Annotated in this window: 51 protein-coding genes and 2 pseudogenes (2 of these 53 cut by a window edge); 22 read left to right on the forward strand and 31 right to left on the reverse strand. The window is 73.6% G+C overall.

The features are described 5' to 3' along the window. The 4 genes in view from ABZ478_RS15980 to ABZ478_RS15995 are tightly spaced (at most 41 nt apart) and all read left to right on the forward strand, a layout consistent with a single transcriptional unit that may run on beyond the window. On the forward strand, positions 1-1,917 hold the 3' portion of the coding sequence (locus tag ABZ478_RS15980) for a nitrate- and nitrite sensing domain-containing protein (RefSeq protein ID WP_359549446.1). Its footprint begins 663 nt before the window's first position; 1,917 of the gene's 2,580 nt are visible here — the last part of the coding sequence; the start codon falls outside the window, past its left edge; it ends in the stop codon at positions 1,915-1,917. Then, positions 1,914-2,351, forward strand: a complete 438-nt coding sequence (locus ABZ478_RS15985; protein WP_358929062.1) for a roadblock/LC7 domain-containing protein — start codon at positions 1,914-1,916, stop codon at positions 2,349-2,351. The genes ABZ478_RS15980 and ABZ478_RS15985 overlap by 4 nt, the downstream gene beginning before the upstream one ends. An 18-nt stretch (positions 2,352-2,369) precedes the next feature. Continuing rightward, positions 2,370-2,783 (forward strand): DUF742 domain-containing protein, encoded by a 414-nt coding sequence (locus ABZ478_RS15990; protein ID WP_359549449.1) that lies wholly within the window; start codon positions 2,370-2,372, stop codon positions 2,781-2,783. Positions 2,784-2,824: 41 nt separating this feature from the next. Beyond that, positions 2,825-3,427 (forward strand): ATP/GTP-binding protein, encoded by a 603-nt coding sequence (locus ABZ478_RS15995; protein ID WP_358929066.1) that lies wholly within the window; start codon positions 2,825-2,827, stop codon positions 3,425-3,427. A gap of 10 nt (positions 3,428-3,437) precedes the next feature. On the opposite strand, the gene ABZ478_RS16000 is transcribed toward ABZ478_RS15995, so the two are convergent. Then, complete coding sequence (locus ABZ478_RS16000; protein ID WP_359549451.1) at positions 3,438-3,866, reverse strand: PPOX class F420-dependent oxidoreductase; 429 nt, start codon at positions 3,864-3,866, stop codon at positions 3,438-3,440. Positions 3,867-3,958: 92 nt separating this feature from the next. On the opposite strand from ABZ478_RS16000, the gene ABZ478_RS16005 reads away from it, so the two are divergent. Together ABZ478_RS16005 and ABZ478_RS16010 are read left to right on the forward strand one after the other, a co-directional pair. Continuing rightward, positions 3,959-4,369: a roadblock/LC7 domain-containing protein gene (locus tag ABZ478_RS16005; RefSeq protein ID WP_358929070.1), complete on the forward strand. Its 411-nt coding sequence runs from the start codon at positions 3,959-3,961 to the stop codon at positions 4,367-4,369. 125 nt (positions 4,370-4,494) lie between these two features. Further along, positions 4,495-5,274 (forward strand): annotated as a pseudogene (locus ABZ478_RS16010) (DUF6397 family protein); the annotation flags it as partial. 263 nt (positions 5,275-5,537) lie between these two features. On the opposite strand, the gene ABZ478_RS16015 reads toward ABZ478_RS16010, so the two are convergent. Then, positions 5,538-6,407: an acyl-CoA thioesterase II gene (locus ABZ478_RS16015; protein WP_359549453.1), complete on the reverse strand. Its 870-nt coding sequence runs from the start codon at positions 6,405-6,407 to the stop codon at positions 5,538-5,540. 19 nt (positions 6,408-6,426) lie between these two features. Continuing rightward, positions 6,427-8,940: a DUF3516 domain-containing protein gene (locus tag ABZ478_RS16020; protein WP_359549456.1), complete on the reverse strand. Its 2,514-nt coding sequence runs from the start codon at positions 8,938-8,940 to the stop codon at positions 6,427-6,429. Positions 8,941-9,085: 145 nt separating this feature from the next. Here ABZ478_RS16020 and ABZ478_RS16025 point away from each other — a divergent pair, with 145 nt between their 5' ends. Beyond that, positions 9,086-9,880 (forward strand): metal-dependent hydrolase, encoded by a 795-nt coding sequence (locus ABZ478_RS16025; protein ID WP_359549458.1) that lies wholly within the window; start codon positions 9,086-9,088, stop codon positions 9,878-9,880. 14 nt (positions 9,881-9,894) lie between these two features. Here the strand turns inward: ABZ478_RS16025 and ABZ478_RS16030 are convergent, their stop codons facing one another. The 4 genes from ABZ478_RS16030 to ABZ478_RS16045 form a co-directional block, all read right to left on the reverse strand. Beyond that, positions 9,895-10,158, reverse strand: a complete 264-nt coding sequence (locus ABZ478_RS16030) for a type B 50S ribosomal protein L31 (RefSeq protein WP_359549460.1) — start codon at positions 10,156-10,158, stop codon at positions 9,895-9,897. A gap of 42 nt (positions 10,159-10,200) precedes the next feature. Next, entirely contained in the window at positions 10,201-10,671 is a 471-nt protein-coding gene (locus tag ABZ478_RS16035; protein WP_359549584.1) for a DUF5709 domain-containing protein, read from the reverse strand. 477 nt (positions 10,672-11,148) lie between these two features. Continuing rightward, positions 11,149-12,930: an ABC transporter ATP-binding protein gene (locus ABZ478_RS16040; RefSeq protein WP_359549462.1), complete on the reverse strand. Its 1,782-nt coding sequence runs from the start codon at positions 12,928-12,930 to the stop codon at positions 11,149-11,151. Further along, on the reverse strand, positions 12,927-14,732 hold the full coding sequence (locus ABZ478_RS16045) for an ABC transporter ATP-binding protein (RefSeq protein ID WP_359549465.1): 1,806 nt from the start codon (positions 14,730-14,732) through the stop codon (positions 12,927-12,929). Before ABZ478_RS16045 ends, ABZ478_RS16040 begins: the two co-directional genes overlap by 4 nt. Before the next feature lie 235 nt (positions 14,733-14,967). Between ABZ478_RS16045 and ABZ478_RS16050 the strand changes: the two genes are divergently transcribed. Beyond that, positions 14,968-15,693: a L,D-transpeptidase family protein gene (locus ABZ478_RS16050; RefSeq protein WP_359549468.1), complete on the forward strand. Its 726-nt coding sequence runs from the start codon at positions 14,968-14,970 to the stop codon at positions 15,691-15,693. A gap of 55 nt (positions 15,694-15,748) precedes the next feature. Next, positions 15,749-17,371: a peptide-N4-asparagine amidase gene (locus ABZ478_RS16055; RefSeq protein WP_359549470.1), complete on the forward strand. Its 1,623-nt coding sequence runs from the start codon at positions 15,749-15,751 to the stop codon at positions 17,369-17,371. A gap of 58 nt (positions 17,372-17,429) precedes the next feature. Here the strand turns inward: ABZ478_RS16055 and ABZ478_RS16060 are convergent, their stop codons facing one another. After that, positions 17,430-17,879: a MarR family transcriptional regulator gene (locus ABZ478_RS16060; protein WP_359549472.1), complete on the reverse strand. Its 450-nt coding sequence runs from the start codon at positions 17,877-17,879 to the stop codon at positions 17,430-17,432. A 112-nt stretch (positions 17,880-17,991) separates the two neighbouring features. Here ABZ478_RS16060 and ABZ478_RS16065 point away from each other — a divergent pair, with 112 nt between their 5' ends. Then, a complete protein-coding gene (locus tag ABZ478_RS16065) occupies positions 17,992-19,794 on the forward strand; it encodes an ABC transporter ATP-binding protein (protein ID WP_359549474.1) in 1,803 nt (600 codons plus the stop codon). Between the two features lie 71 nt (positions 19,795-19,865). Next, positions 19,866-20,756, forward strand: coding sequence for an endolytic transglycosylase MltG (mltG, locus tag ABZ478_RS16070; protein ID WP_359549476.1), 891 nt, complete (start codon positions 19,866-19,868; stop codon positions 20,754-20,756). A 12-nt stretch (positions 20,757-20,768) separates the two neighbouring features. On the opposite strand, the gene ABZ478_RS16075 is transcribed toward mltG, so the two are convergent. Continuing rightward, positions 20,769-21,863, reverse strand: a complete 1,095-nt coding sequence (locus ABZ478_RS16075) for an NAD(P)-binding domain-containing protein (RefSeq protein ID WP_359549478.1) — start codon at positions 21,861-21,863, stop codon at positions 20,769-20,771. A 119-nt stretch (positions 21,864-21,982) separates the two neighbouring features. Between ABZ478_RS16075 and ABZ478_RS16080 the strand changes: the two genes are divergently transcribed. The 3 genes from ABZ478_RS16080 (at position 21,983) to ABZ478_RS16090 (ending at position 24,721) form a co-directional block, all read left to right on the forward strand. Beyond that, a complete protein-coding gene (locus tag ABZ478_RS16080) occupies positions 21,983-22,405 on the forward strand; it encodes a YjbQ family protein (RefSeq protein WP_199209570.1) in 423 nt (140 codons plus the stop codon). Positions 22,406-22,545: 140 nt separating this feature from the next. Further along, positions 22,546-23,943: an FAD-binding oxidoreductase gene (locus tag ABZ478_RS16085; RefSeq protein WP_359549481.1), complete on the forward strand. Its 1,398-nt coding sequence runs from the start codon at positions 22,546-22,548 to the stop codon at positions 23,941-23,943. Between the two features lie 40 nt (positions 23,944-23,983). After that, entirely contained in the window at positions 23,984-24,721 is a 738-nt protein-coding gene (locus ABZ478_RS16090) for a flavodoxin family protein (RefSeq protein ID WP_359549484.1), read from the forward strand. Here the strand turns inward: ABZ478_RS16090 and ABZ478_RS16095 are convergent. The 3 genes from ABZ478_RS16095 to ABZ478_RS16105 all read right to left on the reverse strand — a co-directional run bounded on the left by ABZ478_RS16095 (position 24,718) and on the right by ABZ478_RS16105 (position 26,435). Beyond that, a complete protein-coding gene (locus ABZ478_RS16095; RefSeq protein WP_359549486.1) occupies positions 24,718-25,515 on the reverse strand; it encodes a LuxR C-terminal-related transcriptional regulator in 798 nt (265 codons plus the stop codon). The two genes, ABZ478_RS16090 and ABZ478_RS16095, sit on opposite strands and share 4 nt — an antisense overlap. Positions 25,516-25,706: 191 nt before the next feature. Further along, a complete protein-coding gene (locus ABZ478_RS16100) occupies positions 25,707-25,946 on the reverse strand; it encodes a hypothetical protein (RefSeq protein ID WP_359549488.1) in 240 nt (79 codons plus the stop codon). A gap of 96 nt (positions 25,947-26,042) precedes the next feature. Next, positions 26,043-26,435 (reverse strand): DUF5997 family protein, encoded by a 393-nt coding sequence (locus ABZ478_RS16105; protein WP_359549490.1) that lies wholly within the window; start codon positions 26,433-26,435, stop codon positions 26,043-26,045. A 58-nt stretch (positions 26,436-26,493) separates the two neighbouring features. Here ABZ478_RS16105 and ABZ478_RS16110 point away from each other — a divergent pair, with 58 nt between their 5' ends. Next, entirely contained in the window at positions 26,494-27,291 is a 798-nt protein-coding gene (locus ABZ478_RS16110; protein ID WP_359549492.1) for a LysR family substrate-binding domain-containing protein, read from the forward strand. Between the two features lie 120 nt (positions 27,292-27,411). Here the strand turns inward: ABZ478_RS16110 and ABZ478_RS16115 are convergent, their stop codons facing one another. The 3 genes from ABZ478_RS16115 to ABZ478_RS16125 form a co-directional block, all read right to left on the reverse strand. Continuing rightward, positions 27,412-28,914: an MFS transporter gene (locus tag ABZ478_RS16115; RefSeq protein WP_359549495.1), complete on the reverse strand. Its 1,503-nt coding sequence runs from the start codon at positions 28,912-28,914 to the stop codon at positions 27,412-27,414. A gap of 77 nt (positions 28,915-28,991) precedes the next feature. After that, complete coding sequence (locus tag ABZ478_RS16120) at positions 28,992-29,687, reverse strand: HAD family phosphatase (protein ID WP_359549498.1); 696 nt, start codon at positions 29,685-29,687, stop codon at positions 28,992-28,994. Between the two features lie 20 nt (positions 29,688-29,707). Then, a complete protein-coding gene (locus tag ABZ478_RS16125; RefSeq protein ID WP_358929113.1) occupies positions 29,708-30,184 on the reverse strand; it encodes an Lrp/AsnC family transcriptional regulator in 477 nt (158 codons plus the stop codon). 268 nt (positions 30,185-30,452) lie between these two features. Here ABZ478_RS16125 and ABZ478_RS16130 point away from each other — a divergent pair, with 268 nt between their 5' ends. Both ABZ478_RS16130 and ABZ478_RS16135 read left to right on the forward strand, forming a co-directional pair. Continuing rightward, positions 30,453-31,943, forward strand: a complete 1,491-nt coding sequence (locus ABZ478_RS16130) for an FUSC family protein (RefSeq protein ID WP_359549499.1) — start codon at positions 30,453-30,455, stop codon at positions 31,941-31,943. A gap of 85 nt (positions 31,944-32,028) precedes the next feature. Continuing rightward, on the forward strand, positions 32,029-33,060 hold the full coding sequence (locus tag ABZ478_RS16135; RefSeq protein WP_359549501.1) for a lactonase family protein: 1,032 nt from the start codon (positions 32,029-32,031) through the stop codon (positions 33,058-33,060). Positions 33,061-33,148: 88 nt separating this feature from the next. Here ABZ478_RS16135 and ABZ478_RS16140 read toward each other — a convergent pair whose 3' ends face one another. The 4 genes and pseudogenes from ABZ478_RS16140 to ABZ478_RS16155 form a co-directional block, all read right to left on the reverse strand. Then, positions 33,149-34,072, reverse strand: a complete 924-nt coding sequence (locus tag ABZ478_RS16140; RefSeq protein ID WP_358929119.1) for a hypothetical protein — start codon at positions 34,070-34,072, stop codon at positions 33,149-33,151. Between the two features lie 150 nt (positions 34,073-34,222). Then, positions 34,223-35,188 (reverse strand): BadF/BadG/BcrA/BcrD ATPase family protein, encoded by a 966-nt coding sequence (locus tag ABZ478_RS16145; RefSeq protein WP_359549504.1) that lies wholly within the window; start codon positions 35,186-35,188, stop codon positions 34,223-34,225. Beyond that, positions 35,185-35,862, reverse strand: coding sequence for a uracil-DNA glycosylase (locus ABZ478_RS16150; protein WP_359549507.1), 678 nt, complete (start codon positions 35,860-35,862; stop codon positions 35,185-35,187). Before ABZ478_RS16150 ends, ABZ478_RS16145 begins: the two co-directional genes overlap by 4 nt. Before the next feature lie 119 nt (positions 35,863-35,981). After that, positions 35,982-37,134: pseudogene (locus tag ABZ478_RS16155) on the reverse strand (exo-alpha-sialidase). A gap of 206 nt (positions 37,135-37,340) precedes the next feature. Here ABZ478_RS16155 and ABZ478_RS16160 point away from each other — a divergent pair. Further along, the gene (locus tag ABZ478_RS16160; RefSeq protein ID WP_359549508.1) at positions 37,341-37,928 is read left to right on the forward strand and encodes a hypothetical protein; all 588 of its coding nucleotides are present in this window, start codon (positions 37,341-37,343) and stop codon (positions 37,926-37,928) included. Between the two features lie 281 nt (positions 37,929-38,209). Here ABZ478_RS16160 and ABZ478_RS16165 read toward each other — a convergent pair whose 3' ends face one another. Together ABZ478_RS16165 and ABZ478_RS16170 are read right to left on the reverse strand one after the other, a co-directional pair. Continuing rightward, the gene (locus ABZ478_RS16165; protein WP_359549509.1) at positions 38,210-40,195 is read right to left on the reverse strand and encodes a HEAT repeat domain-containing protein; all 1,986 of its coding nucleotides are present in this window, start codon (positions 40,193-40,195) and stop codon (positions 38,210-38,212) included. Positions 40,196-40,340: 145 nt separating this feature from the next. Continuing rightward, positions 40,341-42,002, reverse strand: coding sequence for a DNA alkylation response protein (locus ABZ478_RS16170; RefSeq protein ID WP_359549511.1), 1,662 nt, complete (start codon positions 42,000-42,002; stop codon positions 40,341-40,343). Positions 42,003-42,072: 70 nt separating this feature from the next. Between ABZ478_RS16170 and ABZ478_RS16175 the strand changes: the two genes are divergently transcribed. Then, positions 42,073-42,831, forward strand: a complete 759-nt coding sequence (locus ABZ478_RS16175; RefSeq protein ID WP_359549512.1) for a PaaX family transcriptional regulator C-terminal domain-containing protein — start codon at positions 42,073-42,075, stop codon at positions 42,829-42,831. Positions 42,832-42,893: 62 nt separating this feature from the next. Here ABZ478_RS16175 and ABZ478_RS16180 read toward each other — a convergent pair whose 3' ends face one another. Next, complete coding sequence (locus tag ABZ478_RS16180) at positions 42,894-43,697, reverse strand: pectate lyase (RefSeq protein ID WP_359549515.1); 804 nt, start codon at positions 43,695-43,697, stop codon at positions 42,894-42,896. Positions 43,698-43,728: 31 nt separating this feature from the next. After that, positions 43,729-44,685: a polysaccharide lyase family 1 protein gene (locus ABZ478_RS16185; protein WP_359549516.1), complete on the reverse strand. Its 957-nt coding sequence runs from the start codon at positions 44,683-44,685 to the stop codon at positions 43,729-43,731. A 241-nt stretch (positions 44,686-44,926) separates the two neighbouring features. Here ABZ478_RS16185 and ABZ478_RS16190 point away from each other — a divergent pair, with 241 nt between their 5' ends. After that, a complete protein-coding gene (locus tag ABZ478_RS16190; RefSeq protein WP_359549517.1) occupies positions 44,927-46,261 on the forward strand; it encodes an SGNH/GDSL hydrolase family protein in 1,335 nt (444 codons plus the stop codon). 36 nt (positions 46,262-46,297) lie between these two features. Here ABZ478_RS16190 and ABZ478_RS16195 read toward each other — a convergent pair whose 3' ends face one another. The 7 genes from ABZ478_RS16195 to ABZ478_RS16225 all read right to left on the reverse strand — a co-directional run bounded on the left by ABZ478_RS16195 (position 46,298) and on the right by ABZ478_RS16225 (position 53,410). Further along, entirely contained in the window at positions 46,298-47,701 is a 1,404-nt protein-coding gene (locus ABZ478_RS16195) for a nucleobase:cation symporter-2 family protein (RefSeq protein WP_359549519.1), read from the reverse strand. A 129-nt stretch (positions 47,702-47,830) separates the two neighbouring features. Then, the gene (locus ABZ478_RS16200; RefSeq protein ID WP_359549522.1) at positions 47,831-49,171 is read right to left on the reverse strand and encodes an FAD-dependent oxidoreductase; all 1,341 of its coding nucleotides are present in this window, start codon (positions 49,169-49,171) and stop codon (positions 47,831-47,833) included. Between the two features lie 220 nt (positions 49,172-49,391). Then, entirely contained in the window at positions 49,392-50,084 is a 693-nt protein-coding gene (locus tag ABZ478_RS16205) for a helix-turn-helix domain-containing protein (protein WP_359549524.1), read from the reverse strand. 169 nt (positions 50,085-50,253) lie between these two features. Next, the gene (locus ABZ478_RS16210; protein WP_359549527.1) at positions 50,254-50,943 is read right to left on the reverse strand and encodes an HAD-IA family hydrolase; all 690 of its coding nucleotides are present in this window, start codon (positions 50,941-50,943) and stop codon (positions 50,254-50,256) included. Positions 50,944-50,953: 10 nt separating this feature from the next. Continuing rightward, positions 50,954-51,649, reverse strand: a complete 696-nt coding sequence (locus ABZ478_RS16215) for a phosphatase PAP2 family protein (RefSeq protein ID WP_359549528.1) — start codon at positions 51,647-51,649, stop codon at positions 50,954-50,956. 106 nt (positions 51,650-51,755) lie between these two features. Further along, a complete protein-coding gene (locus tag ABZ478_RS16220) occupies positions 51,756-52,691 on the reverse strand; it encodes a M56 family metallopeptidase (RefSeq protein WP_359549531.1) in 936 nt (311 codons plus the stop codon). Positions 52,692-52,861: 170 nt separating this feature from the next. Beyond that, the gene (locus ABZ478_RS16225) at positions 52,862-53,410 is read right to left on the reverse strand and encodes a DUF5134 domain-containing protein (RefSeq protein WP_359549533.1); all 549 of its coding nucleotides are present in this window, start codon (positions 53,408-53,410) and stop codon (positions 52,862-52,864) included. Positions 53,411-53,574: 164 nt separating this feature from the next. Between ABZ478_RS16225 and ABZ478_RS16230 the strand changes: the two genes are divergently transcribed. Further along, positions 53,575-55,239, forward strand: coding sequence for an FUSC family protein (locus tag ABZ478_RS16230; protein WP_359549536.1), 1,665 nt, complete (start codon positions 53,575-53,577; stop codon positions 55,237-55,239). Positions 55,240-55,634: 395 nt separating this feature from the next. Continuing rightward, positions 55,635-56,240, forward strand: a complete 606-nt coding sequence (locus tag ABZ478_RS16235; RefSeq protein ID WP_359549538.1) for a MarR family transcriptional regulator — start codon at positions 55,635-55,637, stop codon at positions 56,238-56,240. A gap of 19 nt (positions 56,241-56,259) precedes the next feature. Here the strand turns inward: ABZ478_RS16235 and ABZ478_RS16240 are convergent, their stop codons facing one another. Further along, positions 56,260-56,453: the end of a VOC family protein gene (locus ABZ478_RS16240; protein WP_359549540.1), read on the reverse strand. Its footprint extends 571 nt past the window's final position; the window shows 194 of its 765 coding nt (coding positions 572-765); its start codon lies off the right edge, out of view; the stop codon is at positions 56,260-56,262.

Here is a 56,453-nt window from a genome sequence, read left to right on the forward strand (position 1 = left end):
GCCGACGTCGGCTCGGACGCGCGCGTGCTGCTCGAGTTCTCCCGGGCCGCCGAGGCACTGGCCCAGGAGGACACCGTCCTCGGCGGCACACGACCGGACGCCCGACCGCAGGGCGAACGGCTGCGGCTGTTCGCCGCCGCCGTCGCCACGCGCCGCGCGCTCACCGAGGCCGCCGTCGCCGACCTGCCCGGCAGCCAGCGCGCCGCCTGGCACGACCTCGCGGGCAGCGGCGCCCACACCGCCCTCACCGCCATCGAGGACAGGATCCTCGCCGTGGGACCCGGAGCCAGGGCGGCCGGCGCGGCACCGGGGACCGCCTGGAACAGTGCCCACGCGCGCGTCCGGGACGACATGCGGACCCTGGCGGCGGACACCGGCCGTGCCGTGGCGGGCCGGTCCGATCCCTACAAGCGCGGACTGCTGAGTCCGGCGGGCGCCGCCGTGCTCTTCGGCCTCGCCGCCGTCTGCACCTCGCTCGTCATCTCCGTCCGCATCGGCCGGGCCCTCGTCATCGAACTGGTCAGCCTGCGCAACGACGCCCTGGAGATCGCCCGCCGCAAACTCCCCGCGGCGATGCGGAAACTGCGCATGGGCGAGGAGATCGACGTCGAGGCTGAGGCGCCCGCCGGGCCGCCGGCGGAGGACGAGACCGGCCAGGTCACCGAAGCCCTGACCGTCGTGCACCGCGCCGCCCTGCGCGCGGCCGCGGAGCGGGCCGAACTCGCCGGCGGCATCTCCGGGGTCTTCGTCAACCTGGCCCGGCGCAGCCAGGTGCTGGTCCACCGCCAGCTCAGCCTCCTGGACAGCATGGAGCGGCGCTCCGACGACCCCGACGAACTGAGCGACCTGTTCCGGCTCGACCACCTCACCACCCGGATGCGGCGGCACGCCGAGAGCCTGATCATCCTCTCCGGAGCGGCGCCCGGCCGGGCCTGGCGGACGCCGGTGCCCCTCACGAACGTCGTACGCGCGGCGGTGTCCGAGGTCGAGGACTACGCGCGCGTGGAGGTGCGCGGGCTCCCGGGGGTGTCCGTGGTCGGAGCCGCGGTCGCCGACCTCACCCATCTGCTGGCCGAACTCGTCGAGAACGCGGCCCAGTTCTCGCCGCCCCACACGCGCGTGCGGGTCACCGGGGAGCCCGTCGGCAACGGTTACGTCCTGGAGGTCGAGGACCGGGGCCTCGGCATGGGTTCCGAGGTCCTCGCGGAGGCGAACCGGCGGATCGAGCAGTCCGAGGCCCTCGACCTGTTCGACAGCGACCGTCTCGGACTCTTCGTGGTCAGCCGGCTCGCCTCCCGGCACGGCGTCAAGGTGCACCTGCGTGCCTCCCCCTACGGAGGCACCACCGCGGTCGTCCTGCTGCCCACGGTCCTTCTGCACACCGGGCCCCCGGAACACCCCGTGCGGGAGGAGGCGCCGGCGGCCCCGCCGCGCCGGCCCGAGCACGCGCGCGTGCCGGAGGAATCCCCGCCCGAGGTCACCGCCCCGACCGGCCGGCCCGCCCTCGCGGCCACCGCCCCCGCCCACCAGTCCCCGGCCCCTGAACGCCGGCCGTCGCCCCCCGCGCACCGGACCCCGACTCCCCAACACCCGTCCTCGGCCCCCGCGCACGAACCGCCGCCCCCCGGAGTCACCGCCTTGAGGCCGCACCGCCCGCCGCACGACTCCGACCCCTCCGACGTCCTCCCGCGCCGTGTGCGCCAGGCGAACCTCGCCCCGCAACTCCGCCGGCAGCGCCTCGAGGAGCCGGCACCGGAGCCAGCCCCGCGCGGTGACGACGGACGCACCCCCGAGCTCGTACGGGATCGCATGGCGGCCTACCGCGACGGCTGGGTCCGGGGCGGCGGACGAGCCGGCCGCGGTGCCGTCCCAGGAACCGGAACAGGCAGTGAGAGCAGCGAAGGAGACCCGGCATGATCCAGGACCCCAACCTGAGGGCCGCCCAGCGATCCGGTGAACTCGACTGGCTGCTGGACGACCTGGTGATGCGGGTGAACGAGGTACGGCACGCCGTGGTGCTGTCCAACGACGGCCTCGCCGTAGGCGCCTCCACCGGCCTCGGGCGGGACGACGCGGAGCATCTGGCCGCCGTGGCCTCCGGCTTCAACAGCCTCGCCAAGGGCGCGGGGCGCCATTTCGGCGCGGGCGGCGTACGCCAGACGATGGTGGAAATGGACGACGCCTTCCTCTTCGTCGCGGCCGCCGGAGAGGGCTCCTGCCTCACCGTGCTCACCGCCGTCACCGCGGACATCGGCCTCGTCGCCTACGAGATGGCACGACTGGTCAGACGCGTCGGCGAGCACCTGTACACCGCGCCGCGCGTAACCGCCCGGCCGCCCGCCGCCGGATGAGCCGGAAGGGCGGCAGCGATGACCGGCATTCCGACCGGCGGCCCGGGCGAACCGGGCATCCAGTGGTACGACGGCGAGGCCGGCCCCCTGGTCCGCCCCTACGCCATGACCGGCGGACGCACCCAGCCGGGCCCCTCCGGAGTGAGCTTCGACCTGATCGCCCTCGTCACCCTCGACCCAGCCGCACCGGCGATGGACGACGACACCGCGCTCGGACCCGAACACCGGGCGCTGATCGGCCTGTGCCGTCTCGAGACACAGTCCGTCGCCGAACTGGCGGCCGGTGCTGACCTGCCGGTGGGCGTGGTCAGAGTGCTCCTCGGCGACCTGCTCGAACTGGGCCGCGTCACCGTCAGCCGTCCGGTGCCCCCGGCCCATCTGCCGGACGAGCGCGTTCTGCGCGAAGTCATAGAAGGGCTGCGGGCGCTGTAGATGAACCCTGTGGAACCCGACTCACGCCGAGAGAAGTGATCATGGTCTCCGAGCACTCCGACGCAGCAGCCGACACGTCCGCCCTGGCGCTGAAGATCCTGGTCGCCGGCGGCTTCGGGGTCGGCAAGACGACCCTCGTCGGCGCCGTCAGCGAGATCCGCCCGCTGCGCACCGAGGAACTGCTCAGTGAAGCCGGTCAGTCGGTGGACGACACCGACGGCGTCGACCACAAGGTCACCACGACCGTCGCCATGGACTTCGGGCGGATCACCATACGCTCCGGTCTCTCCCTGTACCTCTTCGGGACGCCGGGGCAGGACCGCTTCTGGTTCCTGTGGGACGAGCTCTCCCAGGGGGCGCTCGGCGCCGTGGTCCTCGCCGACACCCGGCGTCTGGAGGACTGCTTCCCGGCGGTCGACTACTTCGAGCACCGGCGCATCCCGTTCGTGGTGGCCGTCAACTGCTTCCCCGGCGCACGCGGCTACGGCGCCTCCGACGTCTCCCGGGCCCTCGACCTGGACCATGGAACACCGGTCGTCCTGTGCGACGCGCGAGAGCGGGACTCCGGCAAGGAGGTGCTGATCCGGCTCGTCGAGTACGCCGGGCGGATGCACACCGCCCGGCTCCTCGACTCCGTGGGCTGAGCGGGTCTTCTCAGGCGGCCAGGTCCTTGACCGCCACCACCTTGTCGATGGTGGCCCTGACCAGCAACTCGCCCGGGACGCCGTTGCGGGCCCCGTACTCCTCGGCGCGTTCCTCGCCCATGTACCGGGCGGCGATGCGGGTGGCCCACAGCCGCACGTCGTCCAGTTCCTCCGACAGCCGGGCCCGGCCGCTCAGCACCACGAAGTGAAAGGGCGGCCGGTCGTCGTCCACACACAGGGCGATCCGTCCGTCACGGGTGAGATTGCGCCCTTTCACGGTTTCCCTGCCGGTGTTGAACACCAGCTCGTCCCCGTCCAGCAGGAACCAGATGGGGGCCACATGCGGGCTCCCATCGGCGCTGACGGTGGACAACTTGCCGGTTCGGGTGCCGTTCGAGACGAACGCCCGCCATTCCTCATCGGTCATCTTCTGTGCCATACGCCCATCCTGCTTGCCCGGACGCCGGTCGTGGGGAAGGCTGGCGGGCAGGTCCTCCGGCCAGGAGGAGACGTCACACGGGGAGACGGAACATGGCGCAGAACCAGGGACTCGGCTGGCTCCTGGACGATCTGACCGAGCGAGTGGACCATGTGCGGCACGCGCTGGTCCTGTCCAACGACGGGCTGGTCACGGGAGCGAGCACCGGGCTGCGCCGGGAGGACGCCGAGCATCTGGCCGCGGTCGCCTCCGGGTTGCACAGCCTGGCGAAGGGTTCCGGACGCCACTTCGGCGCGGGCACGGTCCGCCAGACGATGATCGAGTACGACGACGCCGTGCTGTTCGTGACCGCGGCCGGCACCGGCAGCTGTCTGTGCGTGCTCAGCGGCGCCGAAGTCGACATCGGCCAGATCGCCTACGAGATGACGCTGCTCGTCAACCGCGTCGGCGAACACCTCGGTGTCGACGCCCGGCAGCCCGACCGCCCCGTGACGGACATCTGACCTGCGTGCTCTCCTGACCCGCGCAGTTATCCACAGGCTCGCCGCGCCACACACGGGCCCGGCTACGGTGTGTGCACGGGCAACGCACAGGGCGTGAGCCACCCACTCCACGGGGGAGTACCACCATGCCGGACAGCACTCTTGTCCCCGCCGTCCCCGCCACCTGCTCGCCGAGCCGAGCCGCTCGCGAACTGGGCCTCAAGCGGGTCGAGTTCGATCTCGCGGTCCATCTCGGCCGGATCCGGACGGTGCCCGACGAAGGCGGCGGAGGCCGCAGGGTGGAGCAGGCCGAGATCGACCGGCTGCGCGCCCGGTACGGCTTCCCCAGCACCCTCCGTGAGCACGTGCGGGTGGTGGGCACGGCGGAAGGCGCCGCGCTCATGAGGATTCCCGCGGGCAGGTTCACCAGGCTCGCCCGTCTGGGCCTGCTGGTGCCGGTGCGCTTTTATCTGAACCGCTATCGCGCGGTGGTCTGGCTGTATCTGGCCGACGAACTAGAGCAGTTCGCGACCGGCGGGGAGAACGTCCGTCTGCTCAAGGGGCGTACGCCCGAGACTCTCAGAGGGCAGCTGGCGACCGGGGTCGATCTGCGGGCCCGCAACTGGCGGGGCCGGCATTTCGGGTTTCTGCTGCGGCAGGCCGGGGATCCCTGGGCACGGGCGGCGGCGGTGGCCGCGTTCCTGGCGCCCACCGAGGTCGCGGACGTCGTCCGGGACCCCCATGAACGCGCCCTGCTGGAGCGACTCAGGCCCGCCCCGCCCGCCCACGGCGCACCGGGTTCCTCCTTCGCCCACCTCGCCGAGCACCTCATGACCGCGCAGGATCCCGACGAGGTCGGGTGGCTGCGCAGCGATCTGGCGCAGGCGGTGCGGGAGGCGCGTACCCAGGCACCCGCCCGGCGTCCGCCGGTACGGCTCACGAAGGCCGCCGCGGAGCACACTCCCGCGGGTGACGCCGAGGCCGAGCGACTCGTGCCGGCAGGGCCCGGCGGGGCCTCGGAAAGCAGGCCCGCCCGGCGCCACCGGGCGGTGGCCCACACCGTGGCCACGGCGCCGCCCCACCCGGCGCCGCGCCAGGCCCATGAGGCCCGCCCAGAGGTACCCCGGCCCACCCGCGGCCTTCGGACGTGGTTGTCCCGCGCGAACTCCCGGCCCACGCAGGCGCCGCGTCACAGGGCCCGGAACAGACCCTCCTGCACGACAGAGACGAGCAGCCGGCCGCGCACGTCGTAGATGCGGCCGCGGGCCAGCCCGCGCCCGCCGGTGGCGACCGGGGACTCCTGGTCGTACAGGAACCACTCGTCCGCGCGGAACGGCCGGTGGAACCACATGGCGTGATCCAGCGAGGCCATGTCGAAGTTCCGCGGGCCCCACAGCGGTTCGACCGGAATGCGGACCGCGTCCAGCAGAGTCATGTCACTGGCGTAGGTCAGTGCGCAGGTGTGCACCAGCGGTTCGTCCCCGAGCGGACCGACCGCGCGCATCCACACGGCGCTGCGCGGCTCGGCCCCCTGGATCTCCTCGGTGTTCCAGCGCAGCCGGTCCACGTAACGGATGTCGAACGGCTGGCGGCGCGCCATCCGCTCCAACTGCTCCGGCAGCGCGCCCAGATGCTTGCGGATCTCATCGGTCACCGTCGGCAGCGACTCCGGGTCCGGTACCTCACGGGCGGGCGGCAGCTGGTGCTCGAAGGGTCCTTCCTCAGGTTTGTGAAAGGAGGCGGTGAGATTGAAGATCGTGCGGCCCTGCTGCACGGCCGTGACCCGTCGGGTGGTGAACGACCGGCCGTCGCGCACCCGTTCCACCTGGTACACGATGGGCACACCCGGCCGGCCCGGGCGCAGGAAATACGCGTGCAGCGAGTGCACCGGGCGCTCGCCGTCCGTGGTGCGCCCGGCGGCGACCAGCGCCTGGCCCGCCACCTGGCCGCCGAAGACCCGCTGCAGGGACTCCTGCGGGCTCCGGCCGCGGAAGATGTTGACCTCGATCTGCTCCAGGTCGAGCAGGTCGACCAGCCTCTCGGCGGGATTCGTCGTCATCGGTGGAAGTCTCCTGTGCTCACAGCTGACCGACATCGGTGACGCGGACGACCGCACGGCCCTCGGCGTCGGAGGCGGCGAGGTCGATCTCCGCGCTGATGCCCCAGTCGTGGTCGCCGTTCGGGTCGTCGAAGATCTGCCGGACCCGCCACAGGCCGTTCTCCGGCTCCTCCTTGATGACCAGCAGCTTGGGGCCGCGGGCGTCCGGACCGGTGCCGAGGTCCTCGTACTCGTCCCAGTACTTGTCCATCGCCTCGCCCCACGCCTCGGCGTCCCAGCCGGACTCGGCGTCCAGCTCGCCCAGGTCCCCGACCTGGTCGAGAGCGGCGAGTTCCACCCGGCGGAACATGGCGTTGCGGACCAGCACCCGGAAGGCGCGCGCGTTGGCGGTGACCGGCTTGACCTCGTCGGCCTTCTCCTGGGCCTCCTCGGCGGTCATCTCCTCGGGGTTGGCCAGCTGCTCCCACTCGTCCAGCAGGCTGGAGTCCACCTGGCGCACCATCTCGCCGAGCCACTCGATCAGGTCCTGCAGGTCCTCGGACTTCAGGTCGTCCGGGATCGTGTGGTCCAGGGTCTTGTAGGCACTGGCGAGGTAGCGCAGCACGATGCCCTCGGTGCGGGCCAGCTCGTAGAAGGACACCAGTTCGGTGAACGACAGTGCGCGTTCGTACATGTCGCGGATCACGGACTTCGGCGACAGCGGATGGTCGCCGACCCACGGGTGGCTCTTGCGGTAGGTGTTGTACGCGTGGAAGAGCAGCTCCTCCAGCGGCTTCGGGTACGTGACGTCCTGGAGGCGCTCCATGCGCTCCTCGTACTCGACGCCGTCGGCCTTCATCGCGGCGACGGCCTCGCCGCGGGCCTTGTTCTGCTGGGCGGCGAGGATCTGCCGGGGGTCGTCCAGCGTGGACTCGACGACGGACACCATGTCGAGGGCGTAGGAGGGCGACTCGGGGTCGAGAAGCTCGAACGCGGCGAGCGCGAACGTCGACAGCGGCTGGTTCAGGGCGAAGTCCTGCTGCAGGTCGACCGTGAGCCGGACGATGCGGCCCTCGGCGTCCGGCTTGTCGAGCTTCTCCACGATCCCGCCGTCCAGCAGCGAACGGTAGATCGCGATGGCCCGCCGGATGTGCCTGAGCTGCTGCCGGCGCGGCTCGTGGTTGTCCTCGAGGAGATGGCGCATCGCCTCGAAGGCGTTGCCGGGCCGGGCGATCACCGAGAGCAGCATGGTGTGCGTCACCCGGAACCGCGAGGTCAGCGGCTCGGGTTCGGAGGTGATCAGCTTTTCGAAGGTGTTGTCCGTCCAGGCGACGAAGCCCTCCGGCGCCTTCTTGCGCACCACCTTGCGGCGCTTCTTGGGATCGTCGCCCGCCTTGGCGAGGGCCTTCTCGTTCTCGATGACATGCTCGGGCGCCTGCGCCACGACCAGTCCGGCGGTGTCGAAACCGGCCCGGCCGGCGCGGCCCGCGATCTGGTGGAACTCGCGGGCGCGCAGCGTACGCACCCGAGTGCCGTCGTACTTGGTGAGGGCCGTGAACAGGACGGTGCGGATGGGCACGTTGACGCCCACGCCGAGCGTGTCCGTACCGCAGATGACCTTCAGCAGTCCGGCCTGCGCGAGCTTCTCCACCAGGCGCCGGTACTTGGGCAGCATGCCGGCGTGGTGGACGCCGATGCCGTGCCGGACATAACGGGAGAGGTTGCGGCCGAACTTGGTGGTGAAGCGGAAGTTGCCGATCAGCTCGGCGATCCGGTCCTTCTCCTCGCGCGTGCACATGTTGATGCTCATCAGCGCCTGCGCCCGCTCCACGGCCTGCGCCTGGGTGAAGTGCACGATGTAAACCGGCGCCTGCTTGCTCGCCAGCAGATCGGTGAGCGTCTCGGTGAGCGGGGTGAACTCGTACTCGTAGGAGAGGGGCACCGGGCGGGTGGCCGAGCGGACCACCGAGGTCGGGCGGCCGGTGCGGCGGGCGAGGTCCTTCTCGAAGAAGGACACATCGCCGAGAGTGGCGGACATCAGAATGAACTGCGCCTGCGGGAGCTCCAGCAGCGGGATCTGCCAGGCCCAGCCGCGGTCGCCCTCCGCGTAGAAGTGGAACTCGTCCATGACGACCTGGCCGACGTCGGCGTTTCTGCCGTCGCGCAGCGCGATGGAGGCCAGCACCTCGGCGGTGCAGCAGATCACCGGAGCGTCGGCGTTCACCGAGGCGTCGCCGGTCAGCATGCCGACGTTCTCGGTGCCGAACAGCTTGCACAGCTCGAAGAACTTCTCGGACACCAGCGCCTTGATCGGGGCTGTGTAGAAGGTGACCTCGTCCCTGGCCAGCGCGGCGAAGTGGGCGCCCGCGGCGATCATGCTCTTGCCGGAGCCGGTGGGCGTCGAGACGATCACGTTGGCCTTGGACACCACCTCGATCAGCGCCTCCTCCTGGTGGGGGTACAGGGTGAGGCCGCGCTCCTGCGCCCACGACTCGAAGGCTTCGTACAGGGCGTCGGGGTCGGCGGTCGGCGGGAGCTGATCGATGAGGGTCACGCCCCCATCTTGCCTGGCCTTGTGCCCGAGGGGGGAATCGGCTGCGGGTACGAAGATCACTGCGGCTACGCTGTGTCGCCGACGACACGTCAGCGTCTCAGGTCAATTGGACAGCGGCGCACGAGGAACGGGGCGGGAAGCGGCCATGATGGGACCAGCACACTCACTGTCGGGGGCCGCGGCCTGGCTCGGCGTCGGAGCGGCCGCCGCCGCGGCCGGGCACCCGATGCCCTGGCCCGTCCTTCTCGTCGGAGCGCTGATCTGCGCCGGTGCCGCGCTCGCCCCGGACCTCGACCACAAGGCGGCCACCATCTCCCGGGCCTTCGGGCCGATCTCCCGATGGATCTGCGAGATCGTGGACAAGCTCTCCTACGCCGTCTACAAGGCGACCAGGAAGAAGGGCGACGCCCGCCGCTCGGGCGGCCACCGCACGCTCACGCACACCTGGCTGTGGGCGGTCCTCATCGGTGCGGGCAGCTCCGGCGCGGCGATCGCCGGGGGCCGCTGGGCGGTGCTCGCCATCCTCTTCGTACACATGGTGCTGGCGATCGAGGGCCTGCTGTGGCGGGCGGCCCGCGGGTCCAGCAGCGACGTCCTGGTCTGGCTGCTCGCGGCGACCAGCGCGTGGATCCTCGCGGGGATCTTGGACAAGCCGGGCAACGGCTCGGACTGGCTGTTCACCGCGCCCGGGCAGGAGTACCTGTGGCTGGGTCTGCCGATCGTGCTGGGCGCCCTGATCCACGACATCGGGGACGCGCTGACCGTGTCCGGCTGCCCGATCCTGTGGCCGATCCCGGTGGGCCGCAAGCGCTGGTATCCGCTGGGGCCGCCGAAGGCGCTGCGCTTCCGGGCCGGCAGCTGGGTCGAGCTGAGGGTGCTGATGCCCGTGTTCATGCTGCTCGGCGGAGCGGGCTGCGCGGCCGCGCTCAACGTGATCTGACTCGGAGCGGCTCCTCAGGCCTCCTTGCCGGCCTCGCCCCCGCCGTAGCGGCGCTCGAAACGGGCGACGCGGCCCTCGGTGTCGACCGTGCGGGCCTTGCCCGTGTAGAAGGGGTGGCTCTCGGAGGAGATCTCCACGTCGATCACCGGGTAGGTCTCGCCGTCGTCCCATTCGATGGTCTGCTCGCTGTTCGCGGTGGACCGGGTGAGGAAGGCGTACCCGGCGGCGCGGTCCCGGAAGACCACGGAGTGGTAGTCGGGGTGCTTGTCCTGCTGCATGGCGGCTCCTCGTACGGGGCGGTCGGGCAGGGGGCGTCCCGGTCAGCCGGAGAGGGTGTCCTCGTCGACGATGTGCATCGCGGCCTCCTCGGCGGAGGCGGCGGCGCCGTCGATGCCGACGTCCGTGGCGACGAGGGCGCTCTCGTCGTCCTCGTGCGCGCCCTCGTCCGGGGCGACCAGGCGGCCGGAGCGCGAGGCGCCGACCTCGTTGTCGAGGAGTTCCCCGTCGGTCCCGTCGCAGTCACCGATGCCGTCCCCGTCGGGGGCGGCGGACTCGGGCAGCTCCTCGGCGAGCCGCTGGTCCAGGGTCTCCCCGGTCAGGCGCTCGCCGGCGGTCACTCCGGTGTGCTCCACCGCCCACGGCCGCTCGGGAGGGGACCAGCCCCGGTCGAGGGGATCGTCGACACCGTCGTTGTCCAGAGTGTCCTCGGCGTCGAGGATGCCCGAATCCTCCCGGATCTCCGAGGGATCGGGCTGGTAGACGTCATCCCCCCATCCGTCGGCGCTGTCCACGGGTACCTCCATGTGGTGAGGACGGCCTTGTGCCCCCAGGAGGGGCAGTGCGCCGTCGGCACGCCCGGCACCGGTTGCGTACGCCGGGACCCGACGGGTTCCCGGCCGTCCCCCGAGCCGGTGCCGCTATCCAGCCTTCCACCCCTGTTCGCCCCCGCGCAACGGCACGGGTGGTGGCCTGGGCTCGCGTACCCCGGCCGGACCGTACGGAACCGCCGTCCGGCCCCGCGTTCGTACACCCACCGCGACGCGTCCGTGTGCCCGGCCGCCGACCGGTCCGTTGGTCCGGCCGTTCGCGCTCGTCGGGCCGCGTCCGCGAGTCCGGACACGTCCGGGAGCCAGGGCGGTGCCAGGCCCGGTCGCCCGGCCACCGCCCGGCCCGACCGCGGGGCGCCCCGCGCCCGGGTACGCGATCTCGTCGCCGCGGGTTCGCCCGAGCCGTCCAGATGCCGGGCGCCCGGCCTCACCGCCGCACGCTCACCCGTGCCACGACCGCCACAGCGCCGCGTACGCCCCGTCCGCGGCGACCAGTTCCGCATGGCTGCCCAGCTCGCTGATCCGCCCGTTCTCCACGACGGCGATCACATCGGCGTCGTGGGCCGTGTGCAGCCGGTGGGCGATCGCGACCACCGTGCGGCCGTCCAGCACACGTGCCAGCGAGCGCTCCAGATGCCGGGCCGCACGCGGGTCGAGCAGCGAGGTCGCCTCGTCCAGGACCAGCGTGTGCGGGTCGGCCAGCACCAGCCGGGCCAGCGCGATCTGCTGGGCCTGCGCCGGGGTCAGGGCCAGCCCGCCGGAACCGACCTCGGTGTCCAGTCCGTCGTCCAGCGCCCGGGCCCAGCCGTCCGCGTCGACCGCGCCCAGGGCCGCCCAGAGCTCGGCGTCGGCGGCCCCGGTACGGGCCAGCAGCAGGTTGTCCCGCAGAGAACCCACGAAGACGTGATGCTCCTGGTTGACCAGGGCGACGTGCGAGCGGACGCGTTCCGCCGGCATCCGGGACAGTTCGGCACCGCCCAGGGTGACGCGGCCGTCCCGCGGCGCGTAGATCCCGGCGAGCAGCCTGCCCAGCGTGGACTTGCCCGCGCCGGACGGACCGACCAGGGCCAGCCGGGTGCCCGGGGCGACCTCCAGGGACACCTGGCGCAGCACGTCGACGCCCTCGCGGTAGCCGAAGCGCACCCGGTCGGCGTGCACGTCCCGGCCGCCGGGAGCAAGCGAGGGGTCCCCGGCGTCCGGCTCGATGTCCCGGACGCCGACCAGCCGGGCCAGCGACACCTGGGCCACCTGCACCTCGTCGTACCAGCGCAGAATCAGGTTCACCGGGTCGACGAGCATCTGCGCGACGAGCGCGCCCGTCGTCAGCTGGCCGACTCCGATCCAACCCCGCAGCACGAAGAAGCCGCCCACCATCAGCACCGAGCCGAGCACGGTGACATGGACGGCGTTGATGACGGGGAAGAGCACGGACCGCAGCCAGAGGGTGTAGCGCTCCCAGGCGGTCCACTCCTTGATCCGCCGCTCCGACAGGGCGATGCGGCGATCGCCCAGACGGTGCGCCTCGACCGTGCGGCCCGCGTCCACGGTCTCGGCGAGCGCGGCGGCGACGGCGGCGTACCCGGCCGCCTCCGAGCGGTAGCCGGAGGGCGCCCGTCGGAAGTACCAGCGGCACCCCGCCACCAGCACGGGTACCGCGAGCAGCACGGCGGCCGCGAGCGGTGGGGCCGTCACCACCAGGCCGCCGAGCAGCAGCAGGGCCCACACCACGCCGATGGCGAGCTGCGGCACCGCCTCCCGCATGGCGTTGGCGAGTCGGTCGATGTCGGTGGTGATACGGGACAGCAGGTCACCCGTGCCCGCCCGTTCCAGCACGCCCGGCGGCAACCCCACCGAGCGGACGAGGAAGTCCTCGCGCAGGTCGGCCAGCATCCGCTCACCGAGCATCGCGCCCCGCAGCCGCACCTGCCGCACGAACACGGCCTGCACGAGCAGCGCGAGCACGAACAGGCCGGCGGTCAGGCCCAGATGCAGCTCCCGCGCTCCGTCCGGCACCCGCTCGACGAGGCCGCCGAGCAGATAAGGGCCCACCATGGAGGCGACCACGGCGACGGTGTTGACGGCGACGAGGAGGAGGAAGGCCCGGCGGTGCCGGCGGAACAGTTCGGCCACGTAGGCGCGCACGGTCGCGGCCGCGCCGACGGGCAGCGTGGTGGCGGTCGTCGGGGCCGCCGGGTCGTACGCCGGTGGCGCAACGCCGATCACGCGCTCTCCTCGATCTCTTCCAGGGTGTCGAAGGCGCCCAGGAGGGCGCCCTGTCCGGGCACGTCCGCGTCCGCCGCGGCCCGTTCGTCGTCGGTCTCCCGCGTCACCACGGCCCGGTACCGCGGCTCCGTGTCGACCAGTTCACGGTGCACGCCGACCGCCACGACCTCGTCGTCGTGGACGAGGACGACCCGGTCCGCGTGGTCGAGCAGCAGGGGGGAGGACGTGAACACCACCGTGGTCCGTCCCGAGCGCAGCCGCCGCAGACCCTGCGCGATCCACGCCTCGGTGTGCGAGTCGACGGCGGAGGTCGGCTCGTCCAGGACCAGCACCTCGGGGTCGGTGATGAGCGACCGGGCCAGCGCGAGCCGCTGGCGCTGGCCACCCGAGAGGGAGCGGCCCCGCTCGGTGATCCGGGAGTCCAGCGGATCGGCGGCGTCCAGCGACCCCTGCACCAGCGCATCCAGCACGTCCTCGCACCGGGCGGCCGACAGCGCGTCCTCGGCCCGTACGGCACCGGACGCGGGTACGTCGAGCAGCTCGCGCAGCGTTCCCGACAGCAGCACCGGGTCCTTGTCCTGGACGAGGACGGCGGTGCGGGCGCTGTCGAGCGGCACGCCGCCGAGCAGCACCGGCGTACCCGCCTCGGCGGGGTGGCCGCCCAGGCGTTCCGCCAGCCGCCCGGCCGCGTCGGGATCGCCGCACACCACCGCGGTGAGCAGAGCGGCGGGCGCGAGCAGGCCGGTGGCCGGGTCGTACAGATCGCCTTCCGGCACCTCCGCTGCACGCGCTCCGCCGGCGTCCGTGGACCGCCGCAGCGACAGCACGCGCGCGGCCCGCTTGGCCGAGGGGCGCGAGAAGGAGTAGGCCATCGCGATCTCCTCGAAGTGCCTCAAGGGGTAGGTGAGCACCATCACCGCGCTGTAGACGGTGACGAGTTCGCCGACCGTGATGCGGCCCTGGCCGGCCAGGTGGGTGCCGTGCCAGACCACCGCGATCAGCAGCAGCCCCGGAAGCAGCACCTGGACCGCGGAGATCAGCGACCACATCCGGGCGCTGCGCACGGCCGCGTGCCGTACCTCCTGGGAGGCGCGGCGGTAGCGGTCCAGGAAGAGCTCCTCGCCGCCGATTCCGCGCAGCACCCGCAGGCCGGCCACCGTGTCCGAGGCCAGCTCGGTGGCCCGGCCGGCTTTCTCGCGCTGCACATCGGCGCGCCGGGTGGCCCGGGGCAGCAGGGGCAGCACGGCGAGCCCGACGACCGGCAGCCCCACGGCGACGACCACGCCGAGCGCGGGCTGGTAGACGACCAGGCCGACGCAGACCACGACAACGGTGAGCGCGGCGGCGGTGAACCGGGAGACGCCCTCGACGAACCAGCCGATCTTCTCCACGTCGCCGGTCGACACGGCCACCACCTCGCCGGCCGCGACCCGCCGGGTCAGCGCGGAGCCCAGCCCGGCCGCCTTGCGGGCCAGCAACTGCTGGACCCGGGCGGCGGCGGTGATCCAGTTGGTGACGGCCGACCGGTGCAGGAAGGTGTCGCCGACCGCGGTGGCCGTGCCGCACAACGCCATCAGGCCCCCCGCCAGGGCCAGTCGGCTGCCGGAGCGGTCCACGACGGCCTGGACGGCGAGACCGACGCAGAAGGGCAGCGAGGAGACGGCCACGAAGTGAAGCAGGCCCCAGGCCAGCGCCTTGAGCTGGCCGCCCAGCTGGTTGCGCCAGAGCCACCACAGGAGATGAGGACCCGAACGCGCGTCAGGTACGCCCGGATCGGGATACGGAAGGTCTTGGATTCGCATGACGTCCCAGTGGCTCGTGTCAGGGCGGGTGGGGGAGCGGCAACAAACCGTGAAAGGGTCGCGTCGCCAACCGGGGAATTTCAACCGGTTTTCCCCGGGCGGCCCGCGCGATTCGCCGGGTTCCGGCCAGGCGCGGAAGGCGACGGGCGAAAGCCGTGACCCGGCAGGGTGAATGTCCGGAAGATCGCGCGATGAGGCGACGGCCGATGTCAGCATGGGCCGCGTGCGGAGGGACATGGCGAGGCATGCGGCGTTGGTGGTGACGGCCGCCGGGACCCTGCTCATGGCCCTGGCGGCGTGCGGCTCCCCGGGCGGCGGAACCGGCGTCCAGGGGCCGGGCAGCCGGGCCGGCCGGTCCGGCACGGACGGGCGCGACCCGCATCGCGTTCCGGGCGTCGGTCCCGGACTGCTGCGTCGCATCCCGGAGGGTTCCGGACAGGTGGTGGCCGTCTACGGCGACGGCAGGAACTCGGCCCGCTCCACGGTCGTGCTCTACACCAGGCACGGGGAGGCGTGGCGGCGCGTCCGCGCCTGGCCGGCGCACAACGGCAGGAAGGGCTGGACCACGGACCACCGCTCCGGTGACCGGCGCAGCCCCGTCGGTGTGTACACCCTCACCGACGCGGGCGGCGTGCTCGACGATCCGGGCACCGAACTGCCCTACACGCAGGACCGGTCCTTCGCCGCCCCGCGCTGGTGGGCCAAGCCGTACCGGCACGACTTCGACTACGTCATCGCCATCGACTACAACCGGGTCCGGGGCACCCCGCCGAACGACCCGAGGCGGCCCGACGGCGAGGAGAAGGGCGGCGGCATCTGGCTGCACATGGACCACGGCAGCGGCACCTCGGGCTGCGTCAGCTTGTCCAGGCAGGCCATGGAGTTCCTGCTGCGCGAGCTGGATCCGGACCGGCGTCCCGTGGTGGTGATGGGGGACAGGGCGGACCTGACGGGCCGGTGAGGATGGCGCCACGCCTCATTGCGGGCCGGCCCCTGATCCCCGTAGAACCGGGGCCATGAGAAGACGGATAGTCATGTCCATGCTCACAGGGGCGACCCTCCTGGCGAGCACGCTCTTCGGTACCGGCGCGGTGGCCGCGGAGACGGCCGCACAAGCCGCCGACGCTCCCGCCGAGTTCGGCACCGACTGGCACGATCCGGTGACCGCCGCCCCGCCCGTCACCCGGCCGCACACCAAGTCCTGCCAGGTCACCCTGGCCGAGACCCAGTTCCGTGACTTCACGCCCTACCGGGGCGCGTACACACCGCCGCGGGGCTGCGGCGACCGCTGGAGCAAGGTCGTCCTGCGTCTCGACGGCAAGGTGAAGGGCCGTCAGTTCGACCGCCTCGGCTACCTGCACGTCGGCGGTGCCGAGATCCTGCGCACCTCGACACCGGAGCCGTCGCCCGACGGCATCGAATGGCACGTGGAGAAGGACGTCACCCGGTACAGCGACATCTTCCGCGGCCCCCAGGGCGTCGAGATGCTCATCGGGAACGTCGTCGACGACACCTACACCGGCGTCATCGACGTCAAGGTGACGCTCACCTTCTACCGGGGCCGCCCCGCCGCGCCGGCGCCCGATCGCGTCCTCACCCTCGCCGGCGCACCCGACGCCACCACCCTCACCACGCCACGCAACAGCGAGCGCATCGTCGCGGAGGTGTACGCCACCGGGTCCGGCGGCGGGTGCGAGGAGTTCTGGTACCTGACCGTGGCCGACCCGGCCGCGTACTCCTGCAAGGCCGACCACGGCCCGTACCGCGAGGTGCAGATCAAGGTCGACGGACAACTCGCCGGGATCGCCGCACCGTTCCCCCACGTGTGGACCGGCGGCTGGTCCAACCCCTTCCTCTGGTACGTCCTCCCGGCGCCGCGCGCCTTCGACGTCCGGCCCGTCGAGTACGACCTGACGCCGTTCGCCGCGCTCCTCAACGACGGCCGCCCGCACCGCGTCGAGGTCTCCGTGGTGGGGGTGCCCGCCGGGCAGCCGGGGTGGAGCGCCCCCGTGAACGTGCTCGTGTGGCAGGACGCGCACCGCGACCACGTCACCGGGGCGCTCACCCGTTCCGAGGCGACCGACGTCGCCGACTCCTCGGGCCACACGCCAGGTGCGGAGAACCGTGTCGACACCGAGGCCGGGCACCGGCTCACCGTCTCCGGATACCTGAACACCTCGCACGGGCGCGTGACCACCACCGTCACCCGCACCCTCGGCAACACCTCCGCACACCGCTGGACCGAAGGCGAGAACACGGACGGACTCGACGCCGCCTGGACGGACGACGAGACCGTCGCCGTCGAGGGGACCGGCCCGGCGCGGACGACGCACACCCACCGGACGTACACCATGAACGGTGCCACCACCCTCGGCACGGACGACCGGCTGCGCACCGTGCTCACCCTGGGTGACCGGGCCACGGAGGTGCGGCGCGAGGGCGGCCGGCGCACCGCGTGGTCGCGGCTCGACGACACCTACCGCGGCGACGCCGCGTACACGGTCGACGTCCCGCGTGACCAGCGGCACGCAGTCGGCACCTCCAGTGAGCGCTACCGCGTGGACGGCTCGGCGGGGTGCTACGACCGTTCGCTGAGCACGGCGCAGGGTGCGCTGACGGAGGACCGCCGCCGCTGCTGAGGCCGCCGGCCGTCCCCGCTCCCGCGCCACGAGGCGGAGCGGGGGCGGCCGCGTGCGTTCAGCAGGGTTTGGCGGTCTCCGAGTCGATCAGTGTGTCCAGGAGCACGCCGAGCACCGCGCGCTCCTTCTCCGTCAGCGGGGCGAGTATCTCCTCGGCGGCCGACCGGCGCGCCCCGCGCACTTCACGCAGGGTCTCCCGGCCCTCGTCCGTCAGCTCGATCCGGGTCACCCGCCGATTCGACGGGTCCGGCACCCGGCGCACCTTGCCGCCCGCCTCCAGGCCGTCGACCAGCGTGGTCACCGCGCGTGGCACCACTTCGAGGCGCTCGGCGAGGTCGGCCATGCGCGGGGGCGAGCCGTAGTGCGCGAGGGTGCGCAGCAGCCGGGACTGGGCCGGGGTGACGCCCAGCTCCCGTCGCTCCAGATGGCGCTTCTGGATGCGGTGCACCCGGCGGGTGAGCCGCAGCAACTGCTCGGCGAGCAGGCCGTCGGGATCGGGGGAGGTCATGCGGGAACAATATCAGGATGCCGTTCATTGTGAGTATAGGTAACAATGAGCTACGATCCGTCAGTCGTCGGCGGCCGGTCCCGGCCGCCGCCCGCCACCTCCGTAGGAGCCCATGCATCCCGAACGAGAACCCTCCTGGACCCCGCCCGCCGACGCCGGTGAGCAGCCCCGGCAGGTGCGCCGCATCCTGAAGCTCTTCCGCCCCTACCGCGGGCGCCTCGCGATCGTCGGCCTGCTGGTCGGCGCCTCGTCGCTGGTCTCGGTGGCCACGCCGTTCCTACTCAAGGAGATCCTCGACGTGGCGCTCCCCGAGCGCCGCACCGGCCTGCTGAGCCTGCTCGCGCTCGGCATGGTCCTGAGCGCGGTCCTCTCCAGCGTCTTCGGCGTCCTGCAGACCCTGATCTCGACCACCGTCGGCCAGCGCGTCATGCACGACCTGCGCACCGCCGTCTACGGCCGCCTGCAGCGCATGTCGCTCGCCTTCTTCACCCGCACCCGCACCGGCGAGGTGCAGTCCCGCATCGCCAACGACATCGGCGGCATGCAGGCCACCGTCACCTCCACCGCGACCTCGCTGGTCTCCAACGTCACCAGCGTCGTCGCAACGATCGTCGCGATGGTGGCCCTCGACTGGCGGCTCACCGTCGTCTCGCTGCTCCTGCTGCCGGTGTTCGTGTGGATCAGCCGCCGCGTCGGCAACGAGCGCAAGAAGATCACCACCCAGCGCCAGAAGCAGATGGCCGCGATGGCCGCCACGGTCACCGAGTCGCTCTCCGTCAGCGGCATCCTGCTCGGCCGCACCATGGGGCGCTCGGACTCGCTCACCGCGTCCTTCGCCGCGGAGTCCGAGCAACTGGTCGACCTCGAGGTCAGGTCCAACATGGCCGGCCGCTGGCGGATGGCCGTCATCACGATCGTCATGGCCGCGATGCCCGCCGTCATCTACTGGACCGCGGGACTCGCCCTCCAGCTCGGCGGCCCGCAGGTTTCGCTCGGCACCATCGTCGCCTTCGTCTCGCTCCAGCAGGGCCTGTTCCGCCCGGCGGTGAGCCTGCTGGCGACCGGCGTCCAGGTGCAGACCTCCCTCGCGCTCTTCCAGCGCATCTTCGAGTACCTGGACCTGCCCGTCGACATCACCGAGCGCGAACGGCCGGTCCATCTCGACGAGGTCAAGGGCGAAGTGCGCTTCGAAGACGTCGAGTTCCGCTACGACGGCAAGGGCGTCCCGGTCCTCGACGGCCTCGACATCACCGTGCCCGCCGGCGGCAGCCTCGCGGTCGTCGGTCCCACCGGCGCCGGCAAGTCCACCCTCGGCTGCCTGGTGCCCAGGCTCTACGACGTCACCGGCGGCCGCGTCACCCTCGACGGGGTGGACGTGCGCGACCTCGACTTCGACACGCTCGCGCGCGCCGTCGGCGTCGTCTCGCAGGAGACCTACCTCTTCCACGCCTCGGTCGCCGACAACCTCCGCTTCGCCAAGCCGGACGCCACCGACGAGGAACTGTACGCGGCGGCGCGGGCCGCCCAGATCCACGACCACATCTCCGCACTGCCCGACGGCTACGAGACCGTGGTCGGCGAACGCGGCCACCGCTTCTCCGGCGGCGAGAAGCAGCGTCTGGCGATAGCCCGCACCATCCTGCGTGATCCGCCGGTGCTCATCCTGGACGAGGCGACCAGCGCCCTGGACACCCGTACGGAAGCCGCCGTTCAGCAGGCCATCGACGCCCTGTCGGCCGACCGGACGACCCTCACCATCGCCCATCGGCTGTCCACCGTCCGGGGTGCCGACCAGATCGTCGTCCTGGACTCCGGCCGGGTCGCCGAACGGGGCACGCACGAGGAACTGCTCGGGCTGGACGGACGGTACGCGGCCCTGGTGCGCCGGGACGCCCGGCTGGAACCGGCGGGCTGACGTACGGCGGCCCTCGCCGACAAGCTGACGATATGTCGGGTTTATGACCATACGCGTATTACCGTGCCCGCATGCAGATGAACACTCCACCACGGAGCACGATGCGACTGACGCGCCGGGGCAAGCTCGTCCTCGTCGTGACCGGCGCCGTCCTGGCCGGCACCGCCGTGGCGGTGCCGCTGCTGAGCCTGGCGAACGGTCGTACGGAGCAGGCCAGGCCCCGCACCCTGGTCATCCCGGAGGGCCGGCGCGCGAACCAGGTGTACGAGGCCGTCGACAAGGCCCTCGAACTGCCCCCGGGCAGCACCCGTAAGTCACTCGCCAAGGCCGGCCTCAAGCTGCCCAAGGAGGCGGCGGGCAACCCCGAGGGCTACCTCTTCCCGGCGGTCTATTCCTTCGCGAAGGGCGCCACCCCCGAGTCGCTGCTGCGGCTCATGGTCGACAAGGCCAACAAGAAGTTCGACACGACACCGGTCGCCGCCGGAGCGCAGCGCAACACGCTGAACGTCTACCAGACGGTCGTCGTCGCCAGCATCGTCCAGGCCGAGTCGACCGCCAAGGCCGACATGGGGAAGGTGGCACGGGTCATCCTCAACCGGCTGCAGCGGGGCATGCCGCTGCAGGTGGGCTCCACGCTCAACTACGCGCTGAACCGCACCGGCGGCAACGCCGGCGACCACGCCGACTCGGCCAGCCCGTACAACTCCTACCAGCGCGTGGGGCTGCCGCCCACCCCGATCGGCAACCCCGGCCCGGAGGCGATGCACGCCGTGACCAACCCGCCGTCCGGCGACTGGCTGTACTACGTCACGGTCAAGCCCGGGGACACCCGCTTCACCGCCGACTACGCCGAACACGTGCGCAACGTCACCGAGTTCAACGCCCGTCACCAGAGCCCCGCACCGTCGCGGCAGCCCAGCGGCAGCCCCCGGCCGCCCGCGGCCACACAGTCGCCGCGCTGAACCGGCGGAACGTCAGGCGGCGAGCGGCCGGACCGGCTCCCCGGCCAGCAGCCGCACGATGTCCCGGACGGCAGCGCGCCCGGCCCGGTTCGCGCCGACGGTACTGGCCGAGGGGCCGTAGCCGACGAGATGGACGCGCGGATCGGCGGCCGCCCGCGTCCCCTCGACCCGGATCCCGCCGCCCGGCTCCCGCAGCCGCAGCGGTGAGAGGTGATCCATGGCCGCCCGGAAACCCGTGGCCCAGAGGATGACGTCGGCCTCCACCCGCCGGCCGTCGTCCCACTCCACCCCGTCCGGGGTGATCCGGTCGAACATCGTCCTGCGGTCCAGGACCCCGTCGGCGATACCCCGCCGGACGGCGTCGTTCAGGGGCAGCCCGGTGACGGAGACGACGCTCCTCGGCACCAGGCCCTGCCGAACCCGCTCGTCCACCAGCGCCACGGCCGCCCGGCCCGCCTCCTGGTCGAACGGGCCCTCACGGAAGACCGGGGGCCGCCGGGTGACCCAGGTGGTGGCGGCCGCGTACGGGGCGAGTTCCAGCAGATGCTGGGTACCGGAGGCACCGCCGCCCACCACCACGACCCGACGGCCCGTGAACTCCTCCGGCCCGGCGTATTGCGCGGTGTGCAACTGCCGTCCTCGGAACGTCTCCTGACCCGGACAGCGCGGCCAGAACGGCCGGTCCCAGGTACCGGTCGCGTTGATCAGCGCCCGCGTGGCCCAGCCGCCGTCCGAGGTCTCCACGACCAGCCGCCCTTCCCGTCCGTCGCTTCCCGGCCGTACGGCCGTCACGTCCACCGGACGGCGCACGCGCAGGTCGAAGGCCCGCTCGTAGCGGTCGAAGTAGGCGCCGACGACCTCCGCCGACGGCCGCGCCGGATCGGCGTCCGTCAGCTCCATGCCCGGCAGGGAGTGCATCCCGTGCACCTTGCCGTACGTCAGCGACGGCCAGCGGAACTGCCAGGCGCCGCCCGGCCCGGGGGAGTGGTCCAGGACCACGAAGTCGCGGTCCGGCCCGAATCCACCCCGCCGCAGGTGATAGGCGCTGGACAGGCCCGCCTGACCAGCGCCTATGACGACCACGTCGACCTCGCGCGTCTCGCTCACGCCCCTGCCAACAGCGGGGCGGCCACGGATCTTCCCGCCCGCCCGTCACCCGCCCGAGCACGGCCGGCGCCGTCTCCTCCCGGCGTGTGAAACCCGGCACATGGGTCAGGATGGAGGGCATGTCAGATGCCTTCACCACGCGAATGCTGAACGTCGCCACCGGTTCCCGGGAGCGGGTCGTCGATCTCACCGGCGAGTGCGCGGACTTCCTGCGGGAGGCCGCGGCCGGCCGCGACGGCCTGCTCAACATCTTCGTCCCGCACGCCACGGCCGGCGTCGCGATCATCGAGACCGGCGCCGGCAGCGACGACGACCTCCTCGCCGCCCTGCACTCCCTGCTGCCCGCCGACGACCGCTGGCAGCACCGGCACGGCAGCCCGGGCCACGGCCGCGACCACGTCCTCCCCGCGCTGGTGCCGCCGTACGCGACCCTGCCGGTCATCGGCGGGCACCTGGAGCTGGGGACCTGGCAGTCGGTCTGCCTCGTCGACACGAACAAGGACAACCGCGACCGCCAGGTGCGGCTGAGCTTCCTGGGCTGAGGACGGCCGCGCGACGCCGTACGCCTCCCGCGACGCCGACGTGCGGGGCGTGACCCGCGGGTGAAAACTGAAGACCGGGCGCGCGGACGGGATGGCGCGTCCGCGCATCGGATCCACGCTCCACACAGAGGTCCTCAGCCATGGGCGCTATCGACGAAACGGCTGTCAGGAGTCTGCGCGAGGCGCTGCGGGGGCCGGTGATCGCTCCGCCCGACCCCGGCTACGACGAGGCCCGCAGCATCTACAACGCCATGATCGACCGGCGGCCCGCGGCCTTCGCGCAGTGCGTGGACGTGGCGGACGTGCAAGCGGCCATCTCCTTCGCCCGGGACACCGGCGCCGAGCTGGCGGTGCGCGGCGGCGGCCACAGCGGGCCGGGTCTGTGCCTGGTCGACGATGGGCTCGTGCTCGACCTGTCGCCCATGCGCTGGGCCAGGGTGGACCCCGAGACGACGACGGTCCAGGTGGGCGGCGGCAGCCGGCTCGGGGATCTGGACCACGCGACCCACGCCTTCGGGCTCGCCGTGCCCTCGGGCATCATGTCGACCACCGGCGTCGGCGGCCTCACGCTGGGCGGCGGCCACGGCTACCTCACCCGCAGGTACGGCCTGACGATCGACAGCCTGCTGTCGGCCGACGTCGTCCTCGCCGACGGCAGCTGTGTCACCGCGTCGGCGGAGCGTCATCCCGACCTGTTCTGGGCGCTGCGGGGCGGCGGCGGCAATTTCGGCGTGGTCACGTCGTTCACGTTCCGGCTGCACCCGGCCGCCACGGTCGGGGTCGCCGTGACGGTCTGGCCGGTCGACCGCGTCCAGGAGGTGCTGCGCTGGTACCGGGAGTTCCTGCCCGCCGCGCCGGAGGAACTCAGCGGGTTCTTCGCCGTGCTGGTCGTGCCGCCCGGCCCGCCGTTCCCCGAGCCGATCCACGGGCAGAAGGTGTGCGGCGTCGTCTGGTGCTACACCGGTGGCCTCGCCGACGACCACCTGGCCGAGGTGCTCTCGGTGGTCGACGACCCGGCGCCGCCGGCCTTCCACTTCACCACCCCCATGCCCTACCCCGCGCTGCAGACCATGTTCGACACGCTGATCCCCAAGGGACTGCAGTGGTACTGGCGCGGTGACTTCTTCGACGCCATCTCCGACGCCGCCGTGGACGTGCACCAGAAGTACGCCGAGAACATCCCCACCGGCCTGTCGACCCTGCACATGTACCCGGTGGACGGGGCCGCCCAGCGCGTCGGCCCCGACGACACGGCCTGGGCCTACCGGGACGCCGTCTGGTCAGGTGTGATCGGCGGCATCGACCCCGACCCCGCCAACGCCGGCCTGGTACGGCAGTGGTGCGTCGACTACTGGACCGACCTGCACCCGCACTCCATGGGCGGCACCTACGTCAACTTCATCGGCGAGCAGGAGAATCCGGACCGGGTCCGGAGCACGTACCGGGGGCACTACGACCGCCTCGCCTCGGTCAAGCGCTCCTACGACCCGGACAACCTGTTCCACGCCAACCAGAACATCCCGCCGGCCGCGGACTGACTCCGGCCCGCCCTTGGACCAACGGCTCCGGGAGGACCTCGTGACCGCTTCGCCACCCGCCACCGACGCACCGCCGAACCGGTACGACGACCTGCGGGCCCTGGTGTTCAACTGCACCCTCAAACGCTCGCCGGAGACGAGCAACACCCAGGGGCTGATCGACCGGAGCACCGCCGTCATGGAGGCGCAGGGCGTGCGCGTCGACGTCTTACGGGCGGTGGACCACGACATCGCCACCGGCGTCTGGCCCGACATGACCGAGCACGGCTGGACGACGGACGCCTGGCCGGACCTCTACCGGCAGGTCCTGGCGGCCGACATCCTCGTACTGGCGGGCCCCATCTGGCTGGGTGACAACAGTTCTGTCATGAAGCAGGTGATCGAGCGCCTCTACTCCTGCTCGAGCCTGCTCAACGACGCCGGTCAGTACGCCTATTACGGCCGCGTCGGCGGCTGCCTGATCACCGGGAACGAGGACGGCGTCAAGCACTGCGCGATGAACGTCCTCTACAGCCTGCAGCACCTGGGTTACACCATCCCGCCCCAGGCGGACGCGGGATGGATCGGCGAGGCGGGCCCGGGCCCCTCGTACCTCGACCCCGGATCGGGCGGCCCGGAGAACGACTTCACCAACCGCAACACCACCTTCATGACCTGGAACCTGCTGCACCTGGCACGGGCGCTGAAGGACCTCGGCGGCATTCCCGCCTACGGCAACCAGCGCACCGCCTGGGACGCCGGATGCCGCCGCGACTTCGAGAACCCCGAGCACCGCTAACGGCGCCCGGGCGCCGCGACCAGCCCGAGCCGCTGAGCGCGCAGGAGGGTGCCGATCCGGTCGCGGGTGCCCAGCTTGCGGTAGATGTTCTCGACGTGCTTGTGCACCGTGCGGGCCGAGATGCCCAGGCGCCGGCCGATGGCGTCGGCGGTCAGGGCCTCGGCGAGCAGCAGCAGTACGGTCGTCTCGCGCGGCGTCAGCGCGCAGTCCGCCGCCCGCTCGTCGGACGCCCCGGCCGGGGCCAGGGACCGCCGCCACTCCTCCAGCAGCCGCCGCTGCCGTTCCACGGCCTCCATCAGCGGCTGGGCGCGCTCGGCCATGGCGAGATGGTCGTCGGTGAAGTCCGTCCCGGACCGGAAGACGAGGCAGCCGGTGATCGGGGCGGAGCTGCCGGGCAGCGGCACACCCAGCACATGGTCGACGTCCAGCACCGCGCCGAGCAGCCGGGCCGTCGCACTGTCCCGCCAGACCCGGCCGGCCGCGCGGTGCGCGGTGACCGGTGACCGTTCGGGCCGCTGCGCGTAGTGGCGGGCGAAGGGGTAGCCGGCGCGCAGCAGACCCAGGTCCGCCTCCGGGAGCCGGCCCAGTTCGCGGGCGGCGGCCCCGGCGGACGCACCGACCGTGCCGCTGCGCTCACTCCAGTCGTCCAGCTTGTGCACGGCCGCCTCGCCGCCGCACAGCCCGGCCAGCGCGCCGCTCAGCGAGGGCCACAGCCGTCCGGGCTCCCGTTCGTGCAGCGCCGCCACGGCCACCGCCACCAGACGTTCGTAGGCCTTCTCCAGCCCCTGTGCCACGTGCTTCGTCTCCGCGTGTATCCCGTGCGCCGGCCTCCCCCGGCCGGTGCCGCGTACGTACTTGTACGCATACCCCCGCCCTCCCCGGATGCCGCACACTTCAACCCGGCGCGTCCGGCCCGCTCGGACTCGGACGAACGCCGGGCGGGCCGCCGGTGCGGGGGAACGGCGGCCCGCGTCCCACTACGCCCTCAGGCGCCCCGGGCCGCGGCGCACAGCGCCCGATCCCCCTCGCCGGTGCGGCGGGCCGCAGCCGGCCAGGCCCGGGCGAACCGGCCCCGGTCCGCCGGGAGCAGGCGGCCGAAGACGTCCCGCGAGCGCTCCGCCGCGGCCGCGGGGAGGCGGGCAGGGCCGACAGGGGCCCGGGCGGCGGTCGGCAGACGCAGGTTGTCGCGGTGGGGGAGCTGATCGCCCGCGGCCACCCACCCCATTCATGCCTCCCCGCATGCCCGGTGGTCAACTGAGCGGAACTGCAGGGGAGGCCACTGACAACGCCCCCGGGGCCGGGGGCGTGGGCGTCAGCCGTCTCAGGCGTCCGGCGCGTCCTTCTCCTTCTTGAGGCTCTTCAGCCGCGCGCCCTCCTTGCGGACCTCGGCCTGGGTGGTCCGCTCCTTCTCCAGCCACTCGGGCCGCTCCTGCTTGAGCGCCTCGATCTGCTCGGTGGTCAGCGCGTCGGTGACACCGGCGCGCGCGAGGCCCGAGATGGACACGCCGAGCTTCGCGGCGACCACCGGACGCGGGTGCGGACCGTCCGCTCGCAGCACGCGCAGCCACTCGGGCGGGTTGGCCTGCAGCTCGTTCAGCTCGGCGCGCGTGACCACACCCTCCTGGAAGTCGGCGGGGGTGGCGGGGAGGTACACACCCAGCTTCTTCGCCGCGGTCGCGGGCTTCATCGTCTGGGTGCTCTGCTGCGAACTCATGAGGTCAAGGGTATCGGCCGGGTGCGGGCCGGCCGACCACGGCCGGTAGCCTGGCCTGGTGACAGGCTCGGAGGAATCACCGTCGTTCCGGCTCGCGTACGTCCCCGGAGTGACGCCGGGCAAATGGGCGCGGATCTGGCAGGAGCGCCTGCCCGGCATCCCGCTCACCCTGCTCCAGGTCCCCGCCCCCGAGGCGCAGGGGCTGCTGCGCGCGGGAGAGGCGGACGCGGCCTTCGTACGGCTGCCGGTCGACCGTACGTTCTTCAGCGCGATCCCCCTGTACACGGAGACCACGGTGGTCGTCGTGCCCAAGGACCACCTGATCACGGCGGCCGAAGAGGTGACCCTGGCCGATCTCGCCGACGAGGTCGTGTTCCACCCCCTGGACGACGTCTTCGACTGGGCCGCCCCGCCCGGCGAGCCGGCCTTCGAGCGTCCCGCGACGATCCCCGACGCGATCGAGCTGGTGGCGGCCGGCGTCGGCCTGCTGATCGTCCCGCAGTCCCTGGCCCGGCTGTACCACCGCAAGGACCTCACCTACCGTCCCGTCACCGACGCGCCCCAGTCGAGTGTCGCCCTGTCCTGGCCCGAGGAGGCCACCACCGACCTGGTGGAGGACTTCATCGGCATCGTCCGCGGCCGCACCGTCAACAGCACGCGGGGCCGTACGGCGGAGAACGCCGAGGCTGAGCAGCGGCGCGGGCGGGCGCAGCAGGGCGGCGGCCGCCCGAAGCCGGCTTCGGGGAAGTCGACCGGCTCGAAGCCCGCGAGCCGTGCCGCGCGGGGCCGCACCGGCGCCGGGGGCGGCGGGAAGGCGGCCAAGCCCGCCAAACGGGGCAAGCCGCGCCGGAAGTAGCAGCAGGCCGTGGCAGCCGGCCGTCGTTCCGCGCCCCGGCCTCAGGCCCAGGGGCGTACCGGTCCCGCCGTGCCCCCGGCTTCGGTCCGGGGCCGCACCGGTTCCGCCGTGCCCCCGGCCTCAGGTCCCGGGCCGCACCGGTTCCTCCGCGCCGCCCTCCGCGGCGCCCCGGCGGATCCGCTCCCCGGTCCGTGCCGGTTCGGGGCGCGTCCGGCGCTCCCGCAGGTCCGCGACCGCCAGCACCAGGGCGGCCATGATGAGCCCGACCGCGGTGAGCAGCCCGAGCTGAATGGCCGTGGCGGAGTATCCGGGGCCGGCCTGGTGCGCGAAGTAGACCGCGCCAACCACGGCGATTCCGGCCGCCGACCCGACCCGCTGGCCCGTCTGGAGGACGCCGCCGGCCGCTCCGGCCCGGTGCACGGGAACCCGGGTGAGGGTGAGGGTCGTGTTCGGGGAGACCGTCAGGCCGGAGCCGATGCCGCCGATCAGCAGCGGCAGCGCGGTCGCCCAGCCCACGTTCCGCCCGGGCACCAGCTCCACCGCCGCGACCACCCCGAGCAGCCCCAGCGCCACCCCGGCCAGCCCGATGACGACCAGCTTGCGGCCGAAGCGCACCACCAGCCGGCCCCCGGCGGCCGCGCCGACCGCCGAGGCCGCCGCGAACGGCAGCACCGTCAGGCCCGCGGCCAGCGCGCTGTAGCCGACCGTGTTCTGCAGGAACAGCGTGTAGACGAAGAAGACCGTGGTGAAGCCCGCGAAGTAGGTGAGGCTGACCAGGGCGCCGAGCGTGAACGACCGCAGGGAGAACAGCTCCAGGTCGACCAGCGGGTCCCGGCCGCACCGCCCCTGCCGTCTCTCCCAGGTCCAGAACGCGGCCAGCAGCAGCGCGGCCACCGGCAGCAGTGACCACTTCAGCCGCCCGGTCCACTGCTGCTCCTGCACCAGCGGCAGCATCAGCGCGAGCACGCCGGAGCCGAGGAGGAGCACCCCGAACAGGTCGAACGTCTCCCGTTTGCCGGCGGCCGCGGGGAAGCGGGGGAGCAGCCGCAGCCCGGCGGCGAAGGCGGCCACCCCGATGGGCAGGTTGACGAAGAACACCCAGCGCCAGCCGTCGTCGGTGCCGACGGCGTCGATCAGCACGCCGCCCGCCAGCGGCCCCACCGCCGTCGAAACTCCGATGACGCTGCCGAGCAGGCCGAAGGCCTTGGCCCGCTCGGAGCCCTGGAACATCTGCTGGATCAGCCCCGAGGTCTGGGGCGCGACCATGCCCGCCGCGGCGCCCTGGATCAGCCGGAACACCACGAGCCAGGACGGCCCCGGAGCGAGCCCGCACGCCGCGGAGGCCAGCGTGAACAGGGCCAGCCCGAGCAGGAAGGCCTGGCGCCGGCCGCGCATGTCGCCCAGCCGGCCCGCCGGGACGAGAGCGAGCCCGAAGGTCAGGGCGTATCCGGAGACCACCCAGGACTGGGCGGCCTCGGAGGCGCCCAGCCCGTGCTCCATCGAGGGCAGTGCCACGTTCACGATCGAGGTGTCGAGCAGCGAGATGAACCCCGCCGTCAGACAGACCGCGAGCGCCTTCCACCGCCGGTCGTCGGGGGTGGGCCCTGCCTGGACTGTGGTCATGTGGTCACGCTAAGCAGCCGTTCGGCCGGGCGCACTCCGGGAGCGCCGCCGCGCGCCTCGGGAACCTCACGTCCGGCTCAGCGGGAACCGGCCGTTTCCATGAGCCACGAGTACGCCGACTGCGCCGTGAACTCGGTCTGGCCGCCCCGCACCAGCAGCGCGGCCGTGGCGAACTCGGGTGCGTCCGCCTGCGCCGCCACGTACGGGACGGCGACGCAGCGCATCCCGGCCGCGTGCGCGGCCGCCGCGCCCGGCGCCGCGTCCTCGACGACCACGCAGCCGGCCGGGTCCACGCCGAGCCGGCGGGCCGCCTCGAGGAAGACGTCGGGGGCGGGCTTGCCGCGGGGCACCTCGTCCGCGGAGACGACGGTGCGCAGGTGGGCGTCCAGGCCGGTGCCCGCGAGGATCGCCCGGATCGCGTCCAGGGAGGAGCCGGAGGCCACCGCCGTCGGCACCCCCTCGGCGGCCAGCAGCTCCACGAACTTCCGCATCTCCGGGTACGCGCGCGTGCCGGTGCGGGCCAGTTCCAGATAGCGCCGGTTCGTCGCGTCGAACAGCTCCTCCACCGAGGCGCGCAGGCCGTAGCGCTCCCGCCAGAGGACGGCGGTCTCCAGGGTGCTGACGCCGACGTAGCTCTCGTGCTCCGTCCAGGTGAAGTCCGGGACGCCGTGCTCGGCCAGGGTCAGCCTGCCCGCCTCGTAGTAGTTCGGCTCGCTGTCGACCAGCGTTCCGTCGAGATCGAAGACGACCGCAAGGGTGCCGGGCTCGCTCATGCCGTCCAGCATGCCCGGCGTCAGGCGCGGTCCGCCTGTCCGACCGATTCCACCAGGGGGAGCAGCCGGTACGGCACGCGCTCGCGCAGGGCCACCTCGGTGCGGGTGCGCACCACGCCCGGCAGGCTGATCAGCTTCTGGATCACGTCCTCCAGATGGGCGTTGTCCCGCCCCACCACCCGGGCCAGCAGGTCGCCGCCGCCCGTGATCGAGAAGGCCTCGACGATCTCCGGCACGGCGGCCAGCGCGTCGCCCACGTCGTCCAGATGGCCCTGGGTGACCTCGATGTGGACGAAGGCCAGCACCGGGTGGTCCAGCGCCGCGGGGGACAGCGAGGGACCCGTACCGGTGATCACGCCGTCGCGTTCCATGCGGTCCAGGCGGGCCTGGAGGGTGCCCCGGGCGACGCCGAGGATGCGGGCGTACTCGCGCACGCTGGTGCGCGGCTGCTCCAGCAGCAGCCGCAGGATGCGGGTGTCGAGTGCGTCCACGCTCATGAGTCACGACTGTACCAATGGCTCACCGGTGAGAGAGCCGCGTATGCCACCCGACCTGGTCCGTTGGTATCACGGCAACCGTTCGCCCGAGTTCCGTGCTGAGCCATTGGATCAGTGATGCGGGCAACACTTGAGCCAGCGACCTCTGTGATGCTCTCATGGGTACGTCGATGGCGCTGCGGATCCCCGCGGCGCCTTTTGTGTGCCGGTGTGTCATCCGGCGTTCCAGGTGTCCCGGGCGTCCCGGGGTTCCAAGGGGAGGGGCTCAGTGCTGAAGAGGGTGTTCGTGGCCGCGGACCCGGGACGGACGCGGCTGCGCTTCGCCGCGCGGGCCGTGCTCGGCATCGGGCTGGCGGTCGCCGTGTGCGCGGTGGCGGGGCAGCCGCTGGCCGGCGCGGTCACCGGTGGCCTCGCCGCGCTGCTCGCCCTGTTCACCGTCACCGACGCCACCGTGCGCGGACAGGCGGTCACCACCGCGCTGCTGCCCGCCGTCGGCCTGCCCGTGCTCGCCGCCGCGGCCGAGCTGCACGACTTCCCCGTCACGCGGGACCTGGTGTTCCTCGCCGTGGTCGGCGCCGGCGTGTACGCCCGCCGCTGGGGCCCGCGCGGTCACAGCCTCGGCGTCTTCGCCTTCATGACCTTCTTCATGGCCCAGTTCCTGCACACCACCCCGGGACAGCTGCCGGCGCTGTACGCCGCCGTCCTGCTGTCCGTGCTGAGCGCGGCCGCCGTGCGCTTCGGCCTGTGGTGCTACGAGCGCCGGCTGCCCCCGGCCGCGGTACCCGCGCAGCCCGCCGGCACCGGGCTGGCCAGGGTGACCACACGGCAGGCCGTGCAGGCGACCGCGGGCGCGGGCTTCGCGCTCGTCGCCGGCCAGCTCATGTCCGGGCAGCGCTGGTACTGGGCGGTGGGCGCCACCTGGTGGGTCTTCGTGAACACCGCCTCGCGCGGCGAGACGCTGGTCCGCGGTTTCCGGCGGGTGCTCGGCACCGTCATCGGCATCGCCCTGGGCTTCCTCGTCGCCGTGCCGGTGCACGGGGCGGCCGTGCCCACCGCCGTCCTCGTGGCCGCCGCCGTCTTCGGCATCTTCTACACGGCCGCCGTCTCCTACACCTGGATGATGCTCTGGGTGACCGTGCTCGCCGCCTCGCTCTACGGCCTCCTCGGCGTCCTCACCCCCGGCCTGCTCGCCCTGCGCCTGGCCGAGACCGGTGTCGGCGCCCTCGGCGCGGCGCTCGCCGTGCTCTTCGTGCTGCCCGTCACCACGCACGCCACGACCGACGCCTGGATCCAGCGCGCCCTGCGCTGCGTGCACGCCTGCACCGCCGAGGCCGCCGCGCGGCTCGCCGGATCGGCGACGGCCGACCCGGCGCCGCGCGTGGCCGAGCTGGAGCAGTTCCTCGGCCGGGTACGGCTCTCGGTCGCCCCGCTCGTGCACCCGCTGAACCCGATGCTCGGCCGCAAGCGGCGCGCGCGCCGGGTGCTCGCCCTGCTCGACGACTGCGCCCGTGAGATCCGCGGTCTGGTCGCGGTCGCCGCGGACCCCGAGGCCTCCCACGACGCCCGCCTGGCCGCCGCCTGCTGGCGGGTGGAGGCCGCGGTCGAGGCGCTCACCGACGGCGGCCTCGAACAGGTCCACCGGCCCGCCGAGGCCCCCGCCGAACCCGCCCTGGCCCATCTGCACGGCCTGGAGCGGGCGCTCGCCGAGCTGGCCGAGCCGCTGCGGGCACCCTCCGGCTCGCGGCTCGTCGGAGCCTGAGAGGAAACGTCCCCCGGTTGGTCTAGACCGACGGTGGCCGACTGCTACCGTCGGCACCACTGGCGCGGACCGAGAGGGGACAGCGGTGGCAGCAGTCGGCAGGCGGCACAGGGCGTTCATCGGGTCGTTCACGGCCGCGGGCGGCCCCGGACTGGTCACCGCGGCAGTCCACCCGGACACCGGCGCGCTCACCCTCACCGGCTGCCTCGGCACCGTCCCCGACCCCGCCTACCTGGCCCTTTCACCGGACGGCGGCATGCTCTACGCGGTCAGCGAGACCGCCGAGGGCGCCGTCGCCGCGTACCGCGTCGGCGGGGACAAGCCGGAACCCGCCGGGCCGCCCGTGCCGGTCGACGCCGGCGGGCCCACCCACCTCGCCCTGCACGCCGGTCATGTGCTGACCGCCAACTACGGCTCCGGCAGCGTCACCGCCGTACCGGTGCGCCCGGACGGCACCCTGGCCGCCGCACCCTCCGGGCTGCTGCGGCACACCGGCTCCGGCCCGCACGACCGCCGCCAGCGCGGCCCGCACGCCCACCAGGTGCAGCCCGATCCCAGCGGCCGGTGGTTCGTGAGCGTCGACCTCGGCACGGACTCGGTACGGGTCTGCACGCTCGACGGGGGCGTGCCCGCGCTGCACCGCGAGATCGCTCTGCGCCCCGGCTCGGGCCCCCGTCACCTGGCCTTCCACCCGGACAGCGAGCACGCCTACGTGGTCAACGAACTCACCCCGACGGTCACCGTGTGCCTCTGGGACGCGGACGGCGGCTCCCTGAAGCCGCTGGCCGAGGTCCCGGTGCTGCCGGGCGCCCCGGCGGGCGACGCCTACCCCTCGGGCCTCGTGGTCTCACCGGACGGCCGCTTCGTGTGGACCGCGACCCGCGGCGAGGACGTCCTGTCCGTGCTCGCCGTCCAGGGGGACGGCCTCCGGCTGACCGGCACGGTGCCGTGCGGCGGGCACTGGCCCCGGGCGCTGGCCGAGCACGACGGCTTCCTCTACTCCGCCAACGAACGTTCCGGCGACGTGACCTGGTTCGACGTGCGGGAACGGACGGGACTGCCCCGCTACGACGGCTCCGTCGAGGTCGCCGCGGCCGCGTGCGTCGTCTTCGGCTGAACGGGCGCCCGCGCGTCCCCGCGGCACGCGGAAGGGCCCGCTCCGGCGACCGGAGCGGGCCCTTCGGCCGTACGGGAGTGCCGTCGCGTCAGCGGACCGGCGTGCCCTGCTGCTGCGGCGTGGCGATACCGAGCGCGGTCGTGTACTTGGCGAGGGCGAGCTTGCCGATCGCCGGGTAGGCGCCCAGCGCCTCCGCGGTGGAGCAGCCGGCCTCCTCGGCGGCCGCGGCGAGCAGCGCCGAGTCGATCTCGGGGCCGATCAGGTACGGCGCGAGGGCCAGCTGCTGCGAGCCGGAGGAACGCAGCTGCTCGGCGACCGAGGTGATGGCACCCTCCTCGTCGAGCGCCGCCGCCATGACCGGCACGGCCAGCCGCGCGGCGAGCAGCATGCCGGTGATGCCGGCCGCCTGCACGGCCTCCTCGCCGCCCACCGAGGCCAGGATGATGCCGTCCGCGGCCGTGGCCACGGTGAACAGCCGGGCGCGGTCGGCGCGGGCCAGACCCGCCTCGGACAGGCGTACGTGCAGCGCCTCGGCGAGCAGCGGGTGCGGGCCGAGGACGTCGGTCAGCTCGGCGGCGACCCTGCTGTCCATCACGGCCTGGCGGACCTGGCGCAGCAGCGCGCTGTCCGGACCGGCCAGCAGCGGGACGACGACGGCGACCGGGCCGTCGGGCTCCTTGACGTCGGCACCGGCGGCGCGGGCCTGCTCGAAGCGTGCGGTCCGCTCCTCGGCGGCGCCGGACAGCACCGAGCGCAGGCTCGGGAACTCGGCGTCGTCCCCGTCCAGGTAACCGATGCGGGCATCCAGGCCGGGCAGCTCGGAGCGGGCGATGCTCACGACCTCCTCGGCGAGGCTGCGCGAGGCGGCGCCGGGCGCGCCGGGCACCGCGAGGACGAGCGCGGGCGCGCCCTCGGGAGCGACCAGCGGTTCCGGTCGGCGGTGCCTTCCGGGCTGACGGGGTCGCGGCATTCGTACTGGCAGGCCGGACGCGGGCCCAGTGGGGGAACTCATGGCGTCGCATGTTACTGGCTCTTTGGGTTCCCCTGTTCGGGGAGGGTGCAGGTGAGCGGTATCCGTCCGCTTTTGTCTGATGAGTTACGCCCGTTTGGCATGTGTTTCGGGCACGTGCCGGACAGATGGCACGGAAAGCAGGCAATCCCCTTATGTGCGGACGATATGAAGCATGGTCGATTCACCCGGAAGTGTGAGCCGCCCGGCCGCCAACTCGCCCACGATCCGCACACAGCCGTGCAGCGGGTCGCCCTCCGCCGGAACGAGCCGGGCCCGCGGCAGCCGGTGCGCCAGCTCCTCACGCACCGGTTCGAGGAGTGGGTCGCCCATGTTGAAAAGGCCTCCGGTGAGTGCCACTTCGGCCGAGCCGGGGGCCGGGCAGACGGCCGCGGCGGACTCGGCCATGGCGCTGGCGGCCGCGCGCAGGATGCCGGCGGCCACCGGGTCGCGCGGGGCGCAGGCGGCCACCCGTGGCGCGAACGAGGCGAGCAGCGCCGGACGGTCGGAGCGCGGGTAGAGCAGGCCGGGCAGGCCGGGCAGCGGGCCGAACTGTTCCTCGGCACCGGCCCGCAGCGGTGCGGAGCCGCCGTCACGGCCGTCGTGGGCACGCAGGGCCGCTTCGAGACCGGCCCGGCCGATCCAGGCCCCGCCGCCGCAGTCGCCCAGCAGATGTCCCCAGCCGTCCGCCCTGTGCCAGCGGCGCAGATCGGTGCCGATCGCGATGAGTCCGGTGCCACCGGCGACCACCGCACCCGGCCGCGGTCCCAGGGCGCCCACGTAGGCCGTCACGGCGTCGGCGGCCAGCGCCACGGACCGCACCCCCAGTTCGCGGGCGAGCAGGCCCGGCAGTTCGGCGCGCAGGGCGTCACCCAGGGTGGCGAACCCGGCGGCGCCGACGACGGCCGTGCCCAGCTCGCGGATGCCGGCCCGCGTGGTCAGCTCCCGGGCCAGCGGCAGGAGTTGTGCCATGAGGTGCGCGGGGTCGATGCCCCGAGCGCCGGTGCGCACCGGCTCCCGCGACTCCCCCCGGGCCGACGGCGGCCGCCCCGGCACCCCGACGGCGACCCGGAGGCCGGAACCCCCGGAGTCCACGGCCAGGAAACCGGCGGCGGTCACGGCAGACGCCAGTCCACCGGCTGTCCGCCCTGCTCGGTCAACAGGTCGTTGGCCCGGCTGAACGGACGCGAACCGAAGAAGCCGCGGTCGGCGGACATGGGTGACGGGTGCGCCGACTCCACGGCCGGCAGCCGGCCCAGCAGCGGACGCAGGTTGCGGGCGTCCCGCCCCCACAGGATCGACACCAGCGGCTTGCCGCGTTCGGCCAGCGCCCGGATCGCCTGCTCGGTGACCTCCTCCCAGCCCTTGCCGCGATGGGCGGCCGGGCTGCGCGGTGCCGTGGTGAGCGCCCTGTTGAGCAGCAGTACGCCCTGCTGCGTCCAGGGCGTGAGATCGCCGGTGGACGGCTGGGGGAGCCCCAGATCGCTGTTGAGCTCACGGAAGATGTTGATCAGGCTCGGCGGCAGCGGACGCACCTCGGGCGCGACCGAGAACGAGAGCCCGACGGCGTGTCCGGGTGTCGGGTACGGGTCCTGACCGACGATCAGGACCCGTACGTCGTCGAAGGGCTGCTGAAAGGCGCGCAGGACGTTCGGCCCGGCGGGGAGGTAGGTGCGTCCCGCGGCGATCTCCGCGCGCAGGAAGTCGCCCATCGCGGCGACGCGTCCGGCGACGGGTTCCAGGGCCTTGGCCCAGCCCGGTTCGACGATTTCATGCAAGGGTCGTGGTGCCACGGGCGTCACCCTACTGCCGGGCACCGGCCGGCGATCAAGCCGAGACCGGGTCCGGCCGGGCACGGCCGCCGCCGCCCCGGCCGGCCGCCGCCCTCATCTCCCTTACAAGGCGGTCCTTCTCAGCCGATCACGGCGGCCCGTACGCACAGCACGTCCGGCAGATGGGAGGCCAGTTGCCGCCAGGTGTCGCCGTCGTCGGCCGAGGCGAACACCTCGCCGTTGCGGTTGCCGAAGTAGACGCCGGCCGGATCGGCGTCGTCCGTGCAGAGCGCGTCCCGCAGCACGGTGCCGTAGTGGTCCTCGGACGGCAGCCCCTTCGACAGCGGCTCCCAGCTCTCGCCCGCGTCGGCCGTCCGGAAGACCCGGCAGCGCCGCTCGGCCGGCACCCGGTCGGCGTCGGCGTTGATCGGGAAGACGTACGCCGTCCCGCCCCGGTGCGGATGGGCGGCCACCGCGAAGCCGAACGTCGACGGCAGCCCGGCGCCGATGTCCGTCCACTTCCCGCCCGCGTCGTCGCTGCGGTACACACCCCAGTGGTTCTGCAGATACAACCGGTCCGGGTCGGCCGCGTCGCGCGCGACCTTGTGCACGCACTGGCCGAACTCCGGGTCGGGATCCGGCAGGAACACCGCGGACACGCCCGAGTTGGACGGCGCCCAGCTCGCCCCGCCGTCCCGGGTGCGGAACACCCCGGCGGTGGACACGGCCACGGTCACCGCCCGCGGATCGCGCGCGTCGGTGAGCACCGTGTGCAGCCCCTCGCCGCCACCGCCCGGAACCCACCGGGAACGGGTCGGGTGCTCCCACAGGGGGCGCACCAGCTCGAAACTCTCCCCGCGGTCCTCCGAGCGGTACAGCGCGGCCGGTTCCGTCCCCGCGTACACCACGCCGGGCTCGGCGGCGGCCGGGTGGAGCTGCCAGACCCGCTCCAGCGAGGCGCCGGTTTCCTTGGGGAACTTGACGGCGGGCCGGGCCGGTTCGGTCCAGGTGCGGCCAAGATCGTCGGAGTGGAACACCGACGGGCCCCAGTGCGCGCTGTCGCCGCCCGCCAGCAGCCGGGGACGGTCGCCCCGGGTGTCGATGGCGACCGAGTAGACCGCCTGCGCGTTGAAGTAGGGAGTGTCGTCGAACTCCCAGCCGCCACCTCGCCTCCGCCCGATGAACAGGCCCTTGCGGGTACCCACGGCGAGCAGGACCTCGGTCATGCCGGTCACCTCCGGGACGTCGTCGTCCAGGTAGTCGTCAGATACCGGCCAGTCTGCACCCCACCACTGACAGTCACCCCCGGAAGCCGCTTCGCCGCAGGTCACAGCGGTGAAGTCGGCCCACCGCGCGTACCGGCGCCGATGCGTTGTGTCATGCGCCTGCGCGGAAGGGCGCTCTCGTGCGACCGTCGGGGAGACGGTTCGTCGTGAGCAACGGGGCGGCCGCGCCCGTATGGGAGTGCGGTCCGGCCTGTCGGTGCGCTCGTGAGGAGGATGCCTTTGAAGGCGTTCCGTGGTCCCAAGGTGTGGCTGTGGCGCTGGCGGCGCAATCCGCTGCGGCGCCGGACCGACGTGCTGGAGGCCTGGGTGGTGCTCGCCGCCTGGCTGCTCGTCGTCCTGACGGGGGCGGCGGCCGGCCTCGCCGCCGCCCGGTCCGTGGAGCACGGACTGGCCCGGGAGCGCGCCGCCTGGCGACCCGCCGTGGCCCGCGTCGTCGCCCGGGCCCCCGGAAGAACCGCTTCCGAGGCCTCCGGGACCGAGCGGGTCTGGGCACAGGTGCGCTGGACCGCCGCCGACGGCTCGGTGCACGCCGGGCAGGCCCGGGTCGCGCCGGGCAGCGCGGCCGGCAGCCCCGTCACCGTGTGGACCGACCCGCGGGGGCACCTGGTCAGCCGTCCGCCCACCGCGTCCGAGGCCACCTTCCGCGCCGCTCTCATGGGCGGCCTGGTCGGACTGAGCGCCGCAGCCGTCCCCTTCGCCGGCGGACTCGCCCTCCGTGGCCGGCTGGAACGCCGCCGCATGGACGACTGGGACGCGGAATGGGCCCGGCTGGGACCGCAGTGGGGGCGGATGACGTGGTGACGCTCCAGGCCGCGCCGGGACACGGCCAGGAGCGTCCGGGCGTTCCGCGGACCACCCCGGCCGGCTGACGGCCGCCCGGCGTCCCGCGCACGACAACGGCCCGTGGGTTCCTGGCGTCACGCACGCCACACCGGCTCCCGCGTCCCGCCCACGGCAGCGCGGCACGTGGGCTCCCGGCGTCCCGCACACCACAGCGGCATACGGGCTACGGACTGCGGCGGCCGTCCCGCACGCGAGAACAGCCCACAAGGTCCCCGCGTCCCGCCCGGCCGGAAGAGGTTTCACTGGAATTCGGGCAGCCCCGCCAGCACCTCCTCGCAAGCCCTGAGCAGCGCCTCGTCCTCGGCGATGGCGCGGCCGCCGTGCCCGCCCGCGCGCGCCGTGTGCCGCCGTGGGGCGGCCAGTTCCGCGATCACGAGGTCCCGCAGCGGCGCGCCCGCGGAGCCCATCGAGGCGAGACAGCGCGCGATCGGGCCCCGGGCGCCGGGACTCTCCGACCAGGCGGCCCGGAGCACCGGCAGCACGGGTCCCGGGTCGCCGCCGACGTGCCACAGCGCGCACGCGGCGAGGGTCCGCTGCCCGGCCTGCCCCGACGCCGCCGCCCGGCGGAGCTCCGGCAGGGCCGCACGGGCCGCCGGACCCATCCTGGCCAACTGCCGCACGGCCAGGCGGCGGACGCCCGGCTCGCCCGTTGCCAGCTCCCGTACCAGCACGGGAAGCACGGCCGGGGCGTCACCGTCCGCCGACCACAGCGCGCCCGCCGCCGCGGCCGCGTGCCGGGTGTGCAGCAGTGCGCGCAGGACCGGCGCCGCCCGGGTGGCGGCGCCGAGGGCGTCCAGTGTGACGACGGCCTGCCCGGCCACTTCGTCCCGCGCCCCGAGGCCGTCCGGGGCACCGGTCAGCAGCCGCAGCACCTCCGGGACCGCGGCCACGTCCCCGATGGCCCTGAGCGCCGTCAGCAGCGGCGCGGCCCCGGAGTCCGCGGCCGGCGAGTCCAGCGGTATCCGCCCCAGCCGGTGCCGCAGCGCGGGGGCGAGGGGAGCGGCGGCCAGGCCCAGATGCGCGATCTCGTCCCCCAGACCGCCGGGCACGACCGGGCCGGCCAGGACCTGGGCCAGCACCGGAACGGCCCGCGGATCGCCGCTGCGGGCAAGGGCTTTGAGGGCGCCGCCCACGGTGGGTGAGCCGCGCTCCCAGCGATGGGTCCACAGATCGGGCCGGGAGGACACCAGAGCGTGCAGGTCGTCCGCCGCCGGAGCGGCCAGGCCGAACAGCTCCGACAGGACGGAGACCGCCGCGTCCCGCAACCACTCCTCCTCCGCGCCCAGTTGACTGCCGACCAGGGCCACCGGCCCGGCGAAGCCGGCCCGCCAGCCGCGGAACAGCACCGCCGCCATCCATACGGCGTTGCCCCGGTCGACCGGGTCGGGGCTGGTCAACTGCCCGGTCAACAGGGTGATGCGGTCGCCGATCCGGTCGCCGAGCGCGGTGTGCAGGGTGCGCAGCAGCCGGGCGCCCTCCTCGTCCGAGGGGCGCAGCCGCCGTAATCGGCCCACCAGAGTGTCGTTGGCGGAGCGGTCCGGGACGCGGGCGCGGCGGGCCGACCGCTCCCGCAGCAGCCGGACGGCCGTCGGTACCAGGTCGGCGGGGAGCCGGTCGGGGGCACCGAGCGCGAGCTGGCCGAGCGCCGCGAGACGCAGCCCGGGGTCGTGCGGCGGGGCGCTCTGAGCGGTCAGCAGGTCCACCGCGGCGGCCCGTGCCGGGTACCGGCGCACGAACACACCGACGGCCTCGGTGAGGGCCAGCAGCACCCGGCCGTCCCGCTCGACCGGGATCCGCTGCCGCAGCAGCCCCAGCACGCGCGCCGGATCGTCGACGAACCTGACGACCGCGCCGGCCGCGGGCCGTCGCACCCCCGGGTCCGGATCCCCGAGCAGCGACACGAAGACCTCGCCGTCCGCCCGGACCGCCTCACGCGCGTGTGCGTCCCCGCTCTCCGCCCCGATGCTGACCAGCAGTTCCACGATGCAGCCCCGCTCCGGGACCGCCTCACGGGCGGCGAGCGAGAACAGGAAGGGAACGCAGGCGAGCGTCGAGTCGTACACGTTCCCCTCGTGGTGCACCGTGCCGTACATGCCGTCCAGCGCGGTCTGCCGCTCGGCGGTGTCCGCGGACGCCAGTCCGCGCAGCCAGCCGGGCACGTCCTGTGCGCTGCCGTAGGCGTGCCGCAGCGAGGCCCAGTCGACCTCGTCGATCCCGGTGAACACGATCCCCTCCCCCAGACGAGTGGCACCTGATCGCGAGTCTGCACCACCGCACTGACAACGAAGCGCGAGCATGCGCTGACTGTGTGCGATCCGTCGGCGGTCACCGGCCACCGAGCGGGAGGCACGCCCCTCGGCGAGGAGGGGCTCAGCTCGCGTCGGGCAGGGCCCGCTCCAGGATCGCGTCCAGGCCGGACCCGGCGGGCAGGGTGCCGAACGAGTGTCCCCAGTCGCCGCCCAGCCGGGTCGCGCAGAAGGCGTCCGCCACCGGGTGCGGGGCGTACCGGACCAGCAGGGACGCCTGCAGCGCGAGGGCCATCCGCTCGACGAGCCGTCGGGCGCCCACCTGCCCGGTTTCGGCCAACTGCGTCCGCAGCCCGGCAACGGCGGCGTCCAGCCGGGCGTCCGCCCCGCGCGCGAGGGCGAGTTCGCCGAACAGGGCCTCGGCGGTGTCCGGTTCCCGTCCCAGGGCGCGCAGCACGTCGAGCGCGTTGACGTTGCCCGAGCCCTCCCAGATGGACAGCAGCGGGGCCTCCCGGTAGTGGCGGGGCATCCCGGACTCCTCGACGTACCCGTTGCCGCCCAGGCACTCCAGGGCCTCCGCGGTGAACGCCGGGCCCCGCTTGGTGACCCAGTACTTGCCCACGGCGGTGGCGATCCGCCGGAAGGCCCGCTCCCCGGCGTCCCCGCGCACCGCCCGGTCCGCGGCGCCCGCCAGCCGCAGGGTGAGCGTGGTCGCCGCCTCCGACTCCAGCGCGAGGTCGGCCAGCACGTTGCGCATCAGCGGCTGGTCGATCAGCCGGGCACCGAAGGCGCTGCGGTGACGCGCGTGGTGGCCCGCCTCGACGAGCGTCTTGCGCATCAGGGTCGCCGAGGACATCACGCAGTCCAGCCGGGTGCAGTTGACCATCTCGATGATCGTCTTCACGCCCCGGCCCTCCGGCCCGACCAGCCAGGCCACCGTCCGGTCGAACTCAGGCTCGGAGGAGGCGTTGGACCGGTTGCCGAGCTTGTCCTTCAGCCGCTGGATGCGGAACGTGTTGCGGCTGCCGTCCGGCAGTACGCGCGGCACCAGGAAGCACGACAGGCCGCCCGGCGCCTGCGCGAGCACCAGGAAGACGTCGCACATGGGAGCCGAGGTGAACCACTTGTGCCCGCGCAGTGTGTAGACGCCCGCCTCTCCGGTGGGCGTGGCCACGGTGGTGTTGGCGCGGACGTCGGAACCGCCCTGCTTCTCGGTCATGCCCATCCCGGCGAGCAGCCCGGGCTTCTCGGCCGGGACGCGCAGCCCGGGCTCGTACTCGCGGCTGGTCAGCAGCGGCTCGTAGACCTTGGCGAGGTCCGGCTGGGCGCGCAGCGCGGGCACCGCGGCGTACGTCATCGAGGTGGGGCAGCCGTGCCCGGCCTCGGTGTGCCCCCACACCAGGCCGCCCGCCGTGCGGGCCACGTGGGCGCCGGTGCGGTCGTCCGCCCAGGGCGCGCCGGCCAGGCCCTCCGCGACGGCCGTCCGCATCAGGTGGTGCCAGCTGGGGTGGAACTCGACCTCGTCGACCCGGTGGCCGTAGCGGTCGTGGGTGCGCAGCTCCGGCTCGTGCAGATTGGCCAGTTCGCCCCACTCCTGGGCCTCGGCGCTGCCTGCCTGCCGCCCCAGCCGCCGCAGGCCGTCCTCGGCCCAGCCGGCGCCCTCCCGGCGCAGGCCCTCCAGCAGGGCCCGGTCCTCCGAGGCGTCGTACGGGGCCAAGGGCGGGGCCTGGTTGGTGACGTCGTGGGTGGCGTACTGCGACTGCGGGTGCGCGGATGTCGAGACCATGGAGACATGTTGCACTCTCTCTGCAGGTGTAGCAATGATGCAACAAGAAGTCTCCGTACAGTGTGTGCCCATGCGCATGAACGTGTCAGCCGAGCCGGGCGGGGCCGCGCTGCGGCCGCTGTCCGCGCGGTCGGTCGTGCTGAGCCTGCTCCTGGGGGCGCACCCGCCCGAGCTGCCGGTGAAGGCCCTGGTCGGGCTGGTGGAACCCTTCGGTGTGGGCGGTTCCACGCTGCGGGCCGCGCTCAGCCGGATGGTGGCGGCGGGCGACCTCCGGCGCACGGACGCCGTCTACCGGCTCAGCGACCGGTTGCTGGCCCGTCAGCGCCGCCAGGACGAGGCGCTGCGCCCCCGCACGCGCGCATGGCACGGCGACTGGGAGATGCTGGTGATCACGGCGACGGGCCGCGGTCCCGCCGAACGGGCCGATCTGCGCACCCGCCTGACCGCCCTGCGCCTGGCCGAACTCCGCGAGGGCGTGTGGCTGCGCCCGGCCAACCTCGGCCGGCCGCTGCCCGCCGGCCTCGCGCGCGTGACGCTGTCGTACACCGCGCGCCCCGACGGCGACCCGCACGACCTGGCCGCCCGGCTGTGGCCCCTGGACGAGTGGGCCGCCACCGCGCGCGCCCTGCTCGCCCACACGGCCGCGGCCCGCCGGCCGGCCGACCGCCTCACCGCCTTCGCCGCGGCCGTGCGCCACCTGCTCACCGACCCCGTCCTGCCGGCCGGCCTGCTGCCCGCCGACTGGCCGGGGGAGGCGCTGCGCACCGCCTACGCGGAGTACCAGGAGGAACTGTCCGCCTCGCTGGGGTCCCGGGGGCGCGCGCGATAGCTCCGCGAGCGTGCGGAGGCCGCCGCCCCGGCGGGACGGCGGCCCCTCAGGCCCTTCGGCGCTCACTTGTAAGTGATGTCCGAGGACGAGTACTTGCAGTAGGTGCCGTCCGCGCCCGAGCCGTTCGTCGACGGCTCCTTGCCCGTGTTGTTGCCGATGTACTTCTGGCACGGGACGATCTTCTTGCTGCTGTCGCCGACGACGGTGATGTTCTTCAGGGTCGCGCTGTCGCCGTAGTTGGTGTTGATGCCGACGAGCTTGCTGCCCTTGTACGTCGCCTCGATGGAGTTGAGGTTGATCGTGCGCTTGTACTGCGTCTTGCAGTTGCCGCACGAGCGGGCGAAGGTGCCGAAGTTCTTCACGGCGAAGCTCGAGACGTTCAGCGTCCCGGCGCCGTTGAACTGGAACACCTTGTCGCCGGCCTCCTTCGCCCCGCCGCCGCTGACGGTGTAGACGTTGGAGGACGAGGAGCCGAGGAACGTGGCCGCGTCCTCGCCGACGTCCTCCCACCACACGTTCTGCAGGGTGCAACTGCCCAGGCAGTGGATGCCGTCCGCGGCGGGTGAGCCGATGATGACGTTCTTGACCACCGCGCCGGGCGCGAGTTCCAGGATGGGCCCCTGGTCCTCGTCCTGGCCGCCGGTGCCCAGGTCTCCGGAGCCGTACAGGCGCTTCATCCCGTAGTCCTTGGTGCCGGACACCGAGATGGTGGACGTCACCGCCTGACTGCCGTTGGCCGAGGGCCAGGTGGCGGCGCTTGCCGTCGATCCGTTAGTCATGATCATGCCAACCGAAAGACCGAGGGCGGCGAGTCCGCCCAGCGGCGCGCGGCCCGATCCCGCGCGTGTGAGTGCCGTTGAGGTCATGTCCCGAATGCCTTCCTCCGAGTGGGGGTGGTCAGATCTTTCCGGCGCCGGCGCCGGCCGTCACCGAGGCGACGACGCCGGACGCGGGCTCGGCGGTGTAGCCGTACGGGGGGCTGGTGAAGGTGCCGGCCCGTGAGATCTCGGTCGCGGCTCCGCCGAGGTCGTTGCCGCGCAGATTGGCGTAACCGTCCACATCGCTGTCCCGGCTGGTGGTGACGGCGACCTCGGTGCCGCGGAAGACGTTGTTCTCGACCAGCATCTGCGCGCGCATCCGCGAGTGCACGGCGGTCTCGGCGTCGACGACGTAGTTGTCGTAGAAGTGCCCGGTGCCGAAACGCAGGCTGGGGATGCGGGAGTTGACGTTGTCGAACCAGTTGTGGTGGTACGTCACCCGCAGGTGCCCGGTGTCCTCGCTCGCGTTGCTGTCGCTGTGGCCCACGAGCGAGCCCTTGTAGTGGTCCTTGAAGGTGTTCCAGGAGACGGTCACGTAGTCGGACCCGTGGGTGATGTCGACCAGGCCGTCGTAGTAGTCCTTGCCGTGATCTCGGTCCGAGGACAGGGTGTTGTGGTCGATCCACACCTTCGTCGAGGCCTGCACGGTGATCGCGTCGGTCTTGACGGCCTTGCTGAGGCTGAGGTTGCGGACGACGACGTTGGTGACCTTCTTCAGGCGCAGTCCGCCGCCGGTGAACCCGGAGGACGAACCGACGCCCAGGACCGTGGTGTTGGAGCCGATGTCGATCTGACCGCTCAGCGATATCAGACCGCTGACCTTCACGACCTTCGCCGTACCGCCGGCGACGGCCGCCTTGAAGGCGGCGGACGTGGAGACGGTCACCGCCGCGGCGCCGCCGCCGCCCGTGGTGCCGGCGCCGAATCCGACGGGCGAGGTGTCGGCCGCCCCGGCCGCCTGAGGCAGCGCGAGCACGGCCGTGGCCGCGAGGGCCACGGCGGCCGTCGCCGCTCCGGTGAGGTGTCGCTTCAGCATGCGGGTGCGTCCCTTCGAGTGGGGGTGGTTTGTGTACGTGAATGACGTACGCAATGTGGAACGCGCATGAGGGATTTCGTGGCCTCCTGACCCCAACTGGCGGGTCAGTCGGTCACGTCGATGAACGGGAACGTAAGGGGTAAGCGCTTTCTGGTCAACGCTTCCCGCAGTCGGTTTTCGGTCACCCGGCAGTCTCGTGGGAGCGCTTCCATGATGGGAGTGTCCATGCCACGATGCACCCGTGAAGCCGTTCAGCAGAACGTCGATCGCCACCCTGCTCACCCTCTGTGTCCTGGTCCTCTCCCTGTTCGTCGCGTCCTCGGCGCTCAGAGCCGTGCTCGGGTGGCCCGGTCCGGGACGGCCGCCCGCGGCTCCGGTCGCCGAGGCGGGCCCGCACTGGGTGCACACCTGGACCGGCATGCCGCAGCTGACCGAGCACGGGAACCTGCCGCCCGCGCCGTTCACCGGTGAGTCCTCGGTGCTCGCCGACACCACGCGGCGGCAGACCGTCCACGTCACCATCGGCGGCAGGCACCTCCGGCTGCGGTTCTCCAACGCCTACGGAGACACTCCGCTGCCGCTGACCGCGGTGACCGTGGCACTCCCCGAGGGCGGCCGCGCCGGGGCCGGCGCGATCGAACCCGGCAGCCTGCGCCGGGTGACCTTCGCCGGCCGGGATGCCGGGACGGTCCCGGTCGGCGCCCAACTGGTCTCGGACCCCGTCGACTTCCGCCTGCGCCCCGGATCCGACCTGACCGTGACGGCGTACACCGCCCAGGGTCAGCCGTCGCTCGCGCTGACCTCGCACCCCGGGTCGCGCACCACCTCGTACCTCCAGCGCGGCGACCACACCGGCGACCTGGACCTGCCGGACGCCACCGCGGTGAACCACTGGTACCTGCTGAGCGACGTCGAGGTGCTGTCACCCGGGCGGGCGGCGGCGGTGGCCGTGGTGGGCGACTCGCTCACCGACGGCCGCGGGTCCACGACCAACGGCAACGACCGCTGGCCGGACCGGCTCGCCGAGCGGCTGCGCGCCCGCGGCGCCACCTCGGACATCGCCGTGCTGAACCAGGCCGCGGGCGGCAACCGCGTGCTCGCCGACGGACTCGGCCCCAATGTGCTCGCCCGGCTGGACCGGGACGTCCTCTCCCGCAGCGGGGTCTCCTGGCCGATCCTCTTCGAGGGCGTGAACGACATCGGCACCGCCGACGCCGCTGCCGGGGCCCAGCCCGCCGTCACCGACGACCTGATCGCCGGGTACGAGCAGATCCTGGTCCGCGCCCACGCCCAGGGCATCCGCGTCTACGGCGCGACCCTGACGCCGTTCGGCGGCAACGCCCTCTACGACGACGCGGCGGGGGAGCGCGAGGCGTCCCGGCAGCGCGTCAACGCCTGGATCCGCACCCCCGGCCACTTCGACGCGGTGATCGACTTCGACCGCGCGGTCCGGGACCCGGCCCGCCCTGCCCGGCTGCTCCCCGGCCTCCACGACGGAGACTGGCTGCATCTCAACCCGAAGGGGTACGGGGTGCTGGCGGAAGCGGTGCCCACGGGGCTGTTCCGAGGGAAGTGACCCGGCGGCGGCACCGGCCGCCGCCGGGTCACCGACTCACGTCGTACCGGGCGACGTTCGCCCGGCCTCCCGCTCACCGGCCGGCGCCGCCCCGGCCTCGGCGTCCGCGTCGGTCCCGGCCGCCGCCGGCGAACCGGCCCGATCCGGAAGGTGGTTGAACAGCAGGTTCAGGACGACCGCCGTCAGGCAGCCCGCGCTGATGCCGCTGTTCATCACCGTCTGGAACCAGTCCGGGAACTTCGCGTAGACCGCGGGCACACCCACCGGAAGCATGCCGACCGCCACCGAGACCGCCACCACCGTCAGGTTGTCATTGCCCCTGAAGCCGACCCGGGCCAGCGTCCGCAGGCCGCTCGCCGCGACGCTGCCGAACATCACCAGGCCCGCCCCGCCGAGCACCGGCGCGGGAATCGCCGCGACCACCGCCCCCAGCTTCGGCAGCAGACCGAGCAGCACGAGGATGCCGCCGGCCGCCGCGACCACCCACCGGCTGCGCACCCGGGTCATCCCGACCAGCCCCACGTTCTGCGCGTACGCCGTGTACGGGAAGGTGTTGAACACGCCGCCGAGGACGGTCGACAGACCGTCCGCGCGCAGTCCGTCGGCCAGGGAGCGCGGCTCGACCCGCCGCTCCGTCAGCTCACCGACCGCGATCAGGTCACCGGTCGTCTCCGTCATCGTCACCAGCGCCACCACCAGCATGGACACGATCGCCGACACCCTGAACTCCGGCGCCCCGAAGTGGAACGGGGTGCTGATGCCTACCCAGTCCGCGTCCGCGACGCCGCCGAAGTCGGTGAACCCGAGGGGCACGGCGACCGCCAGGCCCACGACGATGCCGGTGAGGACGGCGATGCGGCTCAGGAAAGCGGGCGCGAACCGCTGTACGCCCAGCACCACCGCGAGCACGAAGGCCGCCAGCGCCAGGTTCCTCGGCTCGCCGAAGTCCTTCGCACCGGCGCCGCCCGCGGCCCAGTTGCCCGCGACCGGGAGCAGCGACAGGCCGATGATCAGGATCACCGTGCCGGTGACCAGGGGCGGGAAGAAGCGCAGCAGCCGCCCGAAGACCGGCGCGAGCAGCATGATCGCCAGACCCGCGACGATCACCGAGCCGTAGATGGCCGGCAGCCCGCCGCCCGTCGTCCCGATGAGGACCATCGGCGACACGGCCGCGAACGTGCAGCCCTGCATGATCGGCAGCCGCACACCGAACCGCCAGAAACCGACGCACTGGATCAGCGTGGCGATGCCGCACACCAGCAGGTCGGCGGTGATCAGGTAGGCCAGGTCGGCGGGCGACAGCTTCATCGCGCCGCCCACGATCAGGGGCACCGCCACGGCGCCGGCGTACATCGCGAGCACATGCTGCAGGCCGAAGGCCGCGAGCCGCCGTGCCGGTGGTATCTCGTCTACGGGGTGGGTGTCTGCGGTCGTGGACATGGGGACTCCAGAGCGGCGGGTGGAGGAGTGGCATCCGGACAGCACGAGACCGTAAGGGCCTTGAACAGTTTGTTGATTTCTGCGTTGTTGCCGGTGTGTGTCATGCCCACCTGGGCGCCGTCGACTCCGCTAGCCGGCGCGCGCCGCCGTCAGCAGGGCGTCCCAGTCGGCCAGCTTGACCACGCCTCGCCCCAGCCGCGCGCCCAGCTCCGCCTCGGCGCGTTCGATGGCCAGCCAGCCGGTCCACGGCACCGGCTCGATCCCGGCCGCCCGCAGTGCCGGGATCGGATCGTCGCGCGTCCGGTCGCGCACGAGCGCGGGCGCGTCGGTGAGCAGGGAGGTGACCGTCTCCTTGGCGCACGGCCGGTTGGTGCCGATGACCCCCGTCGGACCGCGCTTGATCCACCCGGCGACGTACTCGCCCGGTGAGGTGGTGCCCTCACGCAGCACGCGGCCCTGCCGGTGCGGCACCGTACCGCTCGACGCGTCGAACGGCAGCCCGTCCAGCGGCACTCCGCGGTAGCCGACCGACCGCAGCACCAACTGGGCCGGCACGGTCTCGAAGCGGCCCGTGCCCGTCACGCCCCCGTGGCCGTCCGGCGCGGTCCGTTCGAAGCGCACGGCACCCACCCGGCCCTCCCGCGCGACCAGTTCGACCGGCCGCAGGAAGAACCGCAGCCGGATCCGGCGGGCGGCCCGGCCGGTCCGGTCCGCCGCCCACCCGCGCAGCGCCTCCACGTTGCGGCGCTGCACCGCCGGCAGCGCCGCCGGGTCGGCGCACCCGGGGTCCAGTGCCAGGTCGCCCGCGTCCACCGACACCTCGGTGCCGGGCAGGCCGCCCAGCTCGCGCAGCTCCTTGGTGGTGAAACGGGCCTGCGAGGGGCCGCGCCGGCCGACCATGTGGACCTCGGCGACCCCGCTCGCCGCCAGCGCGTCCAGCGCCGCCTGCGGCATGTCCGTCGGGCGCAGCTCGCCGGGGCCCCGCGCCAGCATCCGCGTGACGTCCACGGCCACGTTGCCCACACCGATGACCACGGCCGACCGCACCCCGCGCACGAACCCGGTGTCGGCAGCGTCCGGATGGGCGCTGTACCAGGACACGAACTCTGTCGCCGACCAGCTCCCCGGCAGCTCCTCGCCGGGGATGCCCAGCCGGCGGTCCGCGGCGGCGCCCACGCAGTACACGACCGCGTCGTACAGCTCCCGCAGCCGCGCCACGGGCAGTCCGCCCGGGCCGCCCACCCGGACCCCGCCGAGGAACCGCACCCGGTCGTGTTCCAGCACCGCGCGCAGGCTGCCCTGGAGGGACTTGATCTTCTCGTGGTCCGGGGCGACGCCGTACCGCACCAGGCCGTAGGGGCACGGCAGCCGGTCCAGCACGTCCACGTGGACCTCGGGATCGAGCTGGACCAGGTTCTGGGCGGTGTAGCACCCGCTCGGCCCGGAACCGACGACGGCGACACGCAGCACGGTGGTACTCCTTGCCCCGAAGGAGAAAAGTGTGCGGACGGCTCCAGCATGGCACCGCCGCGTCCGGGGCGGCAGGGGCCGGGAGGGTGACCCGCACGCGGGTCCGCACGCCCGCACCGCCTCCGCACACCCGCACCGGGTCCGTACGCTGCCCGCACCGGGCTCGCATGTCCGCACCGGCTCCGGGCGCCGTCCGCCCGGCCCGTCCCCCGGGTGCCGTCTACTCGGCCGGCTTCCCGGGTGCCGCCCGCTCGGCCCGCTCCCCGGTCGCGAAGAAGCGCGACAGGTCCTGGCAGCGGGCCGGCGCGGCGTCCGTGCCGCTGCCCGGCGGCGTGCCCAGCTCCCAGTCGAGCCGGTACCGCTCGAACAGCTCGGCCCGCAGCGCCGGGACCGGCATCGGCACCCCGGGTACCAGGGCCGCGAACACCGCGCCCATCAGCGTGGCCCGCAGCATGGGGTAGTCGGCCGTCACGTCCGCCGAGCCGTACCGGGCGACCGTGTCGCTCAGCAGCTCGGACAGCCGTCGCTGCTCCGGGCACTGCACGAAGCCCTCGGCCTGGAGCAGTCCGGCCATGTGCTGCCGCATGAGCACCGGGCGGTCGTGGGCGAGGCCCAGGATCGCGTCGATGGCCCGGGCGAGGCGCTCGCGACCGTCGTCGGTCCGCGGCTCCCGCTCCAGTGCCTCCCCCAGCGTGCGGTGCATCAGCCGGTGCACGGCCGACTGCACGAGCTGGCGCTTGCCGGGGAAGTAGTACGACACCAGTCCGCGCGCCGAGCCCGCCCGGTCCGCGATGTCGGCCAGTGTGGTGGCCTCGAACCCGTGCTCGTCGACCAGTTCGACCGCGGCCTGCAGCAGCCGCTCCCGGGAACGCCGCCGCAACTCTTCATTGACCGAGGCGCTGCGCGGGGACATCCTGTAACTCCTGCGTTGACTGGCTGTCAGCCAACTATACTCGGACGCAGTGGCTCCGCCGTGCGCGGAGTCCGCTCAGAGCTGCCGTCCGTCTGGGGCGACACGGGGGATCGTCTCAGGCGGGCGGCTTCGAACATGCCGTCCCGGGCCGCCGGGAGCGGCGGCCCGGTCAGCCGACCAGGTCCAGGACCGGCAGCAGCGCGTCCGGCCGCTGTGCCACCGGCAGGTGGTCCACGAAGTGCACGCGGCAGCCCAGCGCGGCCGCGCCGCCGTCCGCCGTTCTGTTGTCCCCGACCATCAGCACCTGGCGCGGGTCGGCGCCCAGTTCCTCGCAGGCGGCCGAGAAGAGCCGCGGGTCCGGCTTCTGCACGCCGTGTTCGTACGACAGCACATACGCGTCCACGTACGCGTCGAGGCCGTGCTCGCGGAAGACCGGGCGCAGGTCCCAGCCGATGTTGCTGACCACACCCACGCCGATCCCGCGCTCGCGCAGCGCCCGCAGTACGTCGGCGGCGTCCTGGTACGGGGACCAGGCGGCGGGGGCCATGTGCCGCTCGTACAGCGCGTCGTGCAGTTCGGGGACGGGCAGCGGCACACGCCGGGACAGCCCGGTGTAGGCGGCCCGGTGCTGCTCGGCGCTCTCGTCCCGGACGGCCCACAGCCCGGCCAGGTCCTCCGGCACCTCGACCGGGTCCGCTCCGCCCGGCAGCGCGCCCGCCACCTCCAACGCGGCCGCCGTGTCGGCGAGTTCGGGGCCGGTGAGCGCGATTCCGGCCTCGTCCAGCACGGCCCGCAGCCAGGACTCGGTGGACTCGACACGGAACAGGGTCCCGGAGAAATCGAAGAGCACGGCAGCCATGCGCCGGACTCTACCGGGGTGTTGATCCCGGCCGGCCGTTCCCCGGCCACTCGTACACCGCCACGGCGACCGCCACCACCAGCGCCCCCAGCAGCCAGCCGCCCAGCACGTCCGAGGGCCAGTGGACACCCAGCCACACCCGGGTCAGGCCCACACCGGCCACCGAGACGGCGGCCACGGCGACGGCCGTACGCCACAGGGCCCGGCCGGCGTTGTGGCGGTGCAGCAGCCACAGCAGGAGTCCGCAGACGACGGTGGCCGTCATGGCGTGGCCGGAGGGGAAGGCCGCGTAGTGCGCGCTGTCGACGGGGTCCGGCCAGGCCGGACGGGGCCGTCCGACGGCGGTCTTCACCGCCTGCTGCAGGATCGTGGCCAGCGCCACGGCCACCGCCAGCCACGACGCCGTCCACCAGGCCGCGCGGCGCCACCCGAGCCACACCGCCGCGGCGGCGCACACCAGGCGCATGGTCAGCGGATCCCAGACCCAGTCGGTCAGGACGCGGAAGGCGTACGTGACACCGTGATCGCTCACCGCCCAGCGGTGGGTGGTGCGCGAGATGTCGCCGTCCAGGGCGAGCAGCGGACGCCACCGCAGCACGACGACCGCCAGCAGCAGCGCGCAGCAGACGGCGAGGACGACGGCCGCGCGGGCCGCGGTGCGGTGGGGCGGTGTACGGGGCGGGGATTCGGTCGGCCGGCGGCGCATGCTGCGATCTTCGCCGAAGAGGCGGCCCGATGGCCACCGTCCGGGCGCAGGGCCGCTCACCGGGAACGGAGGACGTCCCGGGTGCCGAGGGGCCCGGGGCAGGCCGCTAGCCCAGTGCCCGCAGGCCCGGTACGAAGGCCACCAGGACCGGGACCACCGGCACCAGGGCCGCCGCCGCGGTCAGGCGCAGCCGGTGCAGCGCCGGGAGGCGGTCCGGGGGGGTGAGCAGCCGGTTCACGCGCTGCGGTACGTGCGCCTGGGGAGTCGGACAGGGCCCGAACACGCCCCGGTCCTCGTTGAGCCCGACCAGCGCCAGCGCGGTCGTCAGCCGGCCGAAGCGCCGGGAGGCGGTGTCGTCTGCCGCCAGCTCGACCAGCCGGTGCATCTCGTCGCGGAACGCGGCGAAGACCGGTACCTGCGGAAAACCGTCGGCCAGCGCCGTCGAGCAGTGCAGCAGCCAGTCATGGCGGGCCTGGGCGTGCCCCTGCTCATGGGCGAGGAGGGCGTCCAGTTGACGCCCCTTCAGCCGGCCGAGAGCGGCCGTGGTGACGACGAGCCGGGGCGCGGTGCCGGGCAGCCACCAGGCGTCGGGCCGTTCGCCCTCGAGCACCACCAGCCTGCCGCCCGCCGGCTCCTCGCCGGGCAGCAGCGGGGCGCGGACGAGAAGTTCGGCCCGGTGCGCCCGCCGTCGCGAGCGGGCCCGTGCGACCTGGCGCACCAGCATCGCCAGGCTCCACAGTCCGCCGCAGGCCAGTGCCACCGCGATCGGCGCCGCCCAGGGGCCGGCCGTGCCGAGGGCGTACGCGTCCACCACCGCGCGCGGAGCCGTACCGAACACATGACCGCGCACCGCCTGCCAGGCCGCGGCCGCGCTGAGCGTCATCGACAGCGCGCAGCACAGCAGCACGGCCGCCACCACGCACTGCCACGCCCACAGGGCGACCACCGGCTCCCGGTCCGGCCAGTCGGCCCGGGCGAGCAGCCGCGGGGCGAGAGCGGCGGTCAGGGCGCCGAGCAGCAACAGGGCCGCGGGGACCATCATGGGCAGCACCCTATGAGCGCACCGCCGCCCACGGGTGGGTCCTCGGGGCCGAAGTGACGCAGGCAACGCTCGTCCCCTCCGCGTCGCCGGACCGCCCCGGGCCGTCATGTCCTCCGTGCCGCGTGTCCTCCGTGCCGCGTGTCCTCCGTGCCGCATGCCCTCCGTGCGGCTCACATCGCCAGCAGCATGGCGACCATGCCGATCCCCATCGACAGCCGGCATGCCCGTGCCAGCTCCGGACGGTCGCCCCAGCGCACCCCCGGCCCGGCACCCGCCGGGCCGGCCGAGGGCACCAGACGGGCGCCCGCCAGCAGCACGTAGCCGGTGAAGTAGAGCAGGAGCACGCCCGTCACCAGCGGCACCCCGGCACCGGTGTGCGCATGGTGCGAGGCGGGGGAGACCGCCATGGCGAGGGCCATGTAGACCATCGCCGCCGTCCCCACCAGATGGTGCAGATGGTGCGCTCCGGTACGCGCGGTCCACAGGGCCCGCAGCGCGGCCGCCGCGAACACGGCCCCGTACAGCGGCCACGCCCACCCCGGCGGGGTGAACACCGTCGCGGGCACGGCCATCGCGGCCATGCCGAACCCCATCAGCGCCTCGCCGCCCGCGGCCCGGCGCTGCTCCTCGACACCGCTGCGCATCCGCAGCAGACAGTAGGCGCCGGTGGCCGCGCACAGCGCGACCAGCAGCCAGGCCGGCGAACCCGGTCCGTGCACGCGCCACCCCCCGTTCGACGGTCGGTCGAGGGATGCGATGCCCACGGCACGCGGCGCGCACGCAAGCGCAAGGGTGTACGCGGGGAGCGTTCACCGGAGCACAGCAGGTGAGCGGAGTGAGACCCGAATGTTTTACTGATAAAACACATGCTAAATTAGTGGCTATGAGCAGTGCGATCCGACTCCGTCTCCCCCTCGCCGGAGTGCTCCGCCTCGGGCGGCCCTCCGACATCTGGTTCAAGCCCGCGCTCAGCGTGGTCGTCGCCACCGCTCCGCCCAATCTGATCCTGCTGTCCCTCGGGCGCCTCGATCTGGCGGCGTACTCGATGGCCGGCTCGCTCTGCGCGCTCTACGGCCACAACCGGCCCTACGCCGCCCGGGCCCGCGTCCTCGCCTGGGTGGTGCTCGGCATGGTCGGCGGCCTCGCCCTCGCCCTGGTCGCGGCCTCGCTCACCACCAGCGCGGTCGTCCTGGTCACCGTGGGCGCCGTCATGGCGGCCGTGCAGAAGGCGGTCTGCGACGTCACCCGCGTCGGGCCGCCGGGCAACGTGATCCTCGCCTTCATCAGCTCCGCCTCCCTCTTCATGCCGCAGAGCCTCCACCAGGTGCCAGGACACGTCGGACTGGCCCTGCTCGCGGGCGTCTGGGCCTGGCTGGTCGGCATGGCGCCCGGGCTGCTGCGCCCGCACGGCCCCGAGCGCCGGGCCACCGCGCAGGCCCTGACGGCGGCCGCCGCGTACGCCGAGACCGGCGGCACCGCCGAGGGCCACGCCAGGGCCCGCGCCGCCACCGCCGCGGCCGTGCACGCCGCGTGGCAGTCCCTGCTGGCCGGCGGTACCCGGCCCGACCGCACCCGGCGCGCCCTCGAAGGGCTCCTCGTCCGTGCCGAGGTCGCGCTGGCCGCCCCCGCCGACACCGACCCCGGCCGACTGCGCGTCTGGGCCCGCGAACTGCGGGGCACCGGCCGGATCCCGCGGATGGGGTTCCCGCGCGAGTCCGCCGACGAACTGCTCGGCGTGGACACCGAACTCGCCGCCCCGCGCCGCCCGCTGCGGCACCGGCTCGCCCCGCTCGCACCCATCGCCGCGCGCACCGCGATCGGCTGCGCCCTCGCCGGGTACGCCTCCCTGGCCCTCGGCGTCGGCCGCCCCTACTGGGCGCTGGTCACCGCTGCCTCCCTCTACCAGGCCAACGTCACCCTCACCTGGAACCGGAGCGTCCAGCGCGTCGTCGGCAACCTCCTCGGCGTCCTCGTCTTCGCCGCGGTGGCGCCGCTGGCGCACCTCCACCCGGCGGCCCTGGTACTGACCTGCCTCGCCTTCAACTTCGGCGCCGAGGCGCTGATCAGCCGCAACTACTGGCTCGGCACCGTCTGCGTCACGCCGATGGCGCTGCTCATCACCGAGTTCGCCCGCGCCCAGGACGCCGGACAGCTCATCGGCGAGCGTGTCGCCGACACCCTCGTCGGCGCACTGGTCGGCTTCGTCGCGGCCGTCGCCGTCACCAACCGGCGCGCGGGCGACCGTCTGGAACACGCGCTGACCGCCGCGGAACGCACCCGCGAGAACGCCGCGCGGCTGCTCGCCGAGCCGCACCCGGCGCCCCGCGCCCTGGAAAGTGCCCGGCGCGCCCTGGCCGGCGCCCTGGCCGACCTGCGCGCCACGGCCGACGCGGCCTCCGGCGAGTGGTGGCAGCGCGCACTGCCCGAGGAGCGGGTCGTGCTCGCCGAGCAGTCCGGACACCGTACGCTCGCCGCGACGGTACGACGCCAGGGGTTCGCCCCGCCGGCGCAGGACACGGGCAGCACGACGGAGGAAGCACGGCCATGACCCCGACGAACGGACGACCGCCGGCCGCACGCAATCGGGCCGGCGCACCGACGGGGACCGGGGCCCCCGCGCCGGGCGACGCCGGTGCGCCCGGGCCGGGCTCCACGGGCGCCGGTGCGGCCGGTCGGCCGGGTCCCGGCGGCGGCGCGGCCGAACCGGTGCCGGCGGCGGGGGCGGCGCGGGCACGGGCCCGGTCGGCCGCGGGCGGCGCCGGGACGGGCGGAGCGCCCGATGCCGGACAGGACACGGCCGGGGAGCGCTCGACGGCGCAGGCCTCCCGGGCGGGCGGCCGCCCGGAGACAGGGGGCGAGGCCGGACGTGAACGTCCGCCCGTCGGGGACACGGCCGGGCGCCGGGCCGCCGCGGACGAGGCGGGACACCGACGCAGCGCTGCCGTGGGCGAAGGACCTTCGACCGCCGCGAGTGAGGCCGGGGAGGCTGCCGGGGGCCGACGGGGGAGCGACGCCGAGAGGGGACGGCGGGACGCCGGAGGCGGTGAGGGCGACACCGTCGCCTCCGTCGTCCGGCAGTGGCGTGCCGTGCACCCCGAGCTGAACACCGGGCCCATGGAGGTCATCGGCCGGATCAACCGCTGTGCCGCCCTCCTCCAGCAGGCCGAGGACGCCCCGCTGCGCCGTGCGGGACTCAGCCGCTCCGAGTTCGACCTGCTCGGCGCGCTGCGCCGCACCGGCCACGAGCTGACCCCGGGAGAGCTGGCCCGGGAGACCTTCTCCTCCGGAGCCGCCGTCACCAAGCGGCTCAAGCAGCTCACCGAGCGCGGACTGATCGAGCGGCGCGGCGACAGCCGTGACCGCCGGGTCGCCCACCTCCGTCTGACCGACGCGGGCCGTGACCTCGTGGACGGCATCCTCCCCGAGCAGCTCGCCTACGAGACGTCCGTGCTGTCCGTCCTCGCCCCCGAGGGCCAGGGCGAACTGGCCGCGCTCCTGGGCGACCTGCTCAGCCGCCTCGAGAGCCGGATGGGCTCCCTGCGCGCCTGAGCGCGCGGGGGCCCGCCGCTCAGCCCTCCTCGCCGGACCGGTGCACCCCGAACGCCGCGCCCTGCGGGTCCCGCAGCACGGCGATGCGCGGGCCGTCCGGCACCGACGCGGGCGGCACGACGACGTCGCCGCCGGCCTCCCGCGCGACCTCGGCCGCCGCGTCGACGTCGGTCACCGCGAAGTAGGGCATCCAGTGGGCCGGCGCCTCGGCCG

The organism is Streptomyces sp. NPDC005706 (genome assembly GCF_040631045.1).
In the GTDB taxonomy this organism is placed as follows: Bacteria; Actinomycetota; Actinomycetes; order Streptomycetales; family Streptomycetaceae; genus Streptomyces.

Bases quoted from the DNA above. Each gene is read 5' to 3' on its own strand.
- ABZ478_RS15985 (WP_358929062.1), top strand. From the start codon at position 1,914: ATGATCCAGGACCCCAACCTGAGGGCCGCCCAGCGATCCGGTGAACTC.
- ABZ478_RS15990 (WP_359549449.1), top strand. From the start codon at position 2,370: ATGACCGGCATTCCGACCGGCGGCCCGGGCGAACCGGGCATCCAGTGG.
- ABZ478_RS15995 (WP_358929066.1), top strand. From the start codon at position 2,825: ATGGTCTCCGAGCACTCCGACGCAGCAGCCGACACGTCCGCCCTGGCG.
- ABZ478_RS16000 (WP_359549451.1), bottom strand. From the start codon at position 3,866: ATGGCACAGAAGATGACCGATGAGGAATGGCGGGCGTTCGTCTCGAAC.
- ABZ478_RS16005 (WP_358929070.1), top strand. From the start codon at position 3,959: ATGGCGCAGAACCAGGGACTCGGCTGGCTCCTGGACGATCTGACCGAG.
- ABZ478_RS16015 (WP_359549453.1), bottom strand. From the start codon at position 6,407: ATGACGACGAATCCCGCCGAGAGGCTGGTCGACCTGCTCGACCTGGAG.
- ABZ478_RS16025 (WP_359549458.1), top strand. From the start codon at position 9,086: ATGATGGGACCAGCACACTCACTGTCGGGGGCCGCGGCCTGGCTCGGC.
- ABZ478_RS16030 (WP_359549460.1), bottom strand. From the start codon at position 10,158: ATGCAGCAGGACAAGCACCCCGACTACCACTCCGTGGTCTTCCGGGAC.
- ABZ478_RS16045 (WP_359549465.1), bottom strand. From the start codon at position 14,732: ATGCGAATCCAAGACCTTCCGTATCCCGATCCGGGCGTACCTGACGCG.
- ABZ478_RS16050 (WP_359549468.1), top strand. From the start codon at position 14,968: ATGGCGAGGCATGCGGCGTTGGTGGTGACGGCCGCCGGGACCCTGCTC.
- ABZ478_RS16055 (WP_359549470.1), top strand. From the start codon at position 15,749: ATGAGAAGACGGATAGTCATGTCCATGCTCACAGGGGCGACCCTCCTG.
- ABZ478_RS16060 (WP_359549472.1), bottom strand. From the start codon at position 17,879: ATGACCTCCCCCGATCCCGACGGCCTGCTCGCCGAGCAGTTGCTGCGG.
- ABZ478_RS16065 (WP_359549474.1), top strand. From the start codon at position 17,992: ATGCATCCCGAACGAGAACCCTCCTGGACCCCGCCCGCCGACGCCGGT.
- mltG (WP_359549476.1), top strand. From the start codon at position 19,866: ATGCAGATGAACACTCCACCACGGAGCACGATGCGACTGACGCGCCGG.
- ABZ478_RS16080 (WP_199209570.1), top strand. From the start codon at position 21,983: ATGTCAGATGCCTTCACCACGCGAATGCTGAACGTCGCCACCGGTTCC.
- ABZ478_RS16085 (WP_359549481.1), top strand. From the start codon at position 22,546: ATGGGCGCTATCGACGAAACGGCTGTCAGGAGTCTGCGCGAGGCGCTG.
- ABZ478_RS16100 (WP_359549488.1), bottom strand. From the start codon at position 25,946: ATGGGGTGGGTGGCCGCGGGCGATCAGCTCCCCCACCGCGACAACCTG.
- ABZ478_RS16105 (WP_359549490.1), bottom strand. From the start codon at position 26,435: ATGAGTTCGCAGCAGAGCACCCAGACGATGAAGCCCGCGACCGCGGCG.
- ABZ478_RS16115 (WP_359549495.1), bottom strand. From the start codon at position 28,914: ATGACCACAGTCCAGGCAGGGCCCACCCCCGACGACCGGCGGTGGAAG.
- ABZ478_RS16120 (WP_359549498.1), bottom strand. From the start codon at position 29,687: ATGAGCGAGCCCGGCACCCTTGCGGTCGTCTTCGATCTCGACGGAACG.
- ABZ478_RS16125 (WP_358929113.1), bottom strand. From the start codon at position 30,184: ATGAGCGTGGACGCACTCGACACCCGCATCCTGCGGCTGCTGCTGGAG.
- ABZ478_RS16140 (WP_358929119.1), bottom strand. From the start codon at position 34,072: ATGAGTTCCCCCACTGGGCCCGCGTCCGGCCTGCCAGTACGAATGCCG.
- ABZ478_RS16160 (WP_359549508.1), top strand. From the start codon at position 37,341: ATGCCTTTGAAGGCGTTCCGTGGTCCCAAGGTGTGGCTGTGGCGCTGG.
- ABZ478_RS16170 (WP_359549511.1), bottom strand. From the start codon at position 42,002: ATGGTCTCGACATCCGCGCACCCGCAGTCGCAGTACGCCACCCACGAC.
- ABZ478_RS16175 (WP_359549512.1), top strand. From the start codon at position 42,073: ATGCGCATGAACGTGTCAGCCGAGCCGGGCGGGGCCGCGCTGCGGCCG.
- ABZ478_RS16180 (WP_359549515.1), bottom strand. From the start codon at position 43,697: ATGACCTCAACGGCACTCACACGCGCGGGATCGGGCCGCGCGCCGCTG.
- ABZ478_RS16185 (WP_359549516.1), bottom strand. From the start codon at position 44,685: ATGCTGAAGCGACACCTCACCGGAGCGGCGACGGCCGCCGTGGCCCTC.
- ABZ478_RS16195 (WP_359549519.1), bottom strand. From the start codon at position 47,701: ATGTCCACGACCGCAGACACCCACCCCGTAGACGAGATACCACCGGCA.
- ABZ478_RS16205 (WP_359549524.1), bottom strand. From the start codon at position 50,084: ATGTCCCCGCGCAGCGCCTCGGTCAATGAAGAGTTGCGGCGGCGTTCC.
- ABZ478_RS16210 (WP_359549527.1), bottom strand. From the start codon at position 50,943: ATGGCTGCCGTGCTCTTCGATTTCTCCGGGACCCTGTTCCGTGTCGAG.
- ABZ478_RS16215 (WP_359549528.1), bottom strand. From the start codon at position 51,649: ATGCGCCGCCGGCCGACCGAATCCCCGCCCCGTACACCGCCCCACCGC.
- ABZ478_RS16220 (WP_359549531.1), bottom strand. From the start codon at position 52,691: ATGATGGTCCCCGCGGCCCTGTTGCTGCTCGGCGCCCTGACCGCCGCT.
- ABZ478_RS16230 (WP_359549536.1), top strand. From the start codon at position 53,575: ATGAGCAGTGCGATCCGACTCCGTCTCCCCCTCGCCGGAGTGCTCCGC.